General features: G+C 37.4%; 48 protein-coding genes, 2 tRNA genes and 2 rRNA genes (2 of these 52 cut by a window edge). 45 read left to right on the top strand and 7 right to left on the bottom strand.

Going from position 1 to position 44,232, the window contains the following annotated elements:
• The 8 genes from BN1243_RS23130 to tsaD all read left to right on the top strand — a co-directional run.
• A 23S ribosomal RNA gene (locus tag BN1243_RS23130) occupies nt 1–2,234 on the top strand (it extends 2,393 nt beyond the left edge of the window).
• 130 nt (nt 2,235–2,364) lie between these two features.
• A 5S ribosomal RNA gene (gene rrf / locus BN1243_RS10385) occupies nt 2,365–2,480 on the top strand.
• Between the two features lie 435 nt (nt 2,481–2,915).
• Nucleotides 2,916–2,989, top strand: a tRNA-Met gene (locus BN1243_RS10380).
• 26 nt (nt 2,990–3,015) lie between these two features.
• A tRNA-Asp gene (locus BN1243_RS10375) sits at nt 3,016–3,092 on the top strand.
• Between the two features lie 136 nt (nt 3,093–3,228).
• A complete protein-coding gene (tsaE, locus tag BN1243_RS10370) occupies nt 3,229–3,699 on the top strand; it encodes a tRNA (adenosine(37)-N6)-threonylcarbamoyltransferase complex ATPase subunit type 1 TsaE (protein ID WP_062106566.1) in 471 nt (156 codons plus the stop codon).
• Complete coding sequence (tsaB, locus tag BN1243_RS10365; protein WP_062106564.1) at nt 3,680–4,381, top strand: tRNA (adenosine(37)-N6)-threonylcarbamoyltransferase complex dimerization subunit type 1 TsaB; 702 nt, start codon at nt 3,680–3,682, stop codon at nt 4,379–4,381. Before tsaE ends, tsaB begins: the two co-directional genes overlap by 20 nt.
• A complete protein-coding gene (gene rimI / locus BN1243_RS10360; protein WP_062106562.1) occupies nt 4,374–4,841 on the top strand; it encodes a ribosomal protein S18-alanine N-acetyltransferase in 468 nt (155 codons plus the stop codon). Before tsaB ends, rimI begins: the two co-directional genes overlap by 8 nt.
• Nucleotides 4,841–5,860 (top strand): tRNA (adenosine(37)-N6)-threonylcarbamoyltransferase complex transferase subunit TsaD, encoded by a 1,020-nt coding sequence (tsaD, locus tag BN1243_RS10355; RefSeq protein ID WP_062106560.1) that lies wholly within the window; start codon nt 4,841–4,843, stop codon nt 5,858–5,860. Before rimI ends, tsaD begins: the two co-directional genes overlap by 1 nt.
• Before the next feature lie 374 nt (nt 5,861–6,234).
• Here tsaD and BN1243_RS10350 read toward each other — a convergent pair whose 3' ends face one another.
• Complete coding sequence (locus BN1243_RS10350) at nt 6,235–8,166, bottom strand: ABC transporter ATP-binding protein (RefSeq protein ID WP_062106557.1); 1,932 nt, start codon at nt 8,164–8,166, stop codon at nt 6,235–6,237.
• Nucleotides 8,167–8,295: 129 nt separating this feature from the next.
• On the opposite strand from BN1243_RS10350, the gene moaC reads away from it, so the two are divergent.
• The 4 genes from moaC (at nt 8,296) to tatC (ending at nt 10,517) form a co-directional block, all read left to right on the top strand.
• Nucleotides 8,296–8,781 carry a cyclic pyranopterin monophosphate synthase MoaC gene (moaC, locus tag BN1243_RS10345; protein ID WP_084781878.1) on the top strand — a complete coding sequence of 162 codons (486 nt, stop codon included), beginning with the start codon at nt 8,296–8,298 and terminating at the stop codon, nt 8,779–8,781.
• Nucleotides 8,782–8,876: 95 nt separating this feature from the next.
• The gene (locus BN1243_RS10340; RefSeq protein ID WP_407638886.1) at nt 8,877–9,542 is read left to right on the top strand and encodes a redox-sensing transcriptional repressor Rex; all 666 of its coding nucleotides are present in this window, start codon (nt 8,877–8,879) and stop codon (nt 9,540–9,542) included.
• A gap of 49 nt (nt 9,543–9,591) precedes the next feature.
• Nucleotides 9,592–9,768, top strand: a complete 177-nt coding sequence (locus BN1243_RS10335) for a twin-arginine translocase TatA/TatE family subunit (RefSeq protein ID WP_062106554.1) — start codon at nt 9,592–9,594, stop codon at nt 9,766–9,768.
• An 8-nt stretch (nt 9,769–9,776) separates the two neighbouring features.
• Nucleotides 9,777–10,517: a twin-arginine translocase subunit TatC gene (gene tatC / locus BN1243_RS10330; RefSeq protein WP_407638855.1), complete on the top strand. Its 741-nt coding sequence runs from the start codon at nt 9,777–9,779 to the stop codon at nt 10,515–10,517.
• A gap of 45 nt (nt 10,518–10,562) precedes the next feature.
• Here the strand turns inward: tatC and BN1243_RS10325 are convergent, their stop codons facing one another.
• Nucleotides 10,563–10,757 carry a YdiK family protein gene (locus BN1243_RS10325; RefSeq protein WP_062106550.1) on the bottom strand — a complete coding sequence of 65 codons (195 nt, stop codon included), beginning with the start codon at nt 10,755–10,757 and terminating at the stop codon, nt 10,563–10,565.
• A complete protein-coding gene (locus BN1243_RS10320; protein ID WP_062106548.1) occupies nt 10,754–11,491 on the bottom strand; it encodes a CPBP family intramembrane glutamic endopeptidase in 738 nt (245 codons plus the stop codon). Before BN1243_RS10320 ends, BN1243_RS10325 begins: the two co-directional genes overlap by 4 nt.
• A 333-nt stretch (nt 11,492–11,824) precedes the next feature.
• On the opposite strand from BN1243_RS10320, the gene groES reads away from it, so the two are divergent.
• From groES to BN1243_RS10265, 12 genes are all read left to right on the top strand, one after another.
• Nucleotides 11,825–12,109: a co-chaperone GroES gene (gene groES, locus BN1243_RS10315; RefSeq protein ID WP_062106546.1), complete on the top strand. Its 285-nt coding sequence runs from the start codon at nt 11,825–11,827 to the stop codon at nt 12,107–12,109.
• A gap of 46 nt (nt 12,110–12,155) precedes the next feature.
• Nucleotides 12,156–13,784 carry a chaperonin GroEL gene (groL, locus tag BN1243_RS10310; protein ID WP_062106544.1) on the top strand — a complete coding sequence of 543 codons (1,629 nt, stop codon included), beginning with the start codon at nt 12,156–12,158 and terminating at the stop codon, nt 13,782–13,784.
• Between the two features lie 428 nt (nt 13,785–14,212).
• Entirely contained in the window at nt 14,213–15,085 is an 873-nt protein-coding gene (locus BN1243_RS10305) for a hypothetical protein (protein ID WP_062106542.1), read from the top strand.
• 314 nt (nt 15,086–15,399) lie between these two features.
• Nucleotides 15,400–16,371: a DUF3800 domain-containing protein gene (locus tag BN1243_RS10300; RefSeq protein WP_062106541.1), complete on the top strand. Its 972-nt coding sequence runs from the start codon at nt 15,400–15,402 to the stop codon at nt 16,369–16,371.
• 383 nt (nt 16,372–16,754) lie between these two features.
• On the top strand, nt 16,755–17,468 hold the full coding sequence (locus BN1243_RS10295) for an ATP-binding cassette domain-containing protein (protein ID WP_230200169.1): 714 nt from the start codon (nt 16,755–16,757) through the stop codon (nt 17,466–17,468).
• Between the two features lie 387 nt (nt 17,469–17,855).
• Nucleotides 17,856–18,428: a sugar O-acetyltransferase gene (locus BN1243_RS22865; RefSeq protein ID WP_326569833.1), complete on the top strand. Its 573-nt coding sequence runs from the start codon at nt 17,856–17,858 to the stop codon at nt 18,426–18,428.
• A gap of 733 nt (nt 18,429–19,161) precedes the next feature.
• A complete protein-coding gene (locus tag BN1243_RS22860; protein WP_268258070.1) occupies nt 19,162–19,296 on the top strand; it encodes a hypothetical protein in 135 nt (44 codons plus the stop codon).
• Between the two features lie 172 nt (nt 19,297–19,468).
• Nucleotides 19,469–20,209: a Uma2 family endonuclease gene (locus tag BN1243_RS10285; RefSeq protein WP_062106537.1), complete on the top strand. Its 741-nt coding sequence runs from the start codon at nt 19,469–19,471 to the stop codon at nt 20,207–20,209.
• 271 nt (nt 20,210–20,480) lie between these two features.
• Nucleotides 20,481–20,684, top strand: coding sequence for a hypothetical protein (locus BN1243_RS21785; RefSeq protein WP_062106535.1), 204 nt, complete (start codon nt 20,481–20,483; stop codon nt 20,682–20,684).
• A gap of 12 nt (nt 20,685–20,696) precedes the next feature.
• A complete protein-coding gene (locus BN1243_RS10275) occupies nt 20,697–21,221 on the top strand; it encodes a TrmH family RNA methyltransferase (RefSeq protein WP_154669841.1) in 525 nt (174 codons plus the stop codon).
• A gap of 478 nt (nt 21,222–21,699) precedes the next feature.
• Complete coding sequence (locus BN1243_RS10270; protein ID WP_062106531.1) at nt 21,700–22,950, top strand: hypothetical protein; 1,251 nt, start codon at nt 21,700–21,702, stop codon at nt 22,948–22,950.
• The gene (locus tag BN1243_RS10265) at nt 22,943–23,614 is read left to right on the top strand and encodes a hypothetical protein (protein ID WP_062106530.1); all 672 of its coding nucleotides are present in this window, start codon (nt 22,943–22,945) and stop codon (nt 23,612–23,614) included. Before BN1243_RS10270 ends, BN1243_RS10265 begins: the two co-directional genes overlap by 8 nt.
• Nucleotides 23,615–23,819: 205 nt before the next feature.
• Here BN1243_RS10265 and BN1243_RS10260 read toward each other — a convergent pair whose 3' ends face one another.
• Nucleotides 23,820–25,064, bottom strand: a complete 1,245-nt coding sequence (locus tag BN1243_RS10260; RefSeq protein ID WP_062106528.1) for an MFS transporter — start codon at nt 25,062–25,064, stop codon at nt 23,820–23,822.
• Between the two features lie 240 nt (nt 25,065–25,304).
• Between BN1243_RS10260 and BN1243_RS10255 the strand changes: the two genes are divergently transcribed.
• From BN1243_RS10255 to BN1243_RS10185, 15 genes are all read left to right on the top strand, one after another.
• The gene (locus BN1243_RS10255; protein ID WP_062106526.1) at nt 25,305–25,745 is read left to right on the top strand and encodes an SRPBCC family protein; all 441 of its coding nucleotides are present in this window, start codon (nt 25,305–25,307) and stop codon (nt 25,743–25,745) included.
• A 357-nt stretch (nt 25,746–26,102) separates the two neighbouring features.
• On the top strand, nt 26,103–26,939 hold the full coding sequence (locus tag BN1243_RS10250; protein ID WP_062106520.1) for a hypothetical protein: 837 nt from the start codon (nt 26,103–26,105) through the stop codon (nt 26,937–26,939).
• 350 nt (nt 26,940–27,289) lie between these two features.
• The gene (locus BN1243_RS10245) at nt 27,290–27,835 is read left to right on the top strand and encodes a hypothetical protein (RefSeq protein WP_062106518.1); all 546 of its coding nucleotides are present in this window, start codon (nt 27,290–27,292) and stop codon (nt 27,833–27,835) included.
• Nucleotides 27,836–27,858: 23 nt separating this feature from the next.
• The gene (locus tag BN1243_RS10240; protein ID WP_062106516.1) at nt 27,859–28,938 is read left to right on the top strand and encodes a hypothetical protein; all 1,080 of its coding nucleotides are present in this window, start codon (nt 27,859–27,861) and stop codon (nt 28,936–28,938) included.
• A gap of 318 nt (nt 28,939–29,256) precedes the next feature.
• Nucleotides 29,257–29,745 (top strand): CopY/TcrY family copper transport repressor, encoded by a 489-nt coding sequence (locus BN1243_RS10235; protein ID WP_062106514.1) that lies wholly within the window; start codon nt 29,257–29,259, stop codon nt 29,743–29,745.
• A gap of 141 nt (nt 29,746–29,886) precedes the next feature.
• Nucleotides 29,887–30,567 carry an NAD(P)/FAD-dependent oxidoreductase gene (locus tag BN1243_RS10230; protein WP_062106512.1) on the top strand — a complete coding sequence of 227 codons (681 nt, stop codon included), beginning with the start codon at nt 29,887–29,889 and terminating at the stop codon, nt 30,565–30,567.
• The gene (locus tag BN1243_RS10225; protein ID WP_062106510.1) at nt 30,567–32,954 is read left to right on the top strand and encodes a heavy metal translocating P-type ATPase; all 2,388 of its coding nucleotides are present in this window, start codon (nt 30,567–30,569) and stop codon (nt 32,952–32,954) included. Before BN1243_RS10230 ends, BN1243_RS10225 begins: the two co-directional genes overlap by 1 nt.
• 40 nt (nt 32,955–32,994) lie before the next feature.
• Nucleotides 32,995–33,201, top strand: a complete 207-nt coding sequence (gene copZ, locus BN1243_RS10220; RefSeq protein WP_154669839.1) for a copper chaperone CopZ — start codon at nt 32,995–32,997, stop codon at nt 33,199–33,201.
• Between the two features lie 461 nt (nt 33,202–33,662).
• Nucleotides 33,663–35,360, top strand: a complete 1,698-nt coding sequence (locus BN1243_RS10215; protein ID WP_062106506.1) for an FAD-dependent oxidoreductase — start codon at nt 33,663–33,665, stop codon at nt 35,358–35,360.
• Nucleotides 35,361–35,401: 41 nt separating this feature from the next.
• Nucleotides 35,402–35,749: a hypothetical protein gene (locus BN1243_RS10210; RefSeq protein ID WP_062106504.1), complete on the top strand. Its 348-nt coding sequence runs from the start codon at nt 35,402–35,404 to the stop codon at nt 35,747–35,749.
• 6 nt (nt 35,750–35,755) lie between these two features.
• Complete coding sequence (locus BN1243_RS10205) at nt 35,756–36,016, top strand: metal-sensitive transcriptional regulator (RefSeq protein ID WP_062106502.1); 261 nt, start codon at nt 35,756–35,758, stop codon at nt 36,014–36,016.
• 101 nt (nt 36,017–36,117) lie between these two features.
• The gene (locus BN1243_RS10200) at nt 36,118–36,414 is read left to right on the top strand and encodes a rhodanese-like domain-containing protein (RefSeq protein ID WP_062106500.1); all 297 of its coding nucleotides are present in this window, start codon (nt 36,118–36,120) and stop codon (nt 36,412–36,414) included.
• Nucleotides 36,415–36,458: 44 nt separating this feature from the next.
• On the top strand, nt 36,459–36,818 hold the full coding sequence (locus BN1243_RS10195) for a rhodanese-like domain-containing protein (protein WP_062106498.1): 360 nt from the start codon (nt 36,459–36,461) through the stop codon (nt 36,816–36,818).
• 183 nt (nt 36,819–37,001) lie between these two features.
• The gene (locus BN1243_RS10190) at nt 37,002–37,238 is read left to right on the top strand and encodes a glutaredoxin family protein (protein ID WP_062106496.1); all 237 of its coding nucleotides are present in this window, start codon (nt 37,002–37,004) and stop codon (nt 37,236–37,238) included.
• Between the two features lie 112 nt (nt 37,239–37,350).
• A complete protein-coding gene (locus BN1243_RS10185) occupies nt 37,351–37,803 on the top strand; it encodes an OsmC family protein (protein ID WP_062106494.1) in 453 nt (150 codons plus the stop codon).
• A gap of 140 nt (nt 37,804–37,943) precedes the next feature.
• Here BN1243_RS10185 and BN1243_RS10180 read toward each other — a convergent pair whose 3' ends face one another.
• Entirely contained in the window at nt 37,944–38,498 is a 555-nt protein-coding gene (locus BN1243_RS10180) for a cysteine hydrolase family protein (RefSeq protein WP_062106492.1), read from the bottom strand.
• 118 nt (nt 38,499–38,616) lie between these two features.
• Between BN1243_RS10180 and BN1243_RS10175 the strand changes: the two genes are divergently transcribed.
• Nucleotides 38,617–39,057, top strand: a complete 441-nt coding sequence (locus tag BN1243_RS10175) for an Lrp/AsnC family transcriptional regulator (RefSeq protein WP_062106490.1) — start codon at nt 38,617–38,619, stop codon at nt 39,055–39,057.
• A 68-nt stretch (nt 39,058–39,125) separates the two neighbouring features.
• On the opposite strand, the gene BN1243_RS10170 is transcribed toward BN1243_RS10175, so the two are convergent.
• Nucleotides 39,126–39,476, bottom strand: a complete 351-nt coding sequence (locus tag BN1243_RS10170) for a winged helix-turn-helix transcriptional regulator (RefSeq protein ID WP_062106488.1) — start codon at nt 39,474–39,476, stop codon at nt 39,126–39,128.
• Between the two features lie 287 nt (nt 39,477–39,763).
• On the opposite strand from BN1243_RS10170, the gene BN1243_RS10165 reads away from it, so the two are divergent.
• From BN1243_RS10165 to BN1243_RS10150, 4 genes are all read left to right on the top strand, one after another.
• Entirely contained in the window at nt 39,764–40,648 is an 885-nt protein-coding gene (locus BN1243_RS10165) for an SIR2 family NAD-dependent protein deacylase (protein ID WP_230200168.1), read from the top strand.
• Between the two features lie 61 nt (nt 40,649–40,709).
• On the top strand, nt 40,710–41,555 hold the full coding sequence (locus BN1243_RS10160) for a Sir2 family NAD-dependent protein deacetylase (RefSeq protein WP_062106484.1): 846 nt from the start codon (nt 40,710–40,712) through the stop codon (nt 41,553–41,555).
• A 31-nt stretch (nt 41,556–41,586) separates the two neighbouring features.
• A complete protein-coding gene (locus tag BN1243_RS10155) occupies nt 41,587–42,168 on the top strand; it encodes an HD domain-containing protein (protein ID WP_062106483.1) in 582 nt (193 codons plus the stop codon).
• Nucleotides 42,169–42,557: 389 nt separating this feature from the next.
• Nucleotides 42,558–42,791: an excisionase family DNA-binding protein gene (locus BN1243_RS10150; protein WP_062106481.1), complete on the top strand. Its 234-nt coding sequence runs from the start codon at nt 42,558–42,560 to the stop codon at nt 42,789–42,791.
• 784 nt (nt 42,792–43,575) lie between these two features.
• On the opposite strand, the gene BN1243_RS10145 is transcribed toward BN1243_RS10150, so the two are convergent.
• The gene (locus tag BN1243_RS10145) at nt 43,576–44,007 is read right to left on the bottom strand and encodes a PH domain-containing protein (RefSeq protein WP_062106478.1); all 432 of its coding nucleotides are present in this window, start codon (nt 44,005–44,007) and stop codon (nt 43,576–43,578) included.
• Nucleotides 44,008–44,174: 167 nt separating this feature from the next.
• On the opposite strand from BN1243_RS10145, the gene BN1243_RS10140 reads away from it, so the two are divergent.
• Nucleotides 44,175–44,232 carry the 5' portion of a tripartite tricarboxylate transporter TctB family protein gene (locus BN1243_RS10140; protein ID WP_230200167.1) on the top strand. Its footprint extends 743 nt past the window's final position, so only the first 58 of its 801 coding nucleotides appear in the window; the start codon lies at nt 44,175–44,177; its stop codon lies beyond the right edge, outside the window.

Here is a 44,232-nt window from a genome sequence, read left to right as displayed (position 1 = left end):
ATATAGTATGAGGTCGTAGACCCGAAACCAGGTGATCTACCCATGTCCAGGGTGAAGGTAAGGTAACACTTACTGGAGGCCCGAACCCACGTACGTTGAAAAGTGCGGGGATGAGGTGTGGGTAGCGGTGAAATTCCAATCGAACCTGGAGATAGCTGGTTCTCTCCGAAATAGCTTTAGGGCTAGCCTTGAGAAAGAGTCTTGGAGGTAGAGCACTGTTTGGACGAGGGGCCCTCATCGGGTTACCGAATTCAGACAAACTCCGAATGCCAAAGACTTGATTCTCAGGAGTCAGACTGCGAGTGATAAGATCCGTAGTCGAGAGGGAAACAGCCCAGACCGCCAGCTAAGGTCCCCAAGTATCCGTTAAGTGGAAAAGGATGTGGAGTTGCTTAGACAACCAGGATGTTGGCTTAGAAGCAGCCACCATTTAAAGAGTGCGTAATAGCTCACTGGTCGAGTGACTCTGCGCCGAAAATGTATCGGGGCTAAACGGATCACCGAAGCTGCGGACTGACACCGTAGGTGTCAGTGGTAGGAGAGCGTTCCAAGGGCTGTGAAGCCAGACCGGAAGGACTGGTGGAGCGCTTGGAAGTGAGAATGCCGGTATGAGTAGCGAAAGAAGGGTGAGAATCCCTTCCACCGAATGCCTAAGGTTTCCTGAGGAAGGCTCGTCCGCTCAGGGTTAGTCGGGACCTAAGCCGAGGCTGAAAAGCGTAGGCGATGGATAACAGGTCGATATTCCTGTACCACCTCCCCGCCGTTTGAGTAATGGGGGGACGCAGGAGGATAGGGTAAGCGCGCTGCTGGATATGCGCGTCCAAGCCGTTAGGCTGAAGAGGAGGCAAATCCTTCTCTTTAAAGCGGAGCGGTGATGGCGAGGGAAATATAGTACCGAAGTTCCTGATTCCACACTGCCAAGAAAAGCCTCTAGCGAGGCGGGAGGTGCCCGTACCGCAAACCGACACAGGTAGGCGAGGAGAGAATCCTAAGGTGATCGAGAGAACTCTCGTTAAGGAACTCGGCAAAATGACCCCGTAACTTCGGGAGAAGGGGTGCTCTTTTGGGTGAAAGCCCGAGAGAGCCGCAGTGAATAGGCCCAGGCGACTGTTTAGCAAAAACACAGGTCTCTGCGAAGCCGCAAGGCGAAGTATAGGGGCTGACGCCTGCCCGGTGCTGGAAGGTTAAGAGGAGTGCTTAGGCGCAAGCCGAAGGTACGAATTGAAGCCCCAGTAAACGGCGGCCGTAACTATAACGGTCCTAAGGTAGCGAAATTCCTTGTCGGGTAAGTTCCGACCCGCACGAAAGGCGCAACGATCTGGGCACTGTCTCAACGAGAGACTCGGTGAAATTATAGTACCTGTGAAGATGCAGGTTACCCGCGACAGGACGGAAAGACCCCGTGGAGCTTTACTGCAGCCTGATATGGAATGTTGGTGCAGCTTGTACAGGATAGGTAGGAGCCGTCGAAGCAGGAGCGCCAGCTTCTGTGGAGGCATCGGTGGGATACTACCCTTGCTGTACTGACATTCTAACCCGCACCCGTGATCCGGGTGGGAGACAGTGTCAGGCAGGCAGTTTGACTGGGGCGGTCGCCTCCTAAAGAGTAACGGAGGCGCCCAAAGGTTCCCTCAGAATGGTTGGAAATCATTCGCAGAGTGTAAAGGCACAAGGGAGCTTGACTGCGAGACCTACAAGTCGAGCAGGGACGAAAGTCGGGCTTAGTGATCCGGTGGTTCCGCATGGAAGGGCCATCGCTCAACGGATAAAAGCTACCCCGGGGATAACAGGCTTATCTCCCCCAAGAGTTCACATCGACGGGGAGGTTTGGCACCTCGATGTCGGCTCATCGCATCCTGGGGCTGTAGTCGGTCCCAAGGGTTGGGCTGTTCGCCCATTAAAGCGGTACGCGAGCTGGGTTCAGAACGTCGTGAGACAGTTCGGTCCCTATCCGTCGCGGGCGCAGGAAATTTGAGAGGAGCTGTCCTTAGTACGAGAGGACCGGGATGGACGCACCGCTGGTGTACCAGTTGTCTCGCCAGAGGCATAGCTGGGTAGCTATGTGCGGAAGGGATAAGTGCTGAAAGCATCTAAGCATGAAGCCCCCCTCAAGATGAGATTTCCCTTGGTTTATACCATAAGACCCCTGAAAGATGATCAGGTTGATAGGTCCGAGGTGGAAGTGTGGCGACACATGGAGCTGACGGATACTAATCGGTCAAGGGCTTAATCAAATGAATGTTTTTCAATTACTACTTCTCTTTTATCTGGTTTTGAGGGAATGAACCTCATTAAAAGGATCTTCTGCTAAGATCGCTCACGTCCTGTGAGCAACGCAGAAGTCAGCACATCCTGTGCAAGTAGTCTGGTGACGATAGCGAAGAGGTCACACCCGTTCCCATCTCGAACACGGCAGTTAAGCTCTTCAGCGCCGATGGTAGTAAGGGGCTTCCCCTTGTGAGAGCAGGACGTTGCCAGGCGATCAAGGCATCCAAATGTGGGTGTCTTTTTTTATATAAACCGAAGGTTTACACATTATGAAGTAGCCTGAAAAATTATCCCCTTAAACAAGCGAGGATCAGGAGGACCAAGAAGATCAAGGAAGTGAGGGAGAGAGACTCGGAATGGGCTATGCTCACGAGAATCGATCTAGTGAACCTGACGAAGAGATGAGATTTGTCGGTAGATTGAGTGCCCTTTTTATTTGTGCAAAGTTTTAGAGGAACAGCTTATCAATTAAAGGCTTAAGAAATGAGTTTTTTAAAATAGCATTACTTTTTTTAGTGAATTTAAAATTTTCCTGGTGAATAAATGAATCTTTTTATAAAAAGCACTTGATTTATGATGGGAATTCATGTAATATAAATAATGTTGTTAAGCAAATAACTTAACTTAACTTATTTTATTTTAATCGTCGCGGGGTGGAGCAGTCTGGTAGCTCGTCGGGCTCATAACCCGAAGGTCGTAGGTTCAAATCCTACCCCCGCAATCTTTAAAAGATACATAAGAATCATTGGTCCGGTAGTTCAGTTGGTTAGAATGCCTGCCTGTCACGCAGGAGGTCGCGGGTTCGAGTCCCGTCCGGACCGCCACTTATAAACGAACAATGGTTCGTTTTTTTGTTGTGTTCAAAACTTTTATAAAAATAGGTTCCATAGATAGCTTTTTTGCGCATTATACAATTTTCATGTAAACTTGTAATTGCAAAATAGTAAAGGGAGAGTTTGAATGCAGATTTATGAATTCAAATCGAATGGATCGGAAGAAACCCTTTCGATTGCTAAGAATCTAGGTAACCGACTTGAACCAAATGACCTTATCTTACTTGAAGGTGATCTTGGAGCGGGTAAGACGACATTTACAAAAGGGTTAGCTGCTGGATTAGATATTCAAAGAAATGTGAACAGTCCAACGTTCACTATCATAAAAGAGTATCATGGAAGGCTTCCACTTTATCATATGGACGTGTATCGAGTCGAAAATGAATTTGAAGATTTAGGAATAGATGAATACTTTGATCGGGATGGAGTAACTGTGATCGAATGGGCTCATTTAATCGAAGAGCAGTTGCCAAATGAAAGCCTCGTCATATATTTATATCACGAGGGGGAAGATCGCAGAAAAATAGTATTCAAGCCAACAGGGGCTAGATACGAAGCGCTATGTAAGGAGTTTTGGAATGAAAACTTTAGCGATTGATACATCTAATGAGGTGCTAGGAGTTGCGTTGTTGAGCGAAGAAGCCCTTATTGGAGAGTATATAACAAATATGAAAAAGAACCATAGTGTTCGAGTCATGCCAGCGATTGAGAAGTTGCTTTCCGACTGTGAAACCTCAACAGCAGAATTGAGTAAAATCGTTGTGGCAAAAGGACCTGGTTCTTATACGGGAGTTAGGATTGGGGTTACGATTGCAAAAACAATGGCTTGGAGTTTAGGTATCCCTTTAGTCGGTGTTTCTAGCCTTGCTGCATTGGCAGCATCTGCACGCTATTTTGACGGCTATCTTGCTCCGCTTTTTGATGCGAGACGTGGGCTATTATTTACTGGCTTGTATCAATATAAAGATGGAATACTTGAAACTGTAAAAGATGATCAAAATATTTCTGCAAAGCAATGGGCAGAGCTATTAAAAGAATTAAATAAGCCTGTTTTATTTTTGGGTAATGATGTTCATATTCATCAGGAAACTTTTCAAGATATTCTTCACGAAAAGGCTTTTTTTTCCGGAATAACTGAAAATAATCCACGTCCTGGAGAACTTGGAAAGCTTGGAATTCGATTAACAGAAGACGATGTTCATTCTTTTGCCCCTAATTATGCTCGACTTGTTGAGGCAGAGGCAAAGTGGCTTGAAAAACAGGGGGATTCCCATGATTGAACCATCCCAAAGTCAGGTTAAGGTAACATTTCGGGTTGCAACAGAGAAGGATATTGATCAGATTGTGCATATTGAACAAAAGTCTTTTACTGTTCCGTGGCCTAGGGAGGCTTTTTATCAAGATATTCTAACAAACCGTTATGCTTTGTATTTATTAATGGAAGAAAACGGTGTTGTAATTGGTTATTGTGGAGTATGGCTTGTTATTGACGAAGCTCATATTACCAATATTGCTGTCTTACCAGAGTATCGTGGAAAAAAACTTGGTGAAACATTGTTAAAAAAAATGATGGATATTGCAATTGAAGCAGGAGCTGAAACGATGACTTTGGAAGTGAGAGTCTCGAATACTCCAGCTCGTTCGCTTTATAAAAAGCTTGGTTTTCAAGAAGGCGGCATTCGGAAAAATTACTATACGGATAATCAAGAAGATGCGCAAGTTATGTGGGTGAAATTATAATGGAAAAAGATTTAATCATTTTGGGCATTGAGACAAGTTGTGATGAAACTGCTGCAGCAGTTGTGCGAAATGGGAAAGAGCTTCTTTCTAATGTTGTAGCCTCGCAAATTGAAAGTCATAAACGATTTGGAGGAGTTGTTCCAGAGCTTGCTTCCAGACATCATGTTGAGCAGATCACAATCGTTATTGAGGAGGCTTTAGCAAACGCTGGAATTTCTTTTAAAGACATAGATGGGATTGCTGTTACGGAAGGGCCTGGATTAGTCGGTGCCTTACTAGTCGGAGTCAATGCAGCTAAGGCATTAGCTTTTGCTCACCAAATTCCGCTTGTTCCTGTTCATCATATTGCCGGTCACATTTACGCTAATAGACTAGTTTCGGAATTAAAGTTTCCCCTGCTATCGCTCGTCGTCTCAGGTGGCCACACAGAGCTCGTACTTATGGAAAAGCATGGATCCTTTAAAGTTATCGGAGAGACTCTGGATGACGCTGCAGGAGAGGCCTATGATAAGGTGGCTCGTACACTAAAGCTTCCGTACCCTGGTGGACCTCATATTGATCGTCTTGCACATGAAGGTAAACCAGTTATTGATTTACCAAGAGCATGGTTAGCTGAGGGCTCGTATGATTTTAGTTTTAGTGGACTTAAGTCAGCTGTGATCAACACATTGCATAATGCTGAGCAAAGAGGCGAAATTATTTCTCAAGAGGATCTTGCGGCGAGTTTTCAAGCGAGTGTCATCGAAGTTTTGACGAAAAAAACCCTTCGCGCAGCTAAGGAGTTTCAAGTAAAGCAAGTTTTAGTAGCTGGTGGGGTAGCAGCAAATAAAGGCTTGCGAGCCGAACTAGAGTCAGCATTTGTAAAAATGCCTGATATCGAGCTTGTTATACCTCCATTACATCTTTGCACAGATAATGCAGCTATGATCGCGGCAGCAGGAAGTGTTCTTTTTGAATTAGGCAAAAGAGGAAAAATGGATATGAACGCTTATCCAGGATTAGATATTGAAAACTTTTAATAAGTCTGAGAAGAACCGGGAATAAACTGCCCGGTTTTTCTTTCTGTAAATCCCTTGTGGATAAAAATGTGGGTAACTTGGACCGACAGGATTAGAAAGACTTTCACACCGGGTATTCGCATTTTTTGTGGAAAACCCCTGCTAATCCTGTGGATAATGTGTATAACTGTGGTGGAACCTGATTTATAGGTGTTAATAATGTGTGTAACTCTGTGGATATAGTGTGAGATGTAGTTTTGAAATAACAAACGTCTTTTCACTTTAGCCAATAAAAATGGGATTCATCCGTTACGCAGCTCGGAACTTCGCTCAAAAAAGAAGTGTCCAAAGTCAGTTCTTCGACCTTGGGCACTTCTACTTACAGAGGACACTATTTAAAGCAAGAGTTCAGAAAGCTCAGTCCACTCTTCAAATAGCTGTTCGATCTCATTCTTTAATTCTTCAATCTCTTTATTTATCGAGAGAACCTGCTCATGATCTTCAAAAACTTCGGGTAAACATAATTGTTCTTCAAGAGCTGCGACTTTTTCTTCTTTTTCATGAAGTCCGACTTCAATTTCTTCCACTCTTCGCTTTCGCTGTCTCTCTAATTTCTTCGCTTCCTTGTCTTGTTGGAATGAAGATTTTCCTCCTGTTGAAGTCATTATTCGTTCTGTCTTTTTCTCTTCTTCAAGTTTGGCAAGCTCCAGCATTTCTTGCTTTTTCTCTACATAGTAATCGTAGTCACCTAAATATTCCGTTGTTCCATTAGAAGAAAGTTCAATTACTTTTGTCGCTAGCCTGTTGATAAAATAGCGGTCGTGGGATACAAAAAGAATGGTGCCGGGATAATCAACAAGGGCATTTTCCAACACTTCTTTACTATCTAAATCCAGATGGTTTGTAGGCTCATCAAGAATTAAAACATTTGCTTTTTCGAGCATCAAAATAGCTAAGGCGAGGCGTGCTTTTTCTCCACCACTCAAAGAGGATACGGTTTTTAGAACATCATCACCACTGAATAGAAAATGACCAAGTGTTGTTCGGATTTCTTTTTCCTGTTTTAAAGGGTAACGATCCCAGAGTTCTTGTAAAACGGTCTTATTGGAAGAAAGCACGGCTTGCTCCTGATCATAGTAACCGAAAGTAACATTAGCTCCATATTCAATAGTGCCTGAAAGAAGCTGGAGTTTTTGAATAATTGTTTTCAAAAGAGTTGATTTTCCAATTCCATTAGGACCTACAAGAGCAACACTGTCTCCACGCCAAATATCGATTGCAATGTTTGTCGCTAGCGGTTGGTCTTTATACCCAATGCTAGCATCTCTAATCTTTAATACATCATTTCCACTTTGTCTTTCTATATCAAAGGAAAAGTTTGCAGATTGTTCTCCTTCGTTTGGCCTGTCCATAATTTGAATTTTTTCGAGCTGTTTTCGGCGGCTTTGCGCTCTCTTAGTTGTAGAAGCACGAGCCAAATTTCGCTGAATAAAATCCTGCATTTTTGTGATTTCATCTTGTTGTTTTTCGTAGCGTTTCATATCACGCTCATATATTTCTGCTTTTTGTTGCAAATATTTACTATAGTTTCCGTGGTAGTTCGTGATTTCATGCCTAGATAACTCATAGACTTGATTGACTACTTTATCAAGAAAATAACGGTCGTGGGAGACGATTAAAATCGCCCCTTCATACCCTTGTAAATATTGTTCAAGCCATGCTAGTGTATCAATATCCAAGTGGTTCGTAGGCTCATCCAAGATTAAAATATCCGGTTTTTTTAATAAGAGTTTCGCTAAAGCTAATCTTGTTTTTTGTCCTCCGCTTAATGTAGAAATAGATGTTTGATAATCCTGCTCGTAAAATCGCATTCCATGAAGAATAGAACGAATATCGGCTTCATATTGATAACCGCCAGCTTCTTTAAAATTCACCTGTAACTTATCATATTCCTTTAATAATCGGTCTGCTTGCTCTTGATTTTCGTAAATAACAGGATTGGACATCGCTAGTTCTAAATTGCGAATCTCTGTTTCCATTTTTCTTAAGTCTTCAAAAACAGATAGCATCTCATCCCAAATCGCTAACGTGGACTCAAGACCTGTGTTTTGAGCTAAATAACTGAACGTGACGTCTTTTGGTTTAACAATTTGTCCTGATTCATGAGAAAGCTGTCCGGCAATAATTTTTAATAATGTTGATTTTCCAGCACCGTTTCTGCCAACAAGCGCAATGCGATCTTTTGATTTTATTTCCATCTTTATATTGGATAAAATTAACTCCGCACCAAAGTATTTTGTTAATTGCTGTATTTGTAAAAGCATCATTGCTATTCACCCCTATATTCATAGATAGTTTACCGCAAAAATAGGAACTGGGGCAATCTTTCCTCATGTTTGATAGAAAAAGTAGGACAGCTCAAATAAAATGGTGTATGATAAGAAGGGGTGCTATTCGTGAAGAAGTTAACACATATTAATGAAGAAGGACGAGCTAAAATGGTTGATGTCAGTGACAAACCTGCAACAGTACGTACGGCCATTGCTCATTCAAGCATAGAAGTAAATGAGTTCATTTACGGACAGATAATGAATCAACAAATAAAAAAAGGTGATGTACTTGCAGTTGCCCAAGTTGCCGGCATTATGGCTGCTAAAAGGACATGGGAAATCATTCCAATGTGCCATCCTATCCCCTTAAAAGCGATTGATTTATCGTTTAGCTGGAAACAAGAAGAAGCGCAAAAGTGGATATTGGAAATTCAATCAACCGTTAAAACAATTGGTCATACAGGAGTAGAAATGGAAGCCCTCACAGCAGTTTCAACAGCAGCTTTGACCGTTTATGACATGTGCAAGGCAATTGATAAAGGAATGGTCATTGGTAAAACATATCTGGTTGAGAAAACGGGCGGAACTTCGAGTCAGGATTATAAAAGGTAATATGTGAAATACGATGATATAGAGAATGAATAACAAAAAGAGAGTGCACCATAGACTAGAATGGGGGTTTGAAAATGAGTGATGAAACAACAACTATGAAGATACCGCAGGCAACGGCCAAAAGATTGCCATTATATTATCGCTTTATTAAAAACTTACATGCTTCTGGAAAGCAACGTGTTTCTTCAGCGGAGCTTAGTGAAGCAGTCAAAGTAGACTCTGCAACGATCCGAAGAGACTTTTCTTATTTCGGTGCGCTTGGAAAAAAAGGATATGGGTATAATGTTAACTATCTGCTTTCTTTCTTTGCGAAGACTTTGGATCAGCATGAAGTTACTAAAGTCGCTTTAATTGGGGTCGGGAATCTTGGAACGGCCTTTCTTAACTATAACTTCTTGAAAAATAACAGCACGCAAATTGCGATGGGGTTTGATGTCGATTCTGAAAAAATCGGAACTACCATTAGCGATGTTCCAATCTATGATTTAGCCGATATGGAAGAACATCTTAATGAAGAAGAGGTAAGTGCAGTAATTTTGACTGTACCAGCAACTGTAGCTCAACAAGTGACTGATCGGCTAGAAAAAACAAGTGTAAAAGGAATTTTAAACTTTACACCAGCTAGACTAAGTGTACCGCCTGCGATTCGTGTGCACCACATTGATCTAGCAGTTGAATTACAATCTCTTATTTACTTCTTGAAAAATTATCCGAATCCTGACACGGAAAATTCACAAGAAACAAATGATGTTGATAGATAATTTTTACTTAATCCGTTACAATAAAGATTAAATGAGGAGGTGGGCGCAAATGGGAGCAGGCGGAGGCAGTATACTTGTTATTGCACTTGTCGCATTGTTAATTTTCGGCCCTAAGAAGTTACCTGAATTAGGAAAAGCAGCAGGTAGCACTTTACGTGAGTTCAGAAACGCAACAAAAGGTTTGGCTGACGAAGACGAGAAGGATAAAAGTGACGCTAAGCAATGATGGGATGAATGGCCATGAACGATAATATGACGATTATAGAGCATATAGAAGAACTCAGAAAACGGCTGATTATCATAGTCGTTTTCTTCGTTATTGCTTCAATTGCGAGTTTTTTTATCTCTCAGCCTTTAATTAAATTACTTCAAGATGGAACACTAGCTCAAGAATTAACGATGAATGCATTTAGACCTACGGATCCTTTCAAAGTATATATGCAAATGACATTTTTACTTGGATTTCTGTTAACTTCACCAGTGATACTATATCAATTATGGGCTTTTATTAGCCCGGGCTTACTAGAAAGAGAACGAAAAGTAACACTAGCTTATATTCCAGTGGCTTGTATTCTTTTTTTAACTGGCCTTTCGTTTTCTTACTTTGTTTTATTTCCATTTGTTATTAAATTTATGCTTAATTTATCTGGTAACATGGATATTCAAACAACTATCGGAATTAGTGAGTTTTTCCAGTTTTTATTTCAGATTACAATTCCATTTGGCATCCTTTTTCAATTACCAGTTGTAATCCTTTTTCTTACGCGACTCGGAATTATTACACCAGAATTTCTATCAAAAGTACGTAAATATGCATATTTTGTACTGTTAGTAATTGCCGCTTTTATAACTCCGCCAGATTTACTTTCACATATGATGGTAACAGTGCCGTTGTTGATCCTTTACGAAATCAGCGTCTGGATTTCCAAAATTGGATATAAAAAATCAAAAGCCGCAGCAGAACAGAAAGACTAAAATGGAAACAGCAGGGAATCTCTCAGTTATCAGATTCCCTGCTGTTTATTTTTTTCTCTTTTTTAACTTGAAATGCCAGCCAATCATTCTAAATCCAGCTCCGAAATCTATAGTGGCAAAGATTAATAATACGTATACGAAAAAGTTCCAGCCGTTTGTCGTAACTTGTTGAATGGCAAAAAAGGTAAATATCACTCCAAGTACAATATAAAGTACACCAGAAAAGAAAGGTGTCCTCATCCGAACATCCCTCCAATCCAACCTTGAATCTGCTTCGATCCATTGTTTAGCATCTCAGGGTCTAGCAAGAGCATATTAACAGCAACAATGGTATTCATCATCATGTGAGAGATAATCGGAACAATAATTCTTTTTGTTTTGACATATAAAAAGGAAAAAGTGAACCCCATCGCAGCGTATAAAAGTAGATGAACAGGTTCCATATGAGCAATCGAAAAGGCTAAAGAACTTATTAGGGCAGCAGCCCAAAATGGAAAACGATTATAAAGAGCTCCAAAGATGATTTTTCGGAAAACAATTTCCTCTAAAATTGGCCCAATGATAGAACTTACTAAAAGAACCATTGGCATTTTTTGAATCATGTCCATAATAACCTGGGTATTTTCTGAACCAGGATTAATTCCAATTAGCGTTTCGATGTTAACAGCAACTAATTGGGAAAAGATAGCGAGAAAGATTCCACCAATCGCCCAGACAATCGCAGGACCTAATGGCATGGACTCCTCTTTTTCTATCTTTGTATAAGGTTCGGATTTTTTTAGAAGAAGGAGAATGATGAATAGCCCAACTATAAAACTAAAAACGATCCAAATCCCTTGTGCCCACATTTCCATCGCGGTAGGTTCAATATCAAACAGTAGAACTCCTGCAAAAAATAGTAGTGGCACGCCGATGATTGAGGAAAGATGCATAGCAACAAAAGTAATCACTATATATATAAATTTTTTTTTCATACAAAAGTCCCTTCATCCTGCAAAATTAAAAATGGCGCAAGCCTAAACTTTATTTTACTAATAAACTGTGTGGCATTCAATTGGAAAGCTTGTAAGGTAGAGAAAGAATCATTATGAATAGTTTATAATAAAATTTGTAAAATATGGGAATCTTATGATGAGATGCAATGCGAAAATTGTAGAGTAGTGGGGAAATAATTTTTACGAAAAAAATAAGTATGAGGCTTGCATTTCATGCGTGAATTCATTATCATAATAAATGTGTTAGCACTCAAGTGAATCGAGTGCTAATAAAAAATATATTCTACATATTTTTTAAGGAGGTTGTTTCACTTGTTAAAACCACTAGGTGATCGTGTCATTATTGAACTGGTAGAATCGGAAGAAAAAACGGCAAGCGGTATCGTTCTTCCTGATACAGCCAAGGAGAAGCCACAAGAAGGTAAGATTGTTGCTGTCGGTACTGGCCGCGTGCTAGATAGCGGTGAGCGTGTAGCTCTTGAAGTTTCCGAAGGTGACCACATTATTTTCTCTAAATATGCTGGTACAGAAGTGAAATACCAAGGAACAGAATATCTGATTCTTCGTGAATCTGACATATTGGCAGTAATTGGATAATTTACTTGATATTATTCTATCATAAACTTGGGGAGGGTATTGAATAATGGCAAAAGAAATGAAATTCTCTGAAGATGCTCGCCGTGCTCTGCTTCGTGGTGTAGATCAGCTAGCAGATGCCGTTAAAGTTACATTAGGACCTAAAGGACGCAACGTCGTTCTTGAGAAAAAATTCGGTTCTCCACTTATTACAAATGATGGTGTGACAATCGCTAAAGAAATTGAACTTGAAGATGCATTTGAAAACATGGGTGCAAAGCTTGTTTCTGAAGTAGCTAGCAAAACAAATGATGTTGCTGGTGACGGTACAACAACTGCAACTGTACTTGCACAAGCAATGATCCGTGAAGGATTGAAAAACGTTGCTGCTGGTGCAAACCCTGTTGGCGTGAAAAAAGGAATCGAAAAAGCTGTTGTTACAGCTATCGAAGAACTTCGCGCAATTTCTAAGCAAATTGAAGACAAAGAATCGATTGCTCAAGTTGCAGCTATTTCTTCTGGTGATGAAGAAGTTGGTCAACTAATTGCTGAAGCAATGGAACGCGTTGGCAACGACGGTGTTATCACAATCGAAGAATCTAAAGGTTTCACAACTGAACTAGATGTAGTAGAAGGAATGCAATTTGACCGTGGTTATGCATCTCCATACATGGTAACAGATTCTGATAAAATGGAAGCTGTTCTAGATAATCCATACATCTTGATTACCGATAAGAAAATCACTAATATCCAAGAAGTGCTACCTGTTCTTGAACAAGTTGTTCAACAAGGTAAACCACTATTGATGATTGCTGAAGATGTAGAAGGAGAAGCTCTTGCTACTCTAGTACTAAACAAACTACGTGGAACATTTAATGCAGTAGCTGTTAAAGCTCCTGGATTCGGTGACCGTCGTAAAGCAATGCTAGAAGATATCGCTATTTTGACTGGCGGACAAGTAATCACAGAAGAACTTGGACTAGATCTTAAATCTGCAACAATCGAATCTTTAGGTCAAGCATCTAAAGTTGTTGTTACAAAAGAAGCAACAACAATCGTTGAAGGTGCTGGAGAAAGTGCTGAAATCGGTGCGCGTGTGAATCAAATCCGTGCACAAATTGAAGAAACAACTTCAGATTTCGATAAAGAAAAACTACAAGAGCGCCTAGCTAAATTAGCTGGTGGTGTAGCGGTTATCAAAGTTGGAGCTGCTACTGAAACTGAGTTGAAAGAACGCAAACTTCGTATCGAAGACGCATTGAACGCAACTCGTGCAGCTGTTGAAGAAGGTATCGTTTCCGGTGGGGGAACAGCCCTTGTTAACGTTTATAACAAAGTCGCTGCTGTTGAAGCAGAAGGCGATGTAGCAACAGGTATCAACATCGTTCTTCGCGCTCTAGAAGAGCCAGTTCGTCAAATCGCTCACAATGCTGGTCTAGAAGGATCTGTTGTTGTAGATCGCTTGAAGAAGGAAGAAATCGGCATTGGTTTCAACGCTGCTACAAACGAGTGGGTAAACATGATCGACGCTGGTATCGTTGACCCAACTAAAGTAACTCGTTCTGCACTTCAAAACGCAGCATCCGTTGCTTCCATGCTTCTAACAACTGAAGCAGTTGTAGCTGACAAGCCAGAACCAGAAGCACCAATGATGCCTGATATGGGCGGAATGGGTGGAATGGGCGGCATGATGTAATGATTCCCTGAAACCTTGATATAGCAAGGTTTCACTGGGTATCAAAAATTCCCATGACAACATTTTGGCAACATTTATATTATGATGTGATTATCCACATAAAATAAGCCCCCTCAGTGAGGGGGCTTATTTTATGGATTTTCTAGATAAATTACAATTTCTCCCCTTTAACGCTCTCTCTTTTACCCATACAGGAGAGTCTTTTCCCCAATAATTTTAACCCTTCTAAATGTTAGGTGTTGCCAATATAAAACCCTTACCAATATTTTGTAACTCAAAACTTAATTAATACAACTGTCATTGTACAAATGCGTAATTTAAATTGAATCATTAACCAGTAAAAAGGTGTAATATGCTATTGTCTAATAATGTTTTATAACTTACAATAAGAGAAGGTACGTTCGTGTCAAGTTGGAGGTGCTGTAAGAATGATTGAATTATTCTCAAGTAGAGAGATTGCAATGGGGATATGGATAGTCATTTTTTTCATATTGATATTTATTTTGGCTGTTAAGTCTACTAGCGTCAGAGAATCTATTTATCACCTAATACGGACGACAACCAATAAATACATCATTATATTTTTTGGCACTATAATTGCTTACGCTACAATTTGGATTAAATTATCATCCACCTTGTCTGTATGGGATTGGAAATATTTAAAAGATATTATTTTTTGGGTGTTATTTGTAGGCGTGCCATTTTGCTTTAATGCTGTCACTGAAAAGAGTGAGTCCTATATTGGGAATGTTATCAAGAGTAATTTTAAGTTTACTATCTTTTTAGAGTTCCTTATCGGGACTTACACATTCACACTTGTAACGGAGTTGGTTTTAATCCCTATTGCAACTTTACTGATTTTATTTAATGCGGTAGCGGCAACGGATAAATCTTATATTTCGGCTGAAAAGTTCATCTCATTTTTGCAAGTAGTACTTGGTTTTTCTGTTCTTTATTTTGCAGTGAAAAGTGCCATTGAACATTATATTGAATTAAATAGCATAGATCATCTTATTACTTTTAGTATCCCGATTATAATGACATTTCTTTTTTTACCATTAGCATATCTATATGCGATTTATGCAGAGTATGAAATTTTATTTAAGATAATGAAGTTCAGAGTACCTAATGAGAGAAAAATAAAAGGAAGAGTAAAATGGAGGATTTTAAAAGTATGTAAGTTTTCGAAAAAAAAGGTATATGCATTTAAAAGTAATTATTTAGCGGTAATTTATACTACCATGAGTGAAGCAGAATTTGATGATACTATTGAACGGTTCCGCCTTTCTTATAAAGAATAAGTTAACTTTATTAAAAAATAATATAGAACCAAAGGTTGCTGTATTGTACCCTAATTAAGGCTTTAAAGTTACTAGAAAAATGGGGAGATTTAAATTTAAACGGAAATTTTCCTTTTTCCAGTTTCCAATAACATGTCTAGCAAGAAAAATGCTACTTTAGTATATCTAAATGAAAAAGACCACTCCTGTCAAATCGGTGACTGGATGGTCTTTCATAAAAACTCCCTATCAAAACGGTGATTGGAAGTAAGGCATTTTATACTATATGTAAATTATAAACAAATATTCATTTATAGTCAAGAAGGTGATGGCTTTTGAAATACACTATCTTTTTTGATGAGTCCAATAAATTAGATGCTGAGAAAAAATATTCTTATTACGGTGCATATGGCATTGACGAAACTAAGTGTGATAGTATAACAGCGGAAATTGAGAAAATACTAAGAATGACCGGTAAGACAAGTGAATTTCATTTTACTGAATATAATAATGATAAGGATCTCACCCCATACATTTATTGTTTACATCATTTCATAAAAACAAACTTTCAAATTAACATTTTTGTTGTAGATAATGATATTGCATTTAAATTTGCTAAAACTGCTGACATTTCAGTTACGGAATTACGTAATTTATTTTATGTTAAAATTCCTGAAAGGCTTTTTTACGGATTGACAAGAGGACTTTCAAATGATTATAGAAAAGTTGAAATTGTAGTTGACCACAGTCCTGAATATGGAAGGATGAGGGTATACTCTAAGCTAAAGCAGCAAATGAATGCTCATGCAATATATCGTGGTATGCAATATTATGTCAATAAGGCTTGGTATAAAGAGTCCCATAAATCAATCCCGCTTCAAATAATTGATTTAATAATGGGAATTGTTGTGTTCTTGATGGAAAAGACATACCTGAATATTGATGATGATAAGCCAATAATTAAAAGTGATCTTATTTATCGCTTTTTAATTGAAGATAATAATATTGATTTATTTCAGGCCCAAATTAATATATTTAAGTGGGACGGACAAAAAGATACTATTCATGAAGTCAACATTTCGGAGTATTTATCACAATTTATGGCATTTAAAGCACAATTTGATGTTAATGAAATGACAAAAATATTGAACATTAGAAACCCTACTGATACAACTAAGGATATAAGATTGAAAATGGGGTACACAAATAATCAATTAAGAATGTTACTTGGTTATCTTGATCAACTTAGTGGTAGAGGAAGAAATACATTTATAATGCAAAATTACAATAAGATATTTAATGCTTAAGTGAAATGGAACCCTATGAGGTGGATGGCGAAAGGATCACGGTTAAAGACCACTTCCATAATATTTTGAAAAAGTGCCTGACAACGTGGCCGTCTAATTTTTGGACACTTCGGATTTTATTAAGTAAGGATTTGATGTAGATCAATTTATATCATTAAAAAAACTAGTGGATAAACATGGGATAAAAGGTGAAAGTTAGTAGCATTCAAAGAAATGCCTCATTAGTTATCCGAAAAGTGTGTTAATACATATAGTGAAGATTTATTTTGTATCAAGAATATTTACGTGCTTCTCGAAGGGCATGGGTAATAAGTCGATTAAGTACATGGTCGGTTCGGATCATTTTATTCGCTATAGCGAATGTAGTTATTCTTTCTTTAAGCTTGTCATTTTATTATGCTGGCTCAATCACCATTGGAACAATATATATGGTGGTATATTTTACAAATATGTTAGTTCAGCCCTTACAAGATATAGCAAATAATTTACAAGAGTTTCAAAATTTTAATGCTAGTATTCTACGTATTAATGAACTCAAGCAGACACAGAATGTTCTAACAGACAAGGGCAGTCATTATCTTTCATCCGGACCTAAAGAAGTTACATTTAATCATGTAAGCTTTTCCTATGGAAACGACAAAACTGTATTGAAGGACATTAACTTGCGGCTGGGTAAAGGCAAGACCTTGGGCATATTAGGGAGAACAGGTAGCGGTAAATCAACCATTATTCGCCTTCTATCTAGAATCTATGATCCTTCTGTAGGAACAATAACGGTGGATGGTATCAACTTAACCGATATTTCTCTTACGCATTTAACGGAGAAAATAGGAGTAGTAACACAAGAAACCTACTTGTATCAAGGCAACATACGAGATAATTTGACATTCTTTAACCCTTCAATAACCGACGAAGATATCTTTACTGCGATTAGAAGTTTAGGAATTGAGGACTTTTTTAGTCGATTCCCTAGAGGATTAGATACTATCATACAACCAGGTGGTGGGGGATTATCTTTCGGTGAAGCTCAATTGCTTGCATTAATACGGCTATTTTTGAAACAACCGGACATCATTATTCTCGATGAGTATTCATAAAATTAGATGTGATTACCGAGAACTGGTTGCAACAGGCAGTTAAGAATTTGATGATTAACCGGACAGGTATCATTTTTACTCATCGATTATCAACAGTAAGTTATGTATTTTAAATTGCCTCGTAATTGCCAGCAACGGTAGATCTGGGGAATAGTCCTTATGTCCAGCACTGAGCATAATACCGTGAAACAGTGTAAACAGGTGATTCAACTACGCCTTAGAAAACTCCACTTGAGCGCCAAAATGAATTTGACGATGGGCAGGTGGAGGGATAGAATAGTCATTGGTTGAAGATTATGATCCCTCGGCATTATGACACTTTAACGATAATATATTTTTTACAACACTCAAGTTAATAAATCTATATAAGTTGAAGGAGTAAATTATATGACTGAATATATGACTGAAAAGGAAAAATCACATGCCGGTATGTTATATCAACCCGGAGATGCTGAACTTGTAGCGGACCGCGATATTACTATAAAAAAATTGCACGATTACAACAACATACACCCGCTTGATCGCGACGCAAGACAGGTCGCCATACGCGAGTTGCTGGGCAAGACTGGAGATAACTGCGTTGTGGAGCAACCACTTTTTTGCACTTATGGGTATAATACCACAGTGGGCGATAATTTCTTTCTTAATGTCAATTGCAAGCTTATGGACAGTGGGAAAATCACAATTGGCAACAATGTATTTATAGCACCCAATGTCTGCATTATAACGGAAGAACATGCTCTGAATGTGGAGCAACGCTTGGAAGGGTTGGAATATACACATCCAGTCAATATCGGTGACAACGTCTGGATCTGTGCTGGCGTTATGGTATTGCCGGGCGTGACGATCGGCGCGAATAGTGTCATAGGTGCGGGTAGTGTTGTTACAAAGGATATTCCGGCCAACAGTTTGGCTGTCGGTAATCCCTGCAAAGTAATACGTAACTTAAACGATAAATGAATCAATATTTACTTAGCTATGGCCAGATGCTTGTAAACATATTCCGCTATCGGGTCAGATTTGGAACAAGCAATAGGTTTTATTTAAAAGAATAGGACAAGTAAAAAGGTGTACAGGTGTAATATGCTATGTGCGCCTTTACTTGCCTTTTCTTTTGTCAATCTGTGTTTAAAGTATATGCTCAAACGATATAAAACGGTAAAAAAGGATCTTGGTTCAAAATGGAGGAAATACTTGATATATAAGCATTTATATAAGTATATATATGTTTCATATAGCTATCTCTGTTAGGGGCGGAATGATGTGATGAATCCTGAACACCTTGACCCATAAAGGTTTGTGGATGTCAAGTCATTTCCTTGGTAATGTTTTTTAAAAAAATTCTGCTAATATTAATAATAAAATCCTTCACTCCATCTTGGGTGAAGGATTTTTCTTTTATTTTTACAGGATTTAGTTTATCAGTTAGCTAACTTATTCTCTCTAAAGTATAAGCCCCCATTCCTTGAATCATTCATATTGATACGATTAAGATGGCAATCGCATTTTATTCATTCGGGTGGTGTGGTTAAATTAATAAATAAAATTTGATTATCAACTATTATGTGGATCAATAAAGGGAGTAATCTCCCTATATCAGTGGTAATAAATGAACAGTTTATCTTTCATAAAATTTAAAAAATGAGGTGATCATTATGTTGGATGAACAAAACAATGAACCAAGTGGGCAAAGATGACTGGGGAACGTGCAAGAATTGACGCAAAGGTTAACGACACATACATCGTATACGAGAAAAATGGAAAGCTTGTAAAGGAATTTCCGAACGGAGACATCATTCCCTTTAAAAAAGATGGTGAGTCCTTCTGAATAACAGGTGGGGGCTATTTACGCTTACTTTACTTAATTATCAATTTATTTCATATGTAATAATGTGCTGGGTTTCACCATTTCTGTCTTATAAGATGGTAACTTAAAGAACTTCAATATATAATAGGGATAGCTAAATTAGCTATATTAGCTAATCAAAAGGAGTGTTAAGATGAAAGTTAACTCAACAGAATTGCAAAATAACTTTGGAAAGTACTTAATGCTAGCGGGACAAGATGATATTATTATTACTCGGAATGGAATGGAAATTGCCAAATTAACTGCTATAACAGAGGCATCGGTGGAGAATGCTGATGGAACAGATATGATTCGGGAAAATGCATCTGAATACAGCTATGGTGGAAAAAGGGCAACATACGAGGAGTTTCTGCAATTGCAGGAAGAAACCGAAGAAAGGTATGAGTATATTGATGGGGAAATTTATTGGCTTGCTTCTCCTAGAACAGTACACCAAATTGCGATAACGGAATTGCTGGTAAACTTTTATAACACCTTTCAAGGGACGGGTTGTACTCCTATGGTTGCACCCTACGATATTGAACTGCGGAGGAATCCGGAAAATAGGAATATAGTTCAGCCGGATCTGATGGTTATTTGTGATCTCGAGGATCATTTGAATGAAAGCGACTATTATAAAGGTGTTCCACAGCTTGTTGTGGAGGTGCTTTCGAAAAGCACGCAAAGAAAGGACTTGATTAAGAAACTTGATTTATATATGTCTTGTGGTGTAAATGAGTATTGGATTGTCAATCCCGATAATCAAGAAGTCACCATTTATGAATTTGAAGATAAAAATATCAGTCAATATTCCACTTTTAAAAAAGGTGAATCAGCACAATCGTTTATTTTTTCGGAGCTAAGCGTGAAGGTTGACGGGATTTTTCGGTTATAAAAATGCGTATTTACTGGAAAAAATGCTGTGGTAAATAGTGACTTGGATTCTATGTGAAAAAGTATAGATCAGGAATTTGCCACAATAAAAGAGTTTGTCGGACTTATACCCGATGAGGAAAAGGGGCGCTATGCTTTGCGAATATTAAAAAAGTGAGGACAGCCAATCTAATGAGATTACTGGACTAAAGACCACCTTTGTCAAATGGGTGACTGGGTAGTCTTTACAACATAACTCCCCATATTTTCCTTATTTTTTAGGAGGTAACATCATGGATTCAGTTCTTAAGAGGTATCAAAGAGATTTCTCGCATTCTTATACGTTTGGTGTCTTTCCGACAATTGAGTTGATGAAGCATAAACCGCAGATGGTGGAGAAGGTTATATTGAATTCAAAAGGCTTGGAAAACGCAGGAATCGGTAAAATAAACGATCTGTGTAAAAAAATGAGAATTCCGATAATGATTAATGACTGATTAACTTTGAAATTGAGTAAAAAAGAAGACTGTTTTGCTATTGGTGTTTTCAAAAAATATACTTCGCGATGTATAAAAGGTCATAATCATGTGATCTTTGATAATCCAAGCGATATGGGAAATCTAGAAACTATTATTCGCACAATATTAGGTTTTGGGATAACCGATCTGGGAATCATTAAACCCGCCGTTGATATTTTTAACCCCAATGTAATTCGTGCTTCTATGGGAGCAATATTTCGGGTAAACATCGAGTGTTTTGATAACTTTGATCAGTATAAGAAATTACATCACAATAGTGTCTATTTCTTCGCTTTAAATAAATCTGCAACAAAGCTGACGAATATCAACCATTCCGAAGACCAGCAATTTACTCTTGTCTTTGGAAATGAAGGCTCGGGGCTGGGAGAAGGATATATGAATAAAGGCGAGTGTGTGATTATTCCACATACGGACAATATCGATTCTCTTATAGCGGTTGGTATTTCAGTTCAACAATTTACTAAAGATCTATTGTCTGTACCAGTCACAGAGTAAATGATAATAGTAAATGCTTCATGCACGGGGTCGCGGATTGTCATTTGATTTAAATTTAAGTGTTAACTATACTGAGATATTAGTAGAAAGGATTTGTGTTTATGCAAGAGACTGCACTTTATCCTTTTCCCCTTGCTCAAAAAGGAATCTGGTATGCAGAATGCTATTACTAGGAATCTCATAAGAAATTGGTCTGCACTTAATTGTGGGAGCAGTCACATGTTGCTACACTTCATGTCTTAATAAGTGGGTTATGGAAAATTGTCCGGAAAGGGACTGTTAAATGAAAGAGCTGCTATGTGCGGTTCTTTTTTTATTTTGACACGAGATCGTTAAGTAATCAAATAATGAAGTCAATATATAAAGACCTCCAATATTTCCGTAAAAATATTGACCTGGTACTAAATCTATATTATATTTTAATTATAGACTTGGTACTAAATAAAGAAATAAGAGATATTATGAGGAGGCGCGGAAAATGACATCGGAAATTATTGTAATGAATACAGGCGGAATTGCGCTTGGTGCAGATAGAGCGGTCACAGTGGGACGGGATAGAACGTGCTATATGGCGGATAAGATTTTCGGATTTTCTGGAAAACATGCGATTGGCGCTATGGTGTATGGCTCGGGGAATATGTTTCATGTGCCGTGGGAGACGTTAATCCGCCTGTATGAGCAGCAGCTGAAAGAACCGCTTAACACGGCAAAGGATTACGCATTAAATTTTATTCACTTTTTGAATAAACAGGATAGCCAGGAGTTTATGGCGGATATTCACGAAGTTCGCCATTTAGAAAACACAATGGCTAGTGAGCTGGATAAGTTATATGGGTACCTTTCGGAGCTGCATCAGGAAACACACCGGGAGTACAGCAGAATCCGACAGCCTGAAGAAATTCAGGAACTATATAAAGAAAAAGCCGCGGCATTTTTGCAAAAGAGCATGCAAGAACTCCTGGAAAAAGACTATCCCACACAGTTGAATGAAGAAGACGAGGATAAGTTGCTCAACGAGTATGGACAGCAGGCGGAATCATGGATTTCCGAGAGATTCGAAAAGTATTTATATGAAGAAGAATGGATAGAAACGATAAAATCAATTCTGATCCTGCCGATGATCAAAGACTTCTCTCATCAGCTGTCGGGCATCATCTTTGCAGGCTATGGCGATCAAGACATCTTCCCGGCAGCCCATTTGCTCATCATAGATGGCAAGGTGAACGGCAAGACAAAGTTTTTTACTAGGCAATATTTAGTTCATCCAGACCGCCGATCTCTGATTGTGCCGTTTGCGCAAAGAGATATGGCTAAAACAGTGATGCACGGCATCCATGAAGAAATGGAAAAGGAATTATCTGAAGGGCTTCACAAAGACATTAGAAATATAACTAAACTTATTATGCCGAAGATTAATGAGCATGTGGAAGAGGAAGAAGGAAGAGTGGCCATTCAAAAAGAGTTCAATTCTGCTTTGCAGTTTATCTATAAAAGATATGAAGAAAACTTAGCCAAGCTGAAACGGGAAAAGTTTTCTGCACCGCTTTTACATAGCATTAAAACGCTGCCTGCAAAAGAGCTGGCAACTGTTGCTGAATCACTTGTACAAATTGCTCCATTAAAAGGAAACGGACTCGCAATGGAAACGGCAAAACAGTCAACTGATGTCGCCATTATTACAAAAGACCAAGGTTTTGTTTGGAAAAAAAGAGGAGGCAATCATGAATAGTAAATACCGTGTGTGGGGCTTGGGCAACTTTATAAAAGACCATCTATTGCTTTTTGTACTATTGACTATCATTTTAACTAAAGTTTCAAACAAAGGGGTAGATAATTGGCTCAGTCATATAGCGAATGCTGACAACCAAACGTTATATACATATCACTACTCACTTGGCATCAATGGACTTATACTTGTAATTCCTTCTGCCATTGTTAGCATATTACTCATAAAAGGGGCACTTAAACTTGAAGAAAGGTATTTGCCTTCACCAATTCTGATTCGCTTTAATGCTTTTGGCATTTGGTGTTTTAAAACTTTACTTAAAGTAGGAAAAATGGTGATCAAAGTTAGCGGGGCTTTAATATACGGTTTTTTCTGGATTATCCATGCAATTACTGCCATGTTCGAAATCGGAAAAGGCGGATCTTCCTACAGCGGTCATTCTGTCAGGCACAATTCAAATAATTCATATGATAAGGATAGGTTGAAAAAGGAAGCAGATTGGGAAGCGAGGCAAAAAGAAAAGGAAGCCAATTATGCTTTGAAACAAGCAATTAAACAGGGCAACTACAATAAGAATACTTATCATTTTGATTATCGGGTCAATCGTACAAAAGCAATGATACACGAAGCTAATAAAGCGAAAAAAAGAGCGAGGGATCTCCGTTAAGTTTTAAAGTGCGGACAACTATGATGCACTTTTAGATATCGCACAATAGGCATCTCCGACGTTAAACCAGTGTCTAGGGACAGTGGGGGGCTGGGCAGATTTATAAAGCCCTTCCCCAAAAAAAGCCTCCTCTAGGTTTTTAGACTTAAGAAAGCTTCTTTTTTTGATAATCTTTTTCCGTCGATGCCTTTATGCATTTCGTTTATTAATAGGGAGTGCCTGGCTCCCGCTTTCTTTCCTTAATAGAAAGCACTCCGATCAAACCGATGATGGAAAAGATGACTGGAATGATGAAACCGTAGTGGTAGCCGGCATTTATATTTCCTACAGTGTGAAAATGGTCTAATACACTGCCATAAATGGTTGGAAGCAATACGGCACTTAGGAATCCACCTGTATTCGCAAATCCGGAAACGAGACCGGATTCTGATATTGGGTATGATTGACGGATAAAGGCGAAGGTTAGCATACATGCCCCATAACAAAGACCTATCATAAAGAAAAGTGTCATAACCAAGAAAATTGGCGGTTTCCCAGTAAAGAGGACAAAGGCAGACCAGCATATTAACATTATTGTATGAACTACAATGTATGGGCGTTTCACCATTCCGAATCGACTTGAAATCCAGCTCGATAGTGGTGCACCAATAAGTGCTCCGATTAGGCCTACCATAATAAGTTGACTTGCATCTGATCGCGTCATCCCAAATACATTCATCCCATAGGGAACTGCCCATGAACCGATAAATCCAACATACGCACCGACCACCCCAAAGTGACAAAAGAATAAAGCCCATGCTTGCCAACTCGAACAGATTCTTTTTAGTAAAATGAGCGTTTTTTCGCGATGAGCTTCATTTTTTTCAAATACGGATTGCTTTGGCCTTTTTACAAGTACAACATAAAGCATCATCCCACATAAGCATAATAACAGTCCTGCTGTAAAAAATGCTGCCCTCCAGCCAAGTAGGTCAATCCATAACGAAAAAGGCACTGTCGCCAAAATGAAACCGAGGCTTCCTGTCATTCCGGCCAAGCCTATTAATTTTACAAATTCCTTTGCATTAAACCATTGGCTCAAAATTAACACTAGATTGACCCAGATCGTTGCATCCCCTATCCCAGTCAATATTCTCGCAAAAAACAGGATGAATTCATGTGTGCCAAGGCTATACATAATCGTGCCAGCTCCTGTCAGGATCGCTCCAATAATTAGAAAAAAATTGGGCCCAAAACGATCAGTCAAGATACCCATTGGAATTTGTAAGCCGGTATATACTAAAAATTGTATGCTTGCAAGTAGTCCAATTGTTGATGCAGTTATAGAAAAATCGTTCATCAATTGATCTGTAATCAAGCCCGGAGCTGTTCGCTGACTCGACATGAGTAAATACGTACATGTGACAGCAATAAATACCACCCATCTAAACCTGCTATTTTGTTTATCCAATGATTTCTACTCCTGTAGTCTTTTACTCTTATATATATGGGATTACCGTTATTAAGAACTTTTTTTTGAGTGGCGATTAAAAACGTAATACAGCTAGGACTGCTTTCTAAGTTGTCCGCAAATCTATTACATCAGAAGAAAAGCTATATAATTAGAGATGTAAGTTTGTGCTCTATATGTAATAATGGACTAGTAGAAATATAACGTAGCAATTCATACATAGTGAAAGTGGGAATCATAATGGCAACGGGAACACATACAGTTGAAATTCCAGTAGATGTGCAAGTGGTTTGGGATTATGTCAGTGATCTTGAAAAATGGGCAACGACAGTACCAGCTTATAAAGAACACGAAATCATAAATGACAAGCAATCTATTTGGACATTTGAAGGTAGTATAAAGGGTATTAAAAAAACAATACAAGCGCAAGTAGATATTACTGAATGGATTGAACCGTCAAATATTAAGTTTGAAATAAAAGGTTTATCAGATAACTTTACAGGAAGCGGTCATTTTACTACAGAGGGTGTTAATGGTAAAACAACGATGACATGTGCGGTTGAAGTCCAGGCGGGCGGATTATCGGGTGCGTTGTTAACACCCCTTATTAAATGGGCTGTTCCAAAAGTAGCATCCCGTTTAACAGAATCTATCGCAAATAAAATTCCAGTACTCTCATAGTCTTTAAAGAGTGAACATTGCTTTATTTTGGAGATACGCCAGGTACCGAGACATTTTTGAATGTTTCATTACCTGGCATTTTTTTGAAAATGTATTGATTTTGTGGAAATAACTCATTATTATACGATAAATAAAATGAGGGTGTCAATAATAAATTTGCAAAAAATAAGAGAAAATGTTATTCTATAAGTAGAATACCTTTGAGAAAGCTTTTGATAATCGCGCGCAAGTTCTTCCAGTTAGAATTTGAGTGCGATTTTTTAATTGAATAATTTATTTTGACTATATTGCTGGCAGACTAAGAAGAATTAAGGTGTCAAAAAATACTTAAATATATTATAAAAGGAGAGTTGCTTAATGAATCTCATCAATGAAGAAGTTACTCATAAAGTCTTTGGTGAAGGAAATATTGTGGGTCATGATGGATCTATCATCACTATTGATTTTAATGAACAAATTAAAAAATTTGTTTATCCTGATGCTTTTGGGAAATTTATTACGCTAAATAATCGGAATACTGCGGAAAATTTGAAGGAAGTTCTTTTGAAGAAGGAAATGGAAGAAAAAGCAATTGAAAGGAAACGTAAAGAAGAAAAAGAGCGCCACGCAGCTGAACTGCAGCGCAGGGAAAAACTGAAGAACTATAAGATTCATGAGAGTTCACAAATTGTTTTCTGGCTGGATGAAGAAGAGCAACAAACTGTATTTACCGACTGGCAAGTATTTACTGGTAAAGTTCAAAGCGGAAAAAATAAAGATCAGCCAAACAGAGTAGCTCGTTTGCGACCGAATAGCGCAGTGCTTCTAACTGCAAGAGAGTCGGATCAAGAAGAGACAGAGAGACGAATTCTCGGCCTTTACATGGTAAACGAAGCATTTTCCGGCAATAGTAGCGATGATGGAATGGTCCTGTCTCATTCAGAATTTAGAATTGAGCTCACAGATGAAGAATCAGAGAAACTGCACTTTTGGAATTACTATATAAATGAGAACTATCCTCATCGTACTACGTGGGACTCTGGTAAATATCGTTACTTTGATAATGTTTTGACTGCTCAAATCTTAAAAGATCTCACTGAAATAAAAACAGATGCTGAGCAAATCGAAGAAGCCAAAAATTTCCTGAAATACTTCTGTCAAATGAATGCCCTTGACGTGGACAACATTCCAGAGGCGAGCGGGGCTTTAAAGTAATGATATATGTTCCATTTAAGGGTATAAAGTAGTCTAAAAAGTTTTTCGGTGTCTGTATCAAATAACATTCATATAAACATCCATCAACATTTTTATGATGGATGTTTTTCTTTTGGTTAAATACTAAAAGCTTAATTCATTATGCATAAACTATGAGGCATATCTGTCTTAGACAGGCTTTGTATTGAACAGATAATACAACAAATGAGGCTTATTATACATAGACGTTTCAAGTATTTATACTAGTACATTTAAATTAATATACAAAATATAAACGTTGACATGGTACTAAATAACGTTTATATTTTGTATATAGAATTGGTACTAAATCGGAATGAGAAGGAGAGAAAATGAAAAAGGTTATTGAAGGTTCCGTTTATAACACTGAAACTGCCAAAAAAGTTTGCGAACAATCAACTAAGGAAGTTGAACATGAAAAAGGAGCAGAGGTCCAAAAACAAAAACAGCTTTTCAAGACAAAAAGTGGTAAATACTTCTTTTTCATCAAAAATGAATTTCCCGGGTATGTAGATGTTAACAATGATGACTTAAATCCCAAATTTGAAAAAGTAGATTTAGTTGAAGAAAAGATTATACCAGTTTCTTATGAAGTGGCCTTGCAATTTGCAAGCGAAATTGCCTCGGAAGATTCGGAGTCCAAAAAAATGATAAGTAAATTCTTTCCGGAACTTATCGGTAATGATATTGATGAAAGTATAAAAATCCAAAAGAAAATTTATTTATCAGAAAAAGCCAACTGGTATTTAGAGATGATGTTAACGGTAAATAACGATACAAACAGTAGCATTATCGAGAAACTAATCATGAATGAGTATCGAAGACTTTATTCAAAAGGGATCATGGTGAGAGATCCATACTTCGAAATGGAAGATTAATTATCAATGCGAGGAGAGATCATATGAAAACAACTGTTAAGAGATTTATTTTAGATAACATGACTGATTCGAACTTTGAAAAAGTAGTTGATCTATTAATAATAGAAAGCGTGAGAATATATGATTCAGAAATATCCGTTACAGTATCTGAGTATTTAAATAAGCAAAAACCTTGCTACAGCAAAAACAATTCATTTGAAATATTAAATGAAATTAAAAAAATCTCAGATGCTTATATACTTAATTATAAAGAAGATGCTTTTCTAGATTGGGAAATGGAGTTTTTGAATAGGCCAACATCACAATGGATGCCGACAATGAATAAACCAGAAGAAAATTCAGATGTATTGGAACTAAAGGAATCGATAGCGAATAGCTCGGAAAGTGATTCGGAAAAAGTGAAAGTTGAAATTATAGATGCAGATCCTTTTAGCTCGGATGAAGAAATTGATATCTCCGATTGTCTACCTTTTGGTTCTGAGCCACAAGAAAAAGATAAACTATTATACAATTCCTTTAGTCAGTTAAAAATCGCCTTTCTTACTGAAACCTACCAGAATATAGAGAAGAATTATATTAATCCTTGGGATGTGAATGCTACTAATTATCAAGAGTATGTTCACCAGGAAAAAAATAAATTCGCTTTGGGATTATCAAACTTTATATATGAGATTTTGCATTATACGACAGAAGCCAAGCTTGAACAATTTTCTGATGAAAGATCACTTGTCAAAATAGATAATGATAATGAATATTCCGATGAATATTGTGTTCATTTTCATCTAGACAATCGAACTCGATATATTTCGGAAGAAGTCCGTAGTGCCTATTATAAAAGATATGATTGTGAATTTGAACAAGAGCCGCCTAAATTTATTGAATATGAGATATTACTAGAATACCTGTTTAATTATGAATATACATATATCCTAGCTCCATTCACAGACTATCTAAACGAAGAATTAATCGTTCCAGAGGTATCGGAAAAATATGGCATTTTTGAACAACTCATTCAGATTCTTACTTTTCAAGGCTTTACCAAAGATGAACAAATAACAGAAATTTGCAGTGCTAATAAAACCTACGAGAACAGAATATTATAAAAATCTACTTGGTTTATGGAAAAATTTTCGGATATACCTGGGATGTTGTAGTATCGGGAATTTCCACATACACGCACATTGGAAGAGATACCAGATGATGTTTACATCCGCAATTCACATGGATGTAAAGGAAAAAGACCACTCAATCATAAAAGGTAGAGTGGTCTTTCTATTGCGAAAAATATTTACAAATTAATTAATACATTTATGGCTATGCTCTAAATCATTGAAAATAAATACTTGACATTTATCGTTTACAATCGTAAACTAAGATTATACAGGATGATTACAGTTGTAAACGAAGCGGAGGGTGAGACCTTGACTACTGAAAACGAAGTTAAAATTACAGATTCAGAATGGGAAGTTATGCGTGTTGTATGGGCGCAAAATAAAGTGACAAGTAGTGAAATCATTGAAGTTTTGCAGCAAAAGAGAGATTGGAAACCGGCAACTACTAAAACCTTTATTGGAAGACTTGTAAATAAAGGAATGCTTGAAACTGAGACAAAAGGTAAGAAATATATATACTCTTCAAAAGTAAATGAAGGGGAATTAATAAAAGCTTCACTTGATGATTTTTTTAACAATATATGTAGCACGAAAGTTGGAAATACAATAGCACAATTGCTTTCAAATGCAACTTTGAGTTTTAAGGATATTGAGTTATTGGAAGAAGTTTTAGAAATGAAGAAAATGGATGCTGTTGAGGAAGTCCCTTGTAACTGTGTTCCTGGACAATGTAAATGTAAAGAATATGGGCATTGTAACTGCAATTCGGAACATTGCAATTGTAACCATTCTATATAAAAAACTAGTTTTGCAATAAAATATCTAAAATATTAAATAGAGAAAAGGAAACATCAAAATTCAATATTTTTTTACCTTTTATATACCCCTATGGAGTATTTTTAGAGAGTATATGATTATGAATTGGGGAGAGGGTGTAGATTGACATTAGAAACAGAAAAAAAGATCAAAGTTGCTGTAAATGGTGGAATTAATTATGGTGCCAAGTTAAATGGGAAGCAACTTATGACTTTAGCAAAATATTTAGATGATGATCAAGAACTTGAAGTAACGACATTTCAACAGCTATATATCGAAATTCCAGAAGACGGAAATGAAAAAGTACTAAATGAATTTGAAGAAGTGGGATTAAGTTGTTACCCGGTGGGGAATTTTGTAAAAAGCCTACGAACTTGTAATTTTTGTAAAGGCTCAGAGCAAGAAGGAATGCCTGTAGCGAAAGAATTAAATAAAAGAATTGCTGGAAAACCAGTACCTTTCACCTTAAAACCGGCTTATACAGGATGCCCAATCGGTTGTGGGGAACCGATGATGAATGATATTGGCGTGATGAAAATGAAGGACACTTATACGTTATATATCGGCGGTAAATCGAAAGGACACGATGCGAGGGTTGGAATAAAACTAATGGAAAAACTGACTCCTGAAGAAATATATGATTCAGTAGAAAAGATTATTTCGATGTATAGCGAACAAGGTAAAAAACGTGAATCGTTTTATAGATTTGTTTCAAGAATAGGTATTGAAGAAATTCGTAAAAGTGTTTGTAACTCAGATGAGACTTGGGATAAAACTTTTGAACTAGAAAGAAGGGAAATGTAATGAGCGAAACAACAAATCATGCAACACTTGCGATAACTGGTATGACTTGTGCCGCATGTTCTAACCGTATCGAAAAAACATTAAATAAAATGGATGGAGTAGATGCTCAAGTTAATTTAACTACGGAAAAGGCATCGATTGATTACAATCCGGATAAAACTTCACTTGAAGATATTACAACGAAAATTGAGAACATTGGGTATGGTGTTTTAAAAGAAAAAGTGGATCTTGATGTGTTTGGGATGACGTGCGCAGCTTGTTCTACCCGTATAGAAAAAGTGTTGAATAAAACAGAAGGTGTAACGAACGCTACTGTCAATTTAACGACAGAAAGTGCAGCGATCGAATACAATCCCGGATTAGTCGATGTTCAAGGTTTGATTGAGAGAATAAAAAATACTGGTTATGATGCAAAACCAAAAGCTGAAGCACAAGAGAAGCAAACATATAAGGAAAGAGAACTTCAAAGTAAAAAAGTGAAGTTGGTCATATCAACGATTTTATCGATACCACTATTAGTAACGATGTTAGTTCATTTATTTAATATGGATATACCCGCTATATTTATGAATCCTTGGTTCCAATTTGTTTTAGCTACTCCGGTTCAATTTATTATCGGCTGGCAATTTTATGTGGGGGCATATAAGAACCTTCGTAATGGTGGAGCCAATATGGATGTACTTGTTGCATTGGGTACAAGTGCAGCCTATTTCTACAGTTTATATGAAGCCATAAAGACGATCGGAAATACTGCATATATGCCTCATTTATACTTTGAAACGAGTGCTGTATTAATTACGTTGATCTTATTTGGTAAGTATTTAGAAGCGAGAGCGAAAAGTCAAACGACGAATGCGATTTCCGAATTACTAAACTTACAAGCAAAAGAAGCCCGCGTCATTAGAGATGGCAAAGAAATAATGATTCCAGTTGAGGAAGTTGTTGTCCATGATCGTTTAATTGTAAAGCCAGGAGAAAAAATACCTGTGGATGGTATTGTCGTAAAAGGAAAAACGTCTGTCGATGAATCGATGCTTACAGGTGAATCGATTCCAATTGAAAAAGATCCAGGTGCGACACTAATTGGATCTACGATAAATAAAAATGGTTCTATTGAAATGGAAGCTACAAAAGTAGGGAAAGATACTGCCCTAGCATCTATTATCAAAGTTGTTGAAGAAGCCCAAGGATCGAAAGCACCTATTCAACGTTTAGCGGATGTAATATCCGGCTATTTCGTGCCAATCGTTGTAGGTATTGCGATTTTAACCTTTATCATATGGATAGCCTTTGTCCATCCTGGTGAAATTGAACCTGCTTTAGTTGCAGCAATTGCCGTACTTGTTATTGCTTGTCCATGTGCGTTAGGGCTTGCTACACCAACATCTATAATGGTTGGGACAGGGAGAGCGGCTGAGAGTGGAATTCTTTTTAAAGGTGGAGAACATTTAGAAAGAACCCATCAGTTAGAGGCTATTGTTTTAGATAAAACAGGAACGATTACAAAGGGAAAACCAGAAGTAACGGACTTTACTGGTGATAAAGAGACTTTACAATTATTAGCAAGTGCAGAAAAAGGATCTGAACATCCGCTTGCAGGCGCGATCGTAGCATACGCAACAGAGAATGATCTTGATTTTATTGATGTCGATGAATTTAACGCGATACCTGGTCATGGTATTGAAGCTACCATATCTGGAAAACATATTCTCGTTGGAAATCGAAAATTAATGAATGACCATCAAATTGACATTGGAGGTAACGAAGAAAAATTAGTTGAGTTTGAAACGAATGGTAAAACAGCGATGTTGATTGCCATTGATGGAAAGTATCGGGGCACTGTTGCCGTTGCAGATACGATTAAAGAAACGGCTCCACAAGCTATAAAAGAGCTAAAAGAACAAGGCTTAGAGGTAATTATGTTAACAGGTGACAATGAAAGAACTGCCCAAGCTATAGCCAAACAAGTTGGAATTGATCAAGTCATTGCCCAAGTGCTACCTGAAGAAAAGGCTGATAAAGTGAAAGAAATTCAAGCAAAGGGTAAAAAAGTAGCGATGGTCGGAGACGGTGTGAATGATGCACCAGCACTAGTTACGGCAGATATTGGAATTGCGATTGGAACGGGTACAGAAGTAGCCATTGAGGCAGCTGATGTAACCATTCTTGGGGGAGAGTTATTGCTCATACCGAAAGCGATCCGTATTAGCCATGCAACGATTCGGAATATTCGTCAAAATTTATTCTGGGCTTTTGGATACAACACAGCAGGAATACCTGTTGCAGCCTTAGGACTACTTGCCCCTTGGATTGCAGGAGCTGCAATGGCATTAAGTTCAGTGAGTGTTGTGACGAATTCACTTCGCCTAAAGCGAGTAAAACTTTAAGTGGGTCACTGTATCCCCATTGTAAGGAGGTGAAAAGATCATGGAAAAAACGTTAAATGTGCAAGGTATGACTTGCGGTCACTGCAAAATGGCTGTTGAAGGTGCATTAAAGAATTTAGATGGCGTATCAACAGCTGAAGTAGATTTAGAAGCTGGTAAAGTAAGTGTTACTTTTAATGAATCAAAAGTAAATGTAGAGGCCATGAAAGAAGCGATTGAAGATCAAGGCTATGATGTTGAAGCCTAAATATAGAATAAAAAGCTAGTTTTTTGTCAAAACTGAGCTTTTCTATAAATGATATCCTAGCTTTAGCTTAATCCACACCCGGCATGTCATTAGCTGCCGGGTGATTATATTATTAAGTTATTCAAGCTACCTTCACAAATTTTAGTATGAGTTTCTTGGCAAGACAATTTTGTACAGACTGGTTAAGGAATAGGCCACTCACTAAATTATACAACTGCGAAGAGATTATAAAAAATAAGTTAATGAATTGACATTTTACCCGTAGGGGTATATTATAAGATTTGTAAGAGAGATTCACAGACAAAATTAATACGGATCTTTATAGGAATAAAGCAAAAGTCGTTATAAAGAAACGACTATTTTATTACTGGTTTATATACCTATACAGGTATGTGTAATGTTTACATTATGATCACGGGTACTGCAGTTTAGTATAAGACTATGTAAAGGAGCGAAATATTATGGCAAAAAGAATTTTAGTAGTTGGTGGAGTCGCTGGCGGCGCATCTGCAGCTGCAAGATTACGTAGAATGGATGAAAGTGCAGAAATATTAATGTTTGATAAAAGTCCACACGTATCTTTTTCTAACTGTTCATTACCATACCATTTAAGTGGAGTTGTTGAAAATAGCGAATCACTAGTATTAATGACCCCGGAAATGTTAAAGACCCGCTACAATATTGAGGCTAGAGTTAATAGTGAAGTAATCCATATTAACCGAGAAGAAAAAACGATCACGGTTAAGGATTTAGCGACAAATAACACCTACGAAGAGGCTTATGATAAATTAATCCTATCTCCAGGTGCAGCACCTATACGTCCTAATAAGCTTGAAGGTATAAATAATTCGAATGTATTCACGGTGCGAAATGTAGTGGATATTCAACAGTTAAATAGTTATATAAAAGAAAAGAATATCAAAGATGTTGCCGTAATTGGTGGAGGATTTATCGGTATTGAAGTAGCAGAAAACCTTCGTTTAGCTGACTACAACGTATCCTTAGTAGAATTTGCTAATCAAATTTTGACACCGTACGACTACGACATGGCACAAATCCTTCACAAGGAAATGGTAGACAATGGTGTAAATCTAATTGTGAACGATGGTTTAGCCAAAATCAGTGAAAATTTTATCGAAACACAATCTGGTGAAAAGATCCCAGCGCAAGCCGTTGTTTTAGCAATAGGTGTAAGACCTGAAACGAAACTAGCTGAAGAAAACGGTCTGGAAATTGGTGAAACTGGAGCTATAAAAGTTAATCGGAATTATTTAACAAATGACCCAGATATTTATGCCATTGGGGATGCCATTGAAGTATATCATCGCTTATTGCATAAACCAACACGTCTAGCTTTAGCAGGCCCTGCCCAAAAACAAGCAAGAGCGGTAGCAGATCATATCTATGGTATACCAAGCCGTAACTTAGGTGTGATTGGGTCATCTTCCATTCATCTATTTGACTTAAATGCGGCATCAACAGGGTTAAACGCAAGAACAGCTGAAGCTGCAGGTTTTAGTTATGATTCTGTTTATATTATGCCTGCCGATAAAGTAGGATTAATGCCAAATAGTAATGTCATGCATTTCAAATTAGTGTATGAAACACCAACAGGTAGAATATTAGGTGCACAGGCAATTGGCAAGGGGAATGTCGATAAACGTATCGATGTGATCGCTACGATGATTACAATGAATGGGACATTAGAAGACCTGAAAGACTTAGAATTAACCTATTCTCCAATGATGGGGACAGCGAAGGATGTTGTCAATCATGCAGCATTAGTAGCCTTAAACCAATTAGACGGAAGATATAGCGAGGTAAAAGTTTCTGAGGTTCGCGAATTAGTTGAGAATCATGCCTTTATTATCGATGCTCGCGAAAAGAATGAATATGAAGCAGGACATTTAAAGACAGCTATTAATATTCCTTTAAGTGAATTCAGAAATCGCTTGGATGAAATACCAAAAGATAAACCAGTATATATCCATTGTCGCTCTGGGCAACGAAGCTATAACATGGTGATGGCTCTGAAAAACTTAGGTTATACGAATGTATTTAATATTTCTGGATCTTACTTAGGTATTAATCTATATGAATACTTCAATGATTTAGTAACAGGAAGAGAGAAAATCGTTACCGAATATAATTTTAAATAGTGAATCAGAAAATCATTTCTTATTGATCATAGGTGGTGGATATGAGTACCTATTTTATTATAATTGTTGTCACAGTTTTTTGTATTTTGTTATATAGAAGGTATTTCCCTGTGTTGAGTATTCCATGTAAAAAAGTCGATGATGAAAAAGTACGCACTGTCGTTCTAGATATTAGGGACTATAATATAGATGTCAATCATGATCAAAGTGATATGCATATACCGTATGCTTATTTGAAAAGGTTCATTCAAGAGATTCCACGCCAGAAATTACATGTAATTGCTTATGATCGTCTAGAACTAAATCTAGGGTTAAGATATTTAAAAAGCAGGGGATACCAAGTAGCTAGTTATCAAATAAATAATTGTCCGTGTAGAGATAAGGAGTGAGAATTAATGGACTATGATAAAGCAGTTGTCAATCGACTAAAACGAATTGAAGGCCAGATTAAAGGTGTTTTAAGTATGATTGAGCAGAATCAAGATTGTAAAGATGTCATTACTCAGTTATCTGCTTCACGAAATGCAATTGACCGCACTATTGGTTTGATAGTTAGTATGAATTTAGAACAATGTGTTCGGATAAATATCGAAAATGGTGAAAGCGCAAAACAAGTAGTTCAAGAAGCTGTAGATTTGTTAGTTAAAAGTAGATAAGTTCATTAATTCAAGCATCAAAAGGAAGCGTTGATGAACTTCTCTTTATTAATGGGAATACCCGTGCTGGTATAAAAACGATTGTTTGGAGGGATTAATAAATGAAAGAAATTACTGCAAAAGAATTAGAGCAACATTTAATAGCAGGTGAAAAACTTAATATTATTGACGTTAGAGAAGAAGAGGAAGTATCTGTAGGTAAAATCCCTGGAGCGAAGCATATTCCATTGGGGCAAATTCCGGATCACTTGGACGAATTAGATAAAAATGAACATTACTACATTGTATGTCGTTCAGGAGGAAGAAGTGGTCAAGCATGTGAATTCCTTATTCAAAATGGTTATAACGTAACGAATATGGCGGGCGGCATGCTGGATTGGAAAGGAGAAATAGAGTAAATTGCTCTTTACTTATAAAAAATTTAAAAATAGGAGTAATAAAAATGGGAATCGTTGAGTGGATTCTGTTAATAATAATTGTCGTATTTTTCGCTAGTCGTTTTATGCCAGTTAAAGGCATCAACAATATAAGTGTTCAAGAGACTAAAAATAAATTTAAGGATAATAATGTCCAATTCATTGATGTTCGCACGCCTGGTGAATATAAGGCGAATCACCGCAATCCTTTTAAAAATATTCCGCTTTCTAATATAGCTAGTAAAATAGATAAGCTCGATAAGGAAAAAGAAGTTGTTGTCATTTGTCAAAGTGGAATGAGAAGTGCAAGAGCGGCAAAAATCCTTAAGAAACATGGCTTTCAAAAGATTTACAATGTAAAAGGCGGTATGAGTGCTTGGGTCTAGGAAGGGAATACACGTTATGGCAAAACAAATAAAAGCTATAAATGGGGTATGGATTTTTGGATTTGACCCGGTACGAATGTTAGAGGTGCTGAATACTAGGGTAAATTAGATTAAAAGATTATTGTTGTATTCATATGCGTTAAGGTGAATTCTAAAATAAACAAATATAATGGAGGTTCTATGATGGAGAAAAATATTACAGTTTACACAACAACTCAGTGTCCTTATTGTACAATGCTTAAAGGCTTTTTATCTCAAAACAATATCCCTTTTAAGGAAGTAAACGTTGAGAAAGATCCAATTATGATGCAAAAGATAGTTAAACAAACGGGACAAATGGGCGTTCCTCAAACAGAAATTAATGGCAAGTGGGTTATTGGTTTTGACCCGGAGAAAATCATGGATGCTCTTAAACAGTAAACTTGAGGAGATAAATGTAAAGATACTTTCTTCATGGAGCTGAGAATTTCCCACTTTAAGCTCTTCTATGTGGTGAGAGGTTTATTTTAGTTATTTTTAGGGGGCGAATCTGATGGCAGATGTTAACCAGAGCTTAAAGATTGTTTGGAATGGAAATACAAAAGGAAATGGAAGTATAAAAGCGAATAATATTGAAACAAGGATTGCAATTTCTCAATCTTCTGGAGGTAGTGGGGAAGGGACGAGTCCTAAAGAATTACTTGTAAGTTCTGCGGCAGCCTGTTATACAATGACTCTTGTTGCTATCCTTGAATCAAGAAATTTACCTGTCGTTCAATTGTCAATGGATTCAGAAGTAACCAATTCTAAAGAAGAAGAACTCAAAATTGTACATCATCCTCGAATTACATTGTCTACTGATGCAACAGAAGAGCAAATTCAATTAGCTAATCGAGCATTTATGAGTGCTGACAAGGGTTGCGCAATCGGAAAAATGTTAAAGAAAGCAGATGTTCAAATTGATATTGCAGGCGAAGTATCTTTACAATCTGGGGAAGAAATTTAGTAATTAATTCTGTTAAAGTCGTTCTATAAGAGGGCTGGTTGAGGAATCCTTCATTTCTCACTAAAACTATAACAAGAAATAGTGGGTAAAATCGTCCGATGATGACTTTACCCACTAATTTTGTATGTTTTTATATAAAGTTAGTTATTTTGTTGTAGGAAGTCCTCAGTCGAATTTACCTTGGCGTACATACCGTTAAGTGCACTAACAAACGCAGTATGGACCTGTTCTGCAGGTACAACCTTACCTTGATAAGCTAGATCTCTAGTTGCGCAGGCATCTTCAATTAGTGTCGTTTCAAAACCTAGATCAACTGCAGCTCGAACGGTTGCATCAATACACATATGCGTCATCATACCGACAACCACTACTTTGGTTACACCATTTTCTCTTAATTTGCTTTCTAAATCAGTCTTCAAAAAGCTATTAGGGAAATTTTTCACGATAATGTTTTCATCTTCTAATGGTAGAACAGTTTCATGGATTTCGGCTCCCTCTGTATCTGGAAGAAAGAAGCCTAATTCTGGACTACTAGCGATATGCTGAACATGGAAAATATTATCTTTGTTATTTTCTCTAAACCAAGCAAGAACTTTAGCAGCATTAGCAGCTGCTTTATCGGGATTGCTTAACTCCATCTTTCCATTTAGAAAGTAGTCATTCTGTATATCAACAATGATTAAAGCTGTACTCATTTTATTCACCTCGTAAAAATATTTACTACAATATAATCATAAATAATATCTTGACTATTATCGATACTTTGCTGAAACACTTTTAGCTTAAATCATTTCATCGTGAAAGGAATTTATTATGGAACTCGATCACATAGATTTTCAAATACTTCGGATACTGTCGGAAAATTCACGTATTCAATGGAAAGACTTAGGTGAACAAATTCATATGACGGGACAAGCAGTGGGTAATCGTATTAAAAAGCTTGAGGAAAGTGGCGTAATCAAAGCTTACTCGCTATGTATCGACGAGATGAAAGTAGGCTTAACCTTTACAGCGTTTGTCATTATCTATATGAAAACAGCAAACCATGACTCGTTTATACGTTTTGTTCATGATCGAAATGACGTCATAGAAGTTCACCGAGTATCGGGAGAAGGGTGTTACCATTTAAAAATAAAAGTTAAATCCCAAGATCGACTAAATCTGTTTCTACATAAGCTGCTGGATTATGGTAATTACAGTATCCATTTATCTTTACAAGAGATTAAGCAAATGAATCCATTGACTGCCACATGACAATACAGCAAGATCAAAAAAGGGTAGAATACCTCAGTATTTGAGATACTCTACCCTTTTTTTGTAGTTTAAATATCTTGATTATACTCTCCCCACTGGCACATTTCTTGGATGATTGGCCAGAGGGATTTTCCCTTTTTAGTAAGGCTATATTCGACTTTTGGAGGAATTTGTGGATATTCCTCACGATGAACTAGACCATCCTCTTGGAGTTCTTTTAATGTAGTACTAAGCGTTTTATAGGTTATTTTCCCTAACATTCGCTGAAGCTCATTATAGCGCACTGTACCGTTTTTGGATAATTGATAAATAATAAGCAGCTTCCATTTACCACTGATAATGGAAAGTGTATAGCCAAAGAAAGGTTCTTGGTTATCGGAAAACTCCTCATTCCTATCGTTAACCTCCAATTTTTTCATACCAACACTATCCTCCTAGATAGTATGCGTCTTAAAAGTGCATACTTGTTCGTTGATCTATACCAACTATATAATGCATCTATGATTAAGTAAAGACTGGTTGAAGTAACATTCACACTATCCATATAGATAGTATATATCTAAAAAGTGCATACTTGTTCATTGGATTATATGATCTATATAATATATTAGAATCCCAAGTAATGGGCTATAAATTTTTACTTTGGAATTAACTTTTTAAAAAGGCGCATTAAAAACGAACGAAATAGATTAGGAGGCAACAAAATATGTTATCACAACAATATCAAGACAATATAGACACACTACTGCAAAAAATTGAAGAAGCCGATGCGATTGTTATTGGCGGTGCTGCTGGTATGTCTGCGGCTGGAGGGTATAACTGGTATCGGGATGATGAAAACTTCCGGAAATATTTCGGTGCATTTGCTGAAAAGTATGGAATTGACAGCATATTTGGAGGCTTTTACTATAAATTCCGCACAGAGGAAGAACGGTGGGCTTATCTAGCAACGTTGATCAACTTTGTAGCGGAAGTCCCGATCGGCCAACCCTATAAAGACTTATATGAAATTGTTAAGAATAAAAACTACTATATTCTTACGACAAATCAGGATACCCAATTTTTACAAGTGTTCCCGGAGGAAAAAGTTAGTGCCATTCAAGGTAACTGGACATATTTGCAATGTAGTAGTCCTTGTCATGATGGTATTTATCCCTATGCGGACAAGGCAAAAGAACTGTGTAACCACATCGAGGGAACAAAAACTCCATCTATCATGGTTCCGACATGCCCAGAGTGTGGCGGTCCGATGGAACTGTGGGTGCGCTCCTTTGTATTTTTAGAAGGGGCCAAATATCACGATGAGCATAAAAAATATCGTAAATTTCTTTTGGATAATCGTCATAAGAAGGTTCTCTTTTTGGAGTTAGGTGTCGGTCTAATGACGCCGATGTTCATTAAAGAGCCTTTCTGGAACATGACGTTCACTTGGCCTGATGCATACTACATTACAATCAATCCAAATCCAGAGCATAACATACTGCCAGGGGAACTGAAGGATAAGGGACTGGCCCTAGATGAAGATATAGCTCAAGTCATGCGAGATGTTGTGGCTAAACAGAAAAAAGCAAAAAAGCAAGATGCGGTTTGATCATTCCGGTAAATGGGTGATGTCGTTTTGAATTCAGAATCTGATAAGGATGGCGAATGATATGGAAGAGAAACTGAATAAGATTTTAACAAAAATAGAAGAGGCGGACAGTGTTTTAATTGGCGCTAGTAATGGCCTTTCCATTTCGGAAGGGATTCATATTTTTGCGGAAAATGCAGATTTTCTAGAGAACTTTGGGGATTTCCGTAAAAAGTATGGTTTTCGTAGCATTATACAAGGTTGTTTTTACCCATTTCCTACCGAGGAAGAAAAGTGGGCATTCTTCAGCAGAATGTATAACTACTTTTTATACAATGAGGAAGCCAGTCCAGTTATGAAAAACCTGTATGAACTGGTGAAAGATAAAAACTTCTTTGTCGTTACCTCTAATATAGATGATCATTTTAGACAAGCTGGGTTTCCGCGGGATCGTCTCTTTGAAATAGAAGGAAATTGTCGGAATCTGCAATGTACGATCGGATGCCATGATCAAATTTATCCAGGTGATGAAATATTGAGTGAAATGGCTGAAAAACAAGAGAATGGAAAAGTCCCTGCTGATCGTATTCCAACGTGCCCAGAATGTGGTGGGCCAATGCAAGTCCATCTTGAGGTCGATCGGAATTTTCTAAAAGGCGAGGCTTGGCAAAAAAGTTTACAAGCGTATCAGGATTTTATCGGAAGCGCCCATGGCAAAAAGATAGTACTGCTGGAATTAGGTGTAGGTGCAAGAAACCAGTTAATTAAAGCTCCGCTTATGAATCTAACCCATCAAGAAGAACATGCAACCTACATTACCTTTAACAGAGGTAGTGAGCTTTATATACCGGAAGCTATTGCTACTAAATCCATTGGGGTCGACGGTAATCTTGCGGAAGTGTTACAGCAATTGGCGCAAGAGAAATAAGTTGTTTTTTGAAATACAGAGGAGGAAATGAATGATGTTTCTAGCGAATGTACTGGATGATCCAGCCTGCCAACCAATCAAGAAATCTTATGAATATTGGTATACATTCATGGAAAAAGACGTAGAGTTTTGGCTACCTGATAGTGTATGGCATACAAAAACTCACTCTGCTCGTGTGCTGTTACTAGCACTTCTCATCGGACATCAAAAGAACGTAAATGACGAGGAAAAATACGCATTGGCAATGGCTGCTGTTTTCCATGATTCAAGGCGCCTTGATGATGGGATTGATCAAGGACATGGCTGTCGCGCAGCAGAGTATTATAAAGAATATTGCCGTGAACACGATTTACCATACAATGAGCAAACCTTTTACATCACCGCTTACCATGACCAAGATGATTCCCTTGGCTTGTCCGAGATTAAAAAGTCGCCGGGTTTAAATGAACGGGCCATACTGCTGTATCAGATTTTCAAGGATGCCGACGCATTGGATCGATTCCGCTTAGGTTCCGATGGTTTGGATGTCAGGTTTCTGCGGACGGAAGAAGCACATCAACTTGTTGACTTTGCTAAAGAACTTTTACGTAAAAGTAGCGAAAATTATGAATGAAATCTCTGATGCAAGCAGATCCGACTGTAGGAGATGTACAGTGAAAAAGTAAGTCAGTAAAATGTAAATGAATCTGAAAGGAAGAGCGGTATGACAAAACACAAATCGACTAAGGCTCTTTCTAAAGAAGAAAGACATTACTCGAGAAGTATTCAAAAAAAGAAATAGAAATGCTCTTAACTCATTTTAAGAGGGTAAAATCACATCAATGTTTGTGAATTGAAAGGCTTTTATTTTTTGCTTAACTTAGAATGAGGAAGTTAGATGGGATACGAATAATACTTCAAATTTTGATCACCTGCAAATAGGTTTTCTTAAGCCGTTGTTATATATTGCCCAAATTAGTTATAATAAGGGTTCATACAGAATTATTAAAGGGGTCTAAATTAGTGTACTTAACAATTGAGGAAACAGCTGAATATTTATCAGTGTCTATTTCATATGTTCATAAATTAATAATGCAAGGGAAAGTACGAACTTTGCATGATGCTAACGGTAATGTATTGGTATATAAGGAACAGTTCAATACTCATTTTGAACAGCTTGAGAAATATAAAAAGTTTGTGGAAGAATTGAACAGTGAACCGATTCCAGAAGATATAGATATAAAAGATGAAGATTAAGATACTATAAAGAGATAGTTAATGGGGCTGCTGCTCATAAGATTGTGTACACTTTTGAGCAGCTTCTTTGTGTTTCTAGCTTAGGAATAATAGAAAGCCATATGCACTATCTAAAAAAACAACCTCGAAACAATACTCATATGCTAAGAAGTGCATAAAAAAGCCTCCTGTATAAAAGAAGAACAACCAAAGCTTTTTTAATTGAACTCGACATAATTTGGAAATTCGCTTTTGGTTGGCAATCCTTAGATATCTAGTTTAAATTTGGTCTTATTCGCACACCATTAGTTTCTAATGTTAACAGGTTTATTTGAGCTTTCGCTTGAAAGAAGAAAAAATGCCTCAACAAAAACGACCTAACTGAATTTTTAGTTCGTTTTTATGCCTATATTTCGTCAGAAACATAAAAGTTTGTTCATTAGAAAACGAGTTCTATTCCATCAGCAAGAATTCAATTTTGGAACTTAATATGTGGTTTATCAAGTCCCGTCCTAGGGAGTAAAGGGAACCAACGGGCCGTGAGACACTTTGTCATGTCCCATTCGTGTCAAAAAAGAGAACCAACGGGCCATGAGATGCTTTATCATGTCCCGTTCGTGTCAAAAAAGGGAACCAACGGGCCATGAGAAGCTTTATCATGTCCCGTTCGTGTCAAAAAAGAGAACCAACGGGCCATGAGACGCTTTCTCATGTCCCATTCGTGGAAAGAAGAGCACCAACGGGCCATGAGACACGGACTTTTTCAGTGCCCTCGAAAAGTCATCTCAAATTTTTATTCTTGAATCTAAATGTTGGGACATCGTTTTTTTAGTTCGCTGATAAACTTGCTTTTATCTCTTGGTGAAACTTTTATACTGCCCATGAATGTTGTATTATTGAAAATTTCAATCGCATCTCTTGATGACAATATTCTGTGCCCTGTAAAAATGGCGGTTGTAGGTAATACTTTTGTTATATGCTCGTATGGGATTCGACTTCTAAATGGACCGCCTTTTATGTATAAATAATCTTGATAGAATATATATTTAACTGAAAAACTAGTCCATAACAGAAAACTGATCACAATAAGAAATATTGTGGTCAGTATTAGAAACGCTGCTAATTCATTTCGAACTTCTTCAATGAATAAAGGAAAAAAAGACCCAACAGCGATAATGAATACGACTATCAACATAAAATTAATAAAAAACGTATCTATTTTTGAGCGAAAAACCATCGGATCACTATACCTCCTTTATCATGATAATACGAGTTATTGATTATAAAGGTTTCATACGTCATTTTTCTATCGTTTCTGAACTAGCATAATAGATTGCATCAATTCAGCCTAGTCAACGTTATTATAAAATATATATTGAAGGAAAAAGTGGCTTCAATAAAGAAATGACAGAAATAGAGAATGATATTCAAGTAGAGGGAGGAGAAATTGTGAATCCCAGTG

Origin of the sequence: Bacillus niameyensis (assembly GCF_001375535.1) — a bacterium.
Taxonomy (GTDB): domain Bacteria; phylum Bacillota; class Bacilli; order Bacillales; family Bacillaceae_C; genus Lederbergia; species Lederbergia niameyensis.
Note: the sequence above shows the minus strand (reverse complement) of the source record. Positions and strands in the feature narration are given on the sequence as shown.

Excerpts from the sequence above, each read along its gene's own strand:
- tsaE (WP_062106566.1), top strand. The coding sequence starts at position 3,229 with ATGCAGATTTATGAATTCAAATCGAATGGATCGGAAGAAACCCTTTCG.
- tsaB (WP_062106564.1), top strand. The coding sequence starts at position 3,680 with ATGAAAACTTTAGCGATTGATACATCTAATGAGGTGCTAGGAGTTGCG.
- rimI (WP_062106562.1), top strand. The coding sequence starts at position 4,374 with ATGATTGAACCATCCCAAAGTCAGGTTAAGGTAACATTTCGGGTTGCA.
- tsaD (WP_062106560.1), top strand. The coding sequence starts at position 4,841 with ATGGAAAAAGATTTAATCATTTTGGGCATTGAGACAAGTTGTGATGAA.
- BN1243_RS10350 (WP_062106557.1), bottom strand. The coding sequence starts at position 8,166 with ATGATGCTTTTACAAATACAGCAATTAACAAAATACTTTGGTGCGGAG.
- BN1243_RS10340 (WP_407638886.1), top strand. The coding sequence starts at position 8,877 with ATGAAGATACCGCAGGCAACGGCCAAAAGATTGCCATTATATTATCGC.
- BN1243_RS10335 (WP_062106554.1), top strand. The coding sequence starts at position 9,592 with ATGGGAGCAGGCGGAGGCAGTATACTTGTTATTGCACTTGTCGCATTG.
- tatC (WP_407638855.1), top strand. The coding sequence starts at position 9,777 with ATGGCCATGAACGATAATATGACGATTATAGAGCATATAGAAGAACTC.
- BN1243_RS10325 (WP_062106550.1), bottom strand. The coding sequence starts at position 10,757 with ATGAGGACACCTTTCTTTTCTGGTGTACTTTATATTGTACTTGGAGTG.
- BN1243_RS10320 (WP_062106548.1), bottom strand. The coding sequence starts at position 11,491 with ATGAAAAAAAAATTTATATATATAGTGATTACTTTTGTTGCTATGCAT.
- groL (WP_062106544.1), top strand. The coding sequence starts at position 12,156 with ATGGCAAAAGAAATGAAATTCTCTGAAGATGCTCGCCGTGCTCTGCTT.
- BN1243_RS10305 (WP_062106542.1), top strand. The coding sequence starts at position 14,213 with ATGATTGAATTATTCTCAAGTAGAGAGATTGCAATGGGGATATGGATA.
- BN1243_RS22865 (WP_326569833.1), top strand. The coding sequence starts at position 17,856 with ATGACTGAATATATGACTGAAAAGGAAAAATCACATGCCGGTATGTTA.
- BN1243_RS22860 (WP_268258070.1), top strand. The coding sequence starts at position 19,162 with ATGACTGGGGAACGTGCAAGAATTGACGCAAAGGTTAACGACACATAC.
- BN1243_RS10285 (WP_062106537.1), top strand. The coding sequence starts at position 19,469 with ATGAAAGTTAACTCAACAGAATTGCAAAATAACTTTGGAAAGTACTTA.
- BN1243_RS21785 (WP_062106535.1), top strand. The coding sequence starts at position 20,481 with ATGGATTCAGTTCTTAAGAGGTATCAAAGAGATTTCTCGCATTCTTAT.
- BN1243_RS10270 (WP_062106531.1), top strand. The coding sequence starts at position 21,700 with ATGACATCGGAAATTATTGTAATGAATACAGGCGGAATTGCGCTTGGT.
- BN1243_RS10265 (WP_062106530.1), top strand. The coding sequence starts at position 22,943 with ATGAATAGTAAATACCGTGTGTGGGGCTTGGGCAACTTTATAAAAGAC.
- BN1243_RS10255 (WP_062106526.1), top strand. The coding sequence starts at position 25,305 with ATGGCAACGGGAACACATACAGTTGAAATTCCAGTAGATGTGCAAGTG.
- BN1243_RS10250 (WP_062106520.1), top strand. The coding sequence starts at position 26,103 with ATGAATCTCATCAATGAAGAAGTTACTCATAAAGTCTTTGGTGAAGGA.
- BN1243_RS10245 (WP_062106518.1), top strand. The coding sequence starts at position 27,290 with ATGAAAAAGGTTATTGAAGGTTCCGTTTATAACACTGAAACTGCCAAA.
- BN1243_RS10240 (WP_062106516.1), top strand. The coding sequence starts at position 27,859 with ATGAAAACAACTGTTAAGAGATTTATTTTAGATAACATGACTGATTCG.
- BN1243_RS10225 (WP_062106510.1), top strand. The coding sequence starts at position 30,567 with ATGAGCGAAACAACAAATCATGCAACACTTGCGATAACTGGTATGACT.
- copZ (WP_154669839.1), top strand. The coding sequence starts at position 32,995 with ATGGAAAAAACGTTAAATGTGCAAGGTATGACTTGCGGTCACTGCAAA.
- BN1243_RS10215 (WP_062106506.1), top strand. The coding sequence starts at position 33,663 with ATGGCAAAAAGAATTTTAGTAGTTGGTGGAGTCGCTGGCGGCGCATCT.
- BN1243_RS10210 (WP_062106504.1), top strand. The coding sequence starts at position 35,402 with ATGAGTACCTATTTTATTATAATTGTTGTCACAGTTTTTTGTATTTTG.
- BN1243_RS10205 (WP_062106502.1), top strand. The coding sequence starts at position 35,756 with ATGGACTATGATAAAGCAGTTGTCAATCGACTAAAACGAATTGAAGGC.
- BN1243_RS10200 (WP_062106500.1), top strand. The coding sequence starts at position 36,118 with ATGAAAGAAATTACTGCAAAAGAATTAGAGCAACATTTAATAGCAGGT.
- BN1243_RS10195 (WP_062106498.1), top strand. The coding sequence starts at position 36,459 with ATGGGAATCGTTGAGTGGATTCTGTTAATAATAATTGTCGTATTTTTC.
- BN1243_RS10190 (WP_062106496.1), top strand. The coding sequence starts at position 37,002 with ATGGAGAAAAATATTACAGTTTACACAACAACTCAGTGTCCTTATTGT.
- BN1243_RS10185 (WP_062106494.1), top strand. The coding sequence starts at position 37,351 with ATGGCAGATGTTAACCAGAGCTTAAAGATTGTTTGGAATGGAAATACA.
- BN1243_RS10180 (WP_062106492.1), bottom strand. The coding sequence starts at position 38,498 with ATGAGTACAGCTTTAATCATTGTTGATATACAGAATGACTACTTTCTA.
- BN1243_RS10175 (WP_062106490.1), top strand. The coding sequence starts at position 38,617 with ATGGAACTCGATCACATAGATTTTCAAATACTTCGGATACTGTCGGAA.
- BN1243_RS10170 (WP_062106488.1), bottom strand. The coding sequence starts at position 39,476 with ATGAAAAAATTGGAGGTTAACGATAGGAATGAGGAGTTTTCCGATAAC.
- BN1243_RS10165 (WP_230200168.1), top strand. The coding sequence starts at position 39,764 with ATGTTATCACAACAATATCAAGACAATATAGACACACTACTGCAAAAA.
- BN1243_RS10160 (WP_062106484.1), top strand. The coding sequence starts at position 40,710 with ATGGAAGAGAAACTGAATAAGATTTTAACAAAAATAGAAGAGGCGGAC.
- BN1243_RS10155 (WP_062106483.1), top strand. The coding sequence starts at position 41,587 with ATGATGTTTCTAGCGAATGTACTGGATGATCCAGCCTGCCAACCAATC.
- BN1243_RS10145 (WP_062106478.1), bottom strand. The coding sequence starts at position 44,007 with ATGGTTTTTCGCTCAAAAATAGATACGTTTTTTATTAATTTTATGTTG.